The following is a 54,219-nucleotide window of genomic DNA, read 5'->3' on the forward strand; positions in this document are numbered from 1 at the left end:
ATATTTGGAAGAGTTAACTCTTGCACAAGACAACTTGTGGCCCTATTAATTTCCAGATTAACTTCTGAAGTTCAAGTTTTCGTACCGATACTATCGCCCGCCGGAACTCTAACGGTTGTAGCAGTTGCTATTTTACGAAAAAAGCCCTTTTATAAATTCTAATGGTTGTGAGCGCCGTTATTTGCCTAATCTAAGCAATATTGGCCGGGTTTAAGTGAAATAAGCGCCATGGCAACCGTTAGAATCTGAAATCAACGTTTTTGGAACAAATAGCGGTTGTGGCAACCGTTAGAATGACGGCCACACTTGAAGAAGCTGCGAAAATATATAGTTTCGGGAATTGTGCTTTATTATTTACATACATACTGTATGTATGTTATTATTTAACCACTACAAATGAGAGGGGAGTTCATTGTGAAAATATCAAGTTTTTATTCCGTCATTTTAACAGAGGAAGTTGCCGCGACCGCCGCATTTTACATGGGGAACTTTGGATTTGAGAAGGTTTTTGAGGCGGACTGGTATATCAGCTTGAAAATGCCCGGCACGAACTTGCCGTTCGAGTTGGCGGTTCTCGACGCCGGCCATCCTACAATTCCAGAAGCATATCGGACAAAGGTGAAAGGGCTGATCCTTAACTTCGAGGTGGATGATGTTGATGCGGAATACGAGCGTCTCATTCACGGAGCCAAGCTTCCCCTGGAGCTTGATATCCGGAGTGAGGATTTTGGGCAACGGCATTTCATGATTTCCGATCCCAACGGGATATTGATAGATATCATAACCGTCATTCCTCCGACCAATGATTTTATCAGTCAATATGCTGAAGATATATGGGAATAAGGGGAACGGAAATGCTTTATAAATGGAGAACTGCATTATGAGAAGAAACAAGGTGGAGACTACGGAGACCATTCGAAAACTGATCGAAGTTGCCAGAGCACATTTTACAGCGTATGGATATGCGAATGCCGCATTGGAGTCGATCGTTCAAGAAGCGAATTTGACGCGGGGAGCGGTTTATCATCATTTTCGCAGCAAGAAGGAAATGTTTCGAGTCGTACTTGAAGATGTCCAGCGAGAGGTTGCCGAAAAAGTAGAGCAGGAAGCCTCAACAAGCGAAGATGTATGGCAGCAGCTTTACCTTGGTTGCCGTGCATTCATTTTGGCCGCTGTTGAGGAGCGGAATAGGCGAATTATGTTGATAGACGGCCCGGCGATTCTAGGCTGGGAAGTTTGGCGTGAAATGGATAAAAACCATTCTATGCGTTTGTTGAGGGGCCAGCTTGGAATTATGCAGGATCAGGGGTACCTTAGAAAGGTTCCCCTTGATGTTATGACACATTTTATTTCAGGCGGATTGAACGAGACGGCACTTTGGCTCGCCAACGAATCCTCTCAGCCGAATGCGTTGGATGAAACCATGCAAACTCTTACTGTATTCTTGGAAGGATTTAAACAAAGTACGAATCTTTCCTGATTGCGTAGAGACCCGCAACTTGAAAACCCTCGTTCCCGACTTCTAGGAACGAGGGTTTATCATAGCTAGTTAAGACTTGGCCCGTGCCGCTTTCATCGCCGCCGTTTCTTCCTCATTCGGCCCGTATACGCCCGGTGCCGCCAGTCCTGCCTGACGCATCAATATCGTGATTTGAGCGCGGTGGTGAATCTGATGGCGAACGAGCGTATTCAATACACCGGCAACGGTGGTGTCCATGAAGCCGAACAGCTTAATCGGCTCTTGCAGCTTGTCGTCCTTATCCGCCCAGTTTGCGCTTATTTCCGCTATTGCCGACTCGCTTGCACGGCGGTAGGCCTCTGCGATAGCTGACGCGGAACCGCTTTCCACCGTGGGAATCTCCTGCTTCAGCCCGACTTGGTTAAAAAATACGCCGACGCTCTGAGCGACATGCCAGGCGATTTCGCCAAGCGTACGCGGCTGTGCCTCCGACACCGCCTGATTCAACGAAGTATCTGTCAGTTTGTCCAATACCTGCAGCGTAAGTGATGCTTCCCGCTCCCAATCGTTAAGAAACCCTTTGACAGTTGTATACATTTGCCGCACTCTCCCATTCATGAAAGTTTAATAGGTTGCTCCTTAAGTCCCTACAGCTTTCCCAAAAGTAGCCTACTTTACTATTTTACTAAAGTTAGGAAATTGTTCAAATGCCATGAATCCATCCCCGAAGTCGAGGAACGCATTCAGTACAAAAAACCGCATTTTCTGAAAAATGGTCATTACGCGGCGGTGATCTCGCCCTCCAAGGATGCGATTGCGTTCATGATTATGAATGCAGGCGGTCTGGAGTTTCCCAAAGGATTCGAAGGCCCGGCTGAACGGAAGTGGCTGAAAATACGCGAAGGCGATACACCTGACTATGTGATGTTGGCCCGGCTATTGCTACAGGCATCCAGCACGTTGTAGCAAAGCAAACCGAACATGATAATTTCCAACCGTGTTGGCCGAAACCGGTTCGAAACGACGCAATCCCCAAAAACTCGCAGGAACACCGTCCTGGGAGTTTTTTGTGCGTTTGGCAGCGTACCATAATTTTATATTGACTGAACGTTCACCCTATAATAAAATCACTTTGTAAGGTAGCATCAATTGGAGATGGAGGGATGGCAAATGGATTTATATTACGAGATCAGCGGGAGTGGAAAGCCGGTTGTGCTCCTTCACAGTGGCGGTGCGGATTTACGGGATTGGACTTATGTCGCGCCTCTTTTGGCAAAGCATTATAAGGTAGTTGCTTTTGACGGCCGCGGCGCCGGGAAGTCTCCATCGCCCGTAGAACCGGCAAATTATGTTGCAGACCTGCTGGCTCTGCTCGATCATCTGGAGATCAGGCAAGCAGCGTTGATCGGTCATTCGATGGGCGGCCAGATCGCCGCAGATTTTGCGTTGGAACATCCCGACCGGGTATCGGAACTCGTTCTTGTCGGTCCCTCACTGTCGGGTTTTCAATTATCTCAGGAATTTCAGGAATGGATGATAAGGATCAACGAGGCCTTTCCAGACCTTGATAAGGTCATTGAGCTTTCATTCGATGCTCCGTCATATCGCATCATTAAATCCAGCCCGCATTGGGAATTGTTGCTTGACATGTTCCGGCACCATTTGCAGAAAATGACGGAATGGGGCAGCTTTGAATCGGTATGGCCAGAGCCGCCGGCTATTGAAAGGTTGGGGGACATGAGGGGGAGGACAATGCTTGTGATCGGCGACGAAGAACTGCCGGATAACCTTCGTGTGGCTGAATGTTACGGGGAAATCCCTGATTTTCACAAGATTACGATCCCCGGTGCGGATCATATGGTTACATTAACCCATCCTGATGAACTGTGCCGCCAAATCATCCGTTTTTTGGGAGGGGAGAGTCATGCCGCGCACACCGGAGGAAAATGAGCGCATTCGGCAGATTTCCAAAGAGAAAATTCTTATGACCGCTATGGAGTTGTTCATGAAGCGGGGATATCATGCTACGTCCATTGACGATGTAGCCAAACATGCGGGCGTATCCAAAGGTCTGCTTTATAATTATTACAAAGGGAAAGAAGAGCTGCTTGCGACCATGGTGGAGGCCAGAATCAATGAGTTGGTTGAGGTCATGGATGCTGCGGCTTCTAAAGAGACGCCTTCCGAGCAGCTTAAACATATTGCAGAAGGAGCACTCGATAATGTCAAGGAAAAACCGGAGGTATTCCGGTTTTATCTTCATTTACAGACACAACCTGAATCCGACGCAGTGTTGGTAAAATACAGTAAACGATTGATCGAGGAAAGCGCTAGACAGTTCAACTTGCAATGTGAGATGTTCCAAAACTTGGGGGTCAAAGAGCCGAGAAAACGGTCATTGTATTTTTCCTCTGTGCTTCAAGGCATTATGTTGATGATCTCCACCTATCCGGAGCAGTTCCCTATTGAAGAGATCAAGGCACAGATTATTCGGGAATTTTGCGTGTGATGCAGTTAGGGTTTGTAATATTCATCGTCCTAAAAAAGGTTCATGGCGCAGGTTAACGTCATGAACCTTTTTGTCATGTGCATGTCAGCAAAGCCTTGGCCGAAAGCAAATTGTATGTCCAACAATTCGACAAGCTTCCTCCACGTTATACGCCCCTGATTTTCCGAAAAATTCAGAAATTATCAGAAAAATTTAGAAAGAAGTAGAAAAATCCAGAAATAAATAGTAATTATTAGAAAAGTTTATTTATATTGGCGCATATGCCATGATACATATCTGAATTTAGGTATTTGAAAGTTGAGTAAAATCGGTATTAGGACTAAGATAAAACTGCTATTAATACCAATTAAAGGAAGAAAGAAGGCCATCGAATATGATGAACAACGCAAGGTCGTCATGCTCACCATTCCACGCGCTGTGATCTGCCCGCATGCTCTACAACTTAAAAGCGTATTCTGCAGAAATCACGAATTGAAGTGCAGTCATGGTTGTTTTGTGTTTTAAAAACAGCGAAAGGAATGTGAGTTTTCGTGAAAAAAGTTGCATTAGTAAGCCCATTGAGAACGGCGGTCGGCTCCTTTAACAAAACCCTTGCGCCTTTAAGCGCTCCCGAGCTGGGAGCCAACGTGATGACAGCATGCCTTCAGCAAAGCAAAGTAGAACCTGCTTTCATTGATCAAATTTTTATGGGGAATGTTCTTCAGGCGGGCGTTGGCCAAAATCCTGCGAGACAGGCGGCGCTAAAAGCCGGGATCCCCATTGATATACCCGCAACAACGATAAACACGGTTTGCGGCTCAGGACTTCATGCTATCGCTTTAGCCTATGATTCCATATTGGCGGAACAAAGCAACATCGTATTGGCCGGTGGCATGGAGAGCATGTCGAACGCTCCTTACCTGCTAAGGAAGGCAAGAAACGGCTATAAACTTGGCCACAGTGAATTGGTGGACGCCCTGGTGGCCGACGGCCTTACGTGCCCGGTCAATAAATACCATATGGGAATTACCGCGGAGAATGTTGCCGAGAAATACGGAATTTCCAGACTGGAGCAGGATGTTTTTGCCTATGAAAGCCAAATCAAGGCCGCAGAGGCAAAAAACAAGAAGGTTTTTGCCGAACAGATCGTTCCGGTCATGATCCAAAACAAAAAAGAAACGATTTATTTCTCGGAGGATGAACACGTAAGAGCAGATACCACCCCAGAAAAACTTGCTCAATTAAAACCTGCCTTTAAGGAAAACGGTACGGTTACCGCCGGAAATGCTTCAGGAATCAATGATGGTGCGGCGGCTGCGCTGGTGATGTCGGAGGACAAATGCAGGGAACACGCGTTAAAACCGCTGGCCTATATTAAAGGTTATTCGCTGGTTGGCGTTGACCCAGCCTATATGGGAATCGGTCCGGTAAAAGCTATTTCCTCACTTCTTAAGCGCCAGAAATTATCCCTCGATGCTATTGATCTTTTTGAAATTAATGAAGCCTTCGCCTCACAATCATTAGCGGTATTAAAAGAGCTTGGGGTGAGTCCGGAGAAAGTGAATGTCAATGGCGGCGCCATCGCGATCGGACATCCTGTCGGTGCAAGCGGGGCCAGGGTATTGGTGACGCTGGTTCATGAAATGGTACGAAGATCTTCGCGTTACGGCATAGCCTCATTATGCATCGGAGCGGGAATGGGAATCGCGATGCTGGTTGAAAATGCCCTCAGCTAAAAAAGCCTACCTCTAAAAAGGAGAGATCACGATGAATCAAAAAGAAATCCTTTCCCTGCAATCGATGCCTGCGGCCAGCGCCAGTTATGGACGCCCGCCATGCCGTTTCATCAACCGGGAATTTTTCATTATTACCTATGAATCCGATCCCGCTGCGATTAGACAGGCGGTCCCGGAACCGCTTGAGCCGGATGGCAGCAATACCGTTTCGTATGAATGGATCAAGATGCCCGATTCATCCGGTTTGGGCAGTTACGAGGAAAGCGGTATTGTCATTCCGTGTATTTTTCAGGGAGAACCGTGCAATTTTGTCGCCCAAATGTATTTGGATAACGCGCCAGCTATTCTCGGGGGCCGGGAAATCTGGGGATTTCCGAAAAAATGGGCGAAACCTCACCTCAGAGTTGAAGATACCGAGACGCTGACGGGAACATTGCATTATAATAACGTCCTGGTAGCCATGGGAACGATGCCTTTCAAATATCACGTTCTTGATGCAGAGGAAACGGCTAAATCCATCGCCAAAACCCAGGTTAATTTAAAATTAATTCCCGATGTTGACGGTACCCCGAAAATTGCTCAATTAGCGGCGTATAATCTCGAGGACATCACGGTAAAAGGCGCCTGGTCAGGGCCGGCCAGATTAAGCCTGACCCCCCATGTGAACGCACCTGTAGCCGACTTGCCGGTGAAAGCTTATGTTGGCGGAAAACATTTTATCGCCGATTTAACGCTGCCGTATGCAAGAGTCATCCACGATTATCTTCAATAAAGTTTGCTTTTCCTAAAAAATAGACAAGGTGGGAGAAACATGTTAAACAAAGTTATCTCCGCGGAAGAAGCCGTTAAGAAGGTGAAAGACGGAGACACGGTGATGGTCGGCGGGTTTTTGGCCGGGGGTTACCCGGAGGATTTGGTGCGTGCGCTGGTCGACAGCAATTCCGCCGGCAATCTTACCCTTATTTCCAATGACACGGGCACAGCGGAGTTATCTATCTATGAGCTTGTAAAAAGCGGCAGAGTAAAGCGGATTTTTGCCTCCTACATCGGCGCCAATCCGGAAACGGGGAGGCTCCTGATGACAAAAGAGGCAGATGTGCAGCTCTTCCCGCAAGGCACGCTCGCGGAAAAAATCCGCGCAGGAGGAGCGGGATTGGGCGGTGTTTTAACACCTGTAGGTGTAGGTACCGTTGTCGAGGAAGGAAAACAGAAGTTGGAAATTGACGGCAGAGATTATTTGCTCGAACTGCCGCTCAAAGCGGACGTGGCGCTAATTCGCGCCCATAAGGCGGATGAAGCGGGGAATTTGGTCATCAACGGCTCTTCACGCAATTTCAATCTGATTATGGCTACGGCGGCCGAGTATGTCATTGCGCAGACGGACGAGTACGTAAAGGCGGGGGAAATTGACCCCAATCATGTCAACGTTCCCGGAATATTTGTCGATGCGATTGTAAAGGTGGGAGAAAACGTATGAATAACCGTGAATTAATCGTTAGAAGAATAGCCCAGGAATTCAAAAACGGCGACGTGGTCAACCTTGGAATCGGCATGCCCACCATGGCGGTGGACTATATCCCGGACAACGTGCATATTACGCTGCAGGCTGAGGACGGAATCGTCGGCGTAGGACCTAAAGCGGCTCAGGGAAAAGAAAGACTCGATTGCATCGACGCGGGCGGGAACTATGTTACAACCGTGAAAGGAGCTTGTTTTATTGACAGTGCGCTTTCTTTTTCCATCATCCGCGGCGGGCATGTGGATATCACTGTATTGGGCGCCCTGGAGGTTGACGAGAAGGGCAACCTTGCCAGTTGGATGATTCCGGGGAAAAAGGTGCCGGGCATGGGTGGAGCCATGGACTTGGTGGTCGGAGCCAAACGGGTGATTGTGGCCATGGAGCATGTGAACAAAGAAGGGGCGCCGAAAATCCTGAAGCAATGCAAGCTGCCCCTGACCGCTGTAAATGTCGTAAAAACCATAGTAACCGAAATGGCTGTCATCGATGTGATTCCGGGCAAAGGGCTGATGCTGAAAGAAATTGCCCCGGGTTTGACGGTGGAAGACGTGCAGAAGGTTACCGAGGCTGAGCTGATGGTTTCACCGCATTTGAAGGCGATTGCCGTGTAAAGGTTATAGGAACGGAACAAGTCCTTGAGGGAAGAAGCTTCCCAGGGGGCTTGTTCTTTTTTTGAGCATTGGGCAACCCTCTCGACACCAGAGGCAAAAAGAGTTATACTGACGTTGAATTAATAGAGAGAGTCTCGGTTTATTAATTTTAAGGAGCGATGAAATATGGCACGAACCGTCAAGGAACAGGAATACGTCAAGAAAAGGAACGATATTCTTGATGCGGCGCAGCAGCTCATTCATACCAAAGGCTATGAACGGATGACGATCCAGGATATTTTGAACGAACTGAAAATTTCCAGCGGGGCATTTTATCACTATTTCGGCTCGAAACCGGCGGTGCTGGACGCGTTCATCGAACGGATCCGGGAAATGACGGAGCGGCCGCTGCTCCCGATCATCCACGACGATAAGCTGACCGCCCTCCAGAAGCTGCAAGGCTTTTTCGATACGATCGATCGGCTGAGGTCGGAGCACAAGGATGATGTCGTAAAGCTCGGACAGGTATGGTACGCCGACGAAAACGCCATTGTCCGGCAGAAGGTGGGAGAGGCGGTTCGCGGGCAGCGCGCGCCGCTGCTTGCGGAAATCGTTCATCAGGGTGTCCGGGAAGGCATCTTCACAACGGCTTACCCCGATCAGGCCGGCGAAGTGATTTTGTCGCTGCTGGAGGGGATGAGCAACACCCATGCCAAGCTGCTGTTTTCACTCGAGGAGGGACCAGATCAGCAGAGCGTAATCGAACGCATCGTAGGCACGCATTGCGCCTATATGGAGGCGATCGAACGTGTGTTGGGCGCGCCCCCACAAGCGCTATACCGATTGGACGCCGCTGCGGGAAAGTTCTGGGTCAAGGCGGAGGAACATTGATCGAACCTACAAGGTGGATTGTGTAAGAGGTTGTTCAAAAAGTCGTCTTCCCAGGACGAAGCTGTTCGAGGAGTGGATTCGACATCGAATCTTGAATTCAGCCGGGCCTTCCGTTGCTCACGTACCCAAAACGTACGCTCCGCTACTCAGTCCCTAGCTTAATCCAACCTTCTCGGTCCTGAAAACCCGACTTTTTGAACACGCACTATAAGGAACAATCCGGAAAGGGTACGGTGAACCCGTATGTTTATGGAAATTGACAATCTGAGAAAAAGCTACACGTCGGGAACAGTGAAGACCGAAGTATTGAAGGGGATCGGGATGCAGATGGACAAAGGAGAAATCGGCGTCATTCTCGGGCCGTCCGGTTCCGGAAAATCGACCTTAATGAACATTCTCGGCGGCATTGACCGCGGCGACAGCGGCAGCGTTATCGTCGATGGGACCATGGTGCATGGCTTGAACGACGGCAAGCTGACCGATTACCGGCGTGAGCAGATCGGCTTTGTGTTTCAATTCTACAACCTCGTACCGAATCTGACGGTGGCGGAGAACATCGAAGCCGTTTCCCATATTAGCCGGTCGGCTCTCAATATCGACGAAGTGTTAATGGCGGTTGGGCTGCGGGACAAAAAACGCCGTTTTCCGAGAGAGCTAAGCGGCGGCGAGCAGCAGCGGGTGTCGATCGCGCGGGCGATTGTCAAAAATCCGCAACTGCTGCTGTGCGACGAGCCGACCGGCGCGCTCGACTACGATACGTCCCGCAGTATCCTGCAATTGCTGCAGAAGGTCAATGCGCAATACGGAACGACGATTTTGATGATCACCCACAACACGGCGATTGCGGATATGGCGAACAAGGTGTTTAAGCTGCGGAGCGGAGAAATCGTAGAAGAGTCGGTTAATGCGTCTCCAGTTTCGGCGGAAAGGGTGGAGTGGTGATGATGCTTGTCAAAAAAGCGCTTCGCACGATTTCCGAAAACAAGGCGCAATACGTAGGTTCCATGTTTCTGATTGCGGTTAGCTGCATGATTATGGTCATGATGAACCTGGTATCCGCGAATTTGGACCGGACATTTTCTGCGCTTAAGTCCAACAATGTGATGAGCGATGCCGAAGTTTACCTTGACGGTGATTTTGATATGGCCAGTATGGAAAGCCGCTTCAATGCGAAAATCGAGCAAAGCGGCGTTGCGGACAACGAGTTTCTGCCCGGGCAAACTTTAAGAATTTACAGCTTCAACAACAAGGTCAATATCCCGGTTATCGCAAGCGGCAAAGCGCCCGGCAAGGGAGAAATTCTGCTTGATGCGCTTTTTGCCAAAACCAATGGCTATGAAATCGGCGACACTTTGCGTATCGGTGACAAAGAGTACAGTTATGCCGGAAATATGATGCTGCCTAACTATATCTACATCGCCAAGTCCAAGGAGGAGCTGATCCGGGATCCCAAAACCTTCGGACTGGCCGTAGTGGGGAAGGACGATTTTGTGAATGTTCCCAAGGCGGCTTCCTTTTATGCCGTTAAGTTTAACAACTCCGCGGGCATCAAGACTCAAGAAACGGCAATGAAAAACGCCCTTCGGGAGCAAGGCATTAAAATCGTAAACTGGGAAAACACTGCGAAAAATTACAAGGTGTCTTATGTGCCGATGGAAATCAAACTGCTCGGCAATTTAAGCGTCCTGGTCCCTTCTGTGATTTTGCTGCTGACCTGTGTGTTGACGGGGATTTTGATGTGGCGGTTGATCCAGCGCGAGTCGGTCATCATCGGCACTTTGTATGCATTGGGTTATCGGAAAAAAGAGCTTCTGCGGCACTATCTCGTATTTCCGCTGATTGTGGCGGGAACCGGAGCGGTGACGGGCACGGCTCTGGGAGCATGGTTGGCGAACCCGATGTTCGATTTTTTGCTTGCGGCGTTCCCGATGCCCAAGGAGCCGTCTTTATATCGTCCGGGGATATTTCTGTGCAGTTTGTTGCTGCCGCTTGCAGCGCTTGGCATCTGCACGTTTATGGTCATCAACAAGGTGCTGAAAACCGATCCGGCACAATTGATGAAAGGCGGCAAGACCAGCAAACTGAACGTTATTGAGCGCTCGCTTCGCTTGGATACGCTCAAATTCGGGATGAAGTTTCAAATCCGTCAGCAAGCCAGAAGTATTTCAAGAACGATATTTCTGCTGTTTGGCGTTATGGTGGCGACCATGCTGCTGCAATACGGGCTGACCATGAAAAGCTCGGTCGATTATTTGCTGAACGAAGGCATAAGCAAATTGTATAATTTGAAATACGAATACGTCTTTACGGAGCATCGGAGGGGAGCGCCTCCCGAAGGGACGGAGCAGTTCAATACGATTTATGCGGTCATGGACGATGAAGCGGAAACCAGCTTCTACATCACCGGTCTTCCCGAAAATTCCACCCGCATCGTCATGAACGATTTGCAAGGCAACAGACTGGCTCCCGACAAAGTGACCGTAACCATGCCGCTGGTGCAAAAGCTGGGTCTTGCTATCGGTGACACGATAAGCTTCTATAATTATGACGACGGCAAAAAATACTCGTTGAAGATTGAAGAAATCGCGGATACCTATGCGGGCGAGTTTATCTTTATGCCGCTTAAAAAGCTTAACACCATGCTGGACTTGCCTTCGGACGCCTATGTCGGCATTTTTAGCGATACGCCGCTAAGCTTCTCCAAAGATGAGCTCAAAAGCACAAAATCAATCGAGGCGATTAAAGCGGGCTTTGGCTCTTTAATCGATCAAATGGGCGGGATGATATACGGTCTAACCGCATCGGCGTTTGTCATGGGATTGGTGATCCTTTACATTGTCACCGGTCTTGTGGTTGACGAGAATAAAGGAACGATTTCGCTGTTCAAGGTACTGGGATACAAGAGAAAGGAAATTAACAGGCTGATTCTGAACAGCAATACCTGGATTGTCATTATCGGCTATATCTTAGGCGTACCTTTGCTAGTAGGCTCGATCAGCGCTATGTACCAATCGCTGGCCGTAAGCTTGCAGATCGTCATTCCAGCAAAGCTGAACATCTGGTACATTTTGCTGGGATTTGTGATCGTTATGCTGACCTTTGAGGTTGCCAAGCTGATGAGCCGCAGGAAGATCGACCGTATATCCATGGGCGAGGCGCTTAAGGCGGGGACGGAATAAGAGGCATTTTGAGAAAAAAACGATCATCGCCGCTGCGAGTATCCTGCTGGTGTTTAGCTCAGCAAGCGGCTTTACCGTTGAATGCTGCCGCGGCGGCGCTGGACATCGTCCATTCCAAAGAGAAAAAGCTTCAACAAACTGAAATGGGAGATGCGGAAAACCAGCTGGAATACGAGATTGCCACCTACAAGAAAAGTCCGCTGACGAAAGAAGATCTCACAGCGGTTGCGGAAAGCATCATCATGCAGAGTGAGTCTAAATCGCAGGAAGAATAGTCAATATAGAATGTGCAAATCACCCTGACCCTGGGCGGAAGTTCCGAGGTTAGGGTGATTTTTTGCGATTTGGGGCTATTTGTATGGAGCTGGGTTCATTTACCTAGAGTTATTTCCGATTGCACCATAGCCGTTTTAAGCAGTGTCACAAATCGACGCCAGGTGTAGGACTGTCTAAAGGGTTCGTGTCTTGGTGTCCCTGCCTGCTGCTTGCCTTTTGCACGATTATCCCTTTCGTTCAGAGAGCAGGGGGTGGGGGCTAGAGCAAGGGTTTCAAAAAAAGAGAGAAGAAAAAGAGAGGGGGAAAAAATGAGGTGGTTCAAGTGAAATATTCGGTTTGAAAAGAGAACGTATGTTTGGTATGATAAAATAAATTTAACGCACGTTCGTGAATTCTTGATTCGGAGGCTAGCGAACATGGATGTCAATGCGGGAACGGAACTTCAACCATTCAGTAGCCGTTATAACAGCGAGCAGGTCTGCATGGAGGCGCTGATCGCGATGAAGTGGCCGAACGGCTTCGTCTGCCCGCGCTGCGCTCACACCCGGTGCAGTCGCCTGACTTCCCGGCGTATTCACTTGTTCGAGTGCGCAAAGTGCAAGCATAAAACGTCGGCTTTGGTCGGTACGATTTTTGATGGAACCCGGCTGCCCTTGCTCAAGTGGTTCATGCCCCTGGATTTATTCCTGCTTGAGGGCGGCATCTCGTCGATGCGACTGAGGGGTTAGCATGAACAGTCCGGGCGTTGCTGCAGATGGAAGGGTTAAGGCTACAGCAAAATCACGGTCTTTTCGTTTCCCTCGCGTCTTGTCCTTGATCTCCTGTCCTGATCTCTTGTCCGGTCTGTTTCTCTGCTACCTGATCAAAAGGGGTAATTGTGCAAAGTCTCCGGGCAGCGAGTGTTGATCTGCCGCGCACCCCACTTCCTTATCCTCAAGCTTTCAACGCCCTTCCGCGTTTCTTGCCACGATCGGTTTTCGGAATATATTTGATCGATAAATTTGTCAACAATTCCATAAGTTAAATTATGAAAAACCCTAGTTCTCTAATTTTATGAACGAGGGTTTTTCTCAGTTATGCTTTGGTTTGAAAAGAAGAAAGCAAAATACCGCTGCGATCTACAAGGCCAAGCTCATACGCTCTTTCAATCATGGCAAAACGTTGTGTGGCGAATTCGCTGAAGCCAGGACCGATAAATATGGAGTCTGTTGGAACATTTGAAGAACCCGTTCAAAAATCGTGATTACCGCGCCCTTTGGCATGATGCTGTTAATAGGAGTGACTGACTTGTTGACAAATGTACAAATAAAATATATTGTAGACATATAAAATCCGTAATAAGTTGTGTGAAAGTTCACTCGGTAGCAGGGGCGATTTTTTTTGACCATATTACGGATATGAAGTATCTATAATATATATATTTGAAAGGATGATCATGATGACTATTGAGCACGCAACGGATTCCAATTTTAAGGACATGGTGCAGACGGAGGGGGTAACCGTTGTGAATTTTTGGGCTGTTTGGTGTGGTCCGTGCAAGATGTTTGCACCTATTCTGGAGGAGTTTGCAAGGGAAGCAAGCGGTTCCGTAAAAGTGGTCAAAGTGAATGTGGACGAAAATCCGGTGACTTCTTCGCAATTTCAGATCATGAGCATACCGACCACCCTGATCTTCAAAGACGGGAAGCTCGTCCATAAAGAAGTGGGCATATTGCCGAAAGGTGTCTTGCAGCAACTCACTGCATAATAAATAGAAAGTGATGATTGCATTATGAAAAGAAAACCCGGATTGATCATTGCCTCGCTGATCGTCGCGAATTTTATGGCACAATTGATGCAAACGATGCTTAACACGGCGCTGCCGCAAATGATGCAGGACCTCGGGATCAGCGCCAATAGAGCGCAGTGGTTGATTACCGTCTACCTTCTTGTCACAGGTATTACGATACCTGTGACTGGTTTTTTAATCCGAAGTTATGCAACAAGAACCCTGTTTTTCGTCTCCGTCGGAGCGTTCACAACCGGGACGATGATTGCCGGATTTTCCTCTGATTTTGCCTTTATTCTGGCTGGACGCGCTATTCAGGGAGTGGGCACCGGACTGTTGGTACCGCTGTTTATGAATACGATGATCTTGGTGTTTCCAAAAGAAAAAATCGGCACTGCGATGGGACTAGCCAGTCTCATCGTTGGACTCGCTCCGGCGCTTGGCCCGACGATATCCGGTTTGGTTATTCAACATCATTCCTGGAGAGTCTTGTTTTACGGGGTTGCGCCCATTACGATCGCAAACTTGGTTGTGGCCTATTTTTGTTTGAAAAATGTAGGGGAGATCGAAAAAGCGAAGTTGGACCGTAGGTCGATCCTTTATTCTACTTTGGGATTCGGCGGCCTGTTGTACGGATTCAGCATCGTTGGCGAACAAGGAGTAAGCGCCGGTCTCTCGTGGTCCATTATTGCGGTTGGGCTCATCATGGTGTTCTTGTTTGTGAAGCGTCAATTCAAGCTGGCCGTACCTTTGCTTGATTTCAATGTGTTTCGCTATCCGAGATTTACTTATCCTTCAATCATAGGCGTAATTCTGTATATCGTCATGGCTGGGGCAGAACTGCTGCTTCCGATTTATGCCCAGAATGTCAGAGGGCTGATGCCGAGAGAGTCGGGGCTCCTGCTTTTTCCGGGCGCTTTGCTTATGGGATTGTTCGGATGGTTATCGGGAAAAGTTTACGACCGTTTTGGCCTTCGTTTGTTGATTCGGATCGGTTTTCTCTTTATTGTTGCCGTTACCTTGCTTTTAACCATCACGTTAACGGTTCATATGTCTTATAGTCTATTGGTTGTTATTTATGCCCTCCTTATGGCCGGGATGGGCTTTATGTTGACACCGATCACCGCTTTTGCCATCGCGAGTCTTCCCAGTCCCATTAGTACGTATGCTTCGCCTATGACGACGGCCATACGTTTCTTAGGGATGTCCATGGGCGGGGCTTTGCTGATCACTATGATGACTTTTACGGCAGATGCCAGCTTAGCCGCTTTTCCTGTGAATATGCTCGAAGGGATTCATACTGCGTTTTGGACATTAACTGCGATTGCCGCGGTTGGATTTTTGCTTACCTTCTTCATCCCGTTTGCTTCATCTCAGCCGCAAGTGACGGAGAGCCGTCAGGCATCGCTTTAACGAACAGGTTTAGCGCCAATTACAATGACTTGACATCACACCGTTTAAAAGTTATTGTGGATAAATAAAGTCCTTGATTGAGGTGAACACAAGCGATGAAATTTTCCAAAGCGACGAACTATGCTCTCCACACCATGCTCTTTCTTGCCGCAGCGACTCCGGATAGATTGATCGGTGTGCAGCAATTGGCGGAGCGGCAGGAGGTTTCGCCTACGTATTTGTCCAAAATCCTAACCAAGCTGGTCAAGGCGGGGATGATCGAATCCACTTCAGGCGCCAATGGGGGATACCGGTTAAAGCGGAATTGGGAGGACATTTCATTCCTGGATATTATTCACGCCATTGAAGGCACGGCCTCCTTGTTTGAATGTGAATTAAATCATGGGCCGGATTGTTTGATTCAGAAGGTGATGGTATCGGCCGAAGAGCAGATGGAGGAGTATTTAAGAAGCCAAAAAATGGCTGAGCTTGCCAAAAAAATAACGGTTGTTCTGTAAGGAACGACTGTTTTTTTAGATTTTATTGTGGATATAAAAAGTCTTTAAAATCCATTTTGAAGATGAGAGGAGATATGCAGTATGAGGAACGATTTCTTTAATGAAGCCGCTTGGGAGCAAGCGTGGAAGGAAGATATGCATACAGCGGTGAACAAGATGAAAAACGCCGGAATCGATCCGGTCCGCACGTTTGACGATAAGGCAAAGTCATTCAACGAGCAAGCGTTTAACGGAGAGGGCAGACAAAGAGCAAAGCGGATTATGAATTGGCTGGAAGGGCAGGGTGTAACCTTCAAAGGCACCTCCATTTTGGACATTGGGGCCGCCTCGGGCGGATTTTCGGTGCCGTTTGCGGAGCGAGGGGCCCAGGTTACCTCGGTGGAGCCTAATCTTTCATTGGGGGAGTTGCTGCGCGAAAATATTGCGGGAATGACGAACGGGAGGGTTGATGTTGTAGCTGAGCCGTTTGAAGACATCGATATCCAAGCTAGAGGTTGGGATAAAGCCTTTGATTTCGTATTCGTCTCCATGTGTCCGGTGATTACCGATTGGGAGAGTGTGGAGAAGGTGCTGAGCTGCGCGCGAAAGTTCTGTTACATCAGTATGACCGCCGGTTCCAGGGAACACAGTCTGGTGAACGAGATTTGGCCGCTGGTCACCGATCAGCCGATGAAAAACGAACATCTGGAGATGGCCTACCTGCTTCATTTACTCTATCTCAAAGGCTATTCTTATGAGTCGCTCGTAACCAAAGAGATGAAAACGACGGAGGTTTCCAAGGAAGCGGCGCTCCAGGAAGTGATGAACTGGCTGAAAATGTTTAATTTGCCTGCAGACGATCGGTCCCGGAACATCGTCGCCGAGTATTTGGAACGGACTTATCCGGCGGACAAGGTGGAAATCCGGCAGGGCGGCCGCTTTGGCAAGGTGCTGATTCGCTTGCAAGATCAGAATATGTACACCAGGGAGAGTCTATAAGCCGGGGAGGGAAAAGCAGCGGCGGAACAGGGGAACCTACCCGGTTTCCGCCGCAATCGCTTAATATCTGACCTGGAAAGCTATCATTTTATTTCACCCTAAATTCGTACGCACTAAACGGGAGATCCGGCAGCATGGAGGGCTAACGGACCTGAACGACCTTATTTTCCTGAAAAGACACCGTTTTAATTTCTAACGGACAGGGGGGACGTTATTTACTAGAAAAAGGCCGGAAACGTACTCCTAAATGCCAAATAAGGACTGTGGTGTCCGTTACATTTTGAAAACGGCTGTTTTCACCAAAATAACGGCGCTGGTGTCCGTTAGAATTGGCTGTACACTACCGGATTGCTCGACTAGGCGTTTACCCCAACGGTTTCCGCAATCTCTTCATATCACTGATCGGCGGCAGGCCGAACAGGCGGGCGTATTCCCGGCTAAATTGGGAGGGGCTTTCGTAGCCGACCTGGAAGGCGACGTCGGCGGCGTCGGCCGATTCGGACAGCAGGATGCGGCGGGCCTCCTGGAGCCGCAGCTGCTTCTGGTATTGGAGCGGGCTCATGGCCGTGACCTCTTTGAAATGGCGATGCAGGGAAGAGGGAGCCATGTGGGCGATCGCGGCCAGCTCCTCGATGCGCAGCGGCTTGTCGTAGTCCTCTTTAATCCGCCGAACGACCTGGGCAATCCGGTTGGCCGTGCTGCCGCTGACGGCGATTTGCCGCAGAGCATTGCCCTGGGCGCCGCGCAGGGCCCTGTACAAAATCTCCCGGATCACCATCGGCGCCAGCACCGGCGCATCCTCCGGCCGCTCCGTCAGCTTCACCAGCCTGATAGCGGCGTCCAGCAGGTCCGAACTTGTTTGATCGACGAACATCCCCCGCTGCGAGTCCCCTCTGGGCAGGTCTGACAGCCCCGCCTCATTGATCAAGTCCAGCACCTCGTTCGGATCGAAGTTCAGCCGGATACATAGATAAGGCGAATCCAAAGAGGCCTGGGTCACCTGCGCGGAAACGGGCAGATCCAGGGATACGACCAGATAACTGGAAGGACCATACGTATAACTCTCTTCTCCCAGCATCACCACCTTGGCCCCTTGAGCGATGATGCAAATGGCCGGTTCATGGACGGAAAACGAAGGAAACGCCGTAGTCGAGCTGCGCAGCAGGAACAGCGACGGGATCGCGGTCGGGTGGGTTCCGTTTTCACTTGTGTTTTTTTCGATCAGCCGGGCCAGCTCGGTTTGGTATGCGTCTAGTGAGTCCGGCGAATCCGATGAATGAAGCATCCGGCTTTCCTCCTTTTATTTGTTGTGGCCATTATACCTTTTTTCCTCTATCTTAAAAAGCAATGTGAGAGGATCAGGCAATCATTTGCAAGCATCGGGCTATCTCCTCCGGCTGCGTTTGCTTCATAATGAAGCTGCAGGAAAGGGGAGATTCGTAATGGCAAAAAGTACAATCCAACAGCCGCATCCTTATATAGGCATGTGGGTGACCAAAGACGGATACATCCGTCAGGAGCTTCTGCCCGAAGGACGTTACGACGAGGCGCGCGGCAACCGGAAAAGCGCCTATACGGGCAGCTATACGATCATCGGCAACCGCATCGAATATGTGGATGACACCGGATTTACCGCAGACGGAGAATTTGCTGGCGATGTGCTGTATCACGCCGGGATGATTTTTATCAGGGAAAAATAAAGGAGAACAGGAGGTGACCACCTTATGACGAACGTGTCGAAGGTTTGGTTTATTACGGGGGTATCGAGAGGGTTAGGCAAGCTGCTGGCGGAACATGCGCTGTCCCAAGGAGACAAGGTGATCGGTACGGCACGGGACGGTGGGGCCGATGAGTCGCTGCGGGAGCAGGGGGATTTTCACGTTCTTCCGCTGGAGGTTACTGATAAGGTCCAGGTCGTGAGCACGGTGCAGCAGGCCAAAAGCATTTACGGTCGGTTGGATGTTGTGGTCAACAATGCCGGGTACGGTCTTTTGGGCGCCGTTGAAAATGCCTCGGAACCGGAAAGCGAACGGGTTTTTGGCGTGAATTTTTTCGGAGTCCTGAACGTTATTCAGGCGGCCCTGCCGATGTTGCGAGAGCAGCGAAGCGGCTATATCGTCAATATATCTTCCATCGCCGGGTTGGCGCCGGGGGCCGGATCGGGGATCTACGCCGCCGCCAAAAGCGCGGTGATCGGGTTGTCGGAATCGCTGGCCCAGGAAGTGGCCGAGTTGGGAATCAAGGTGATGGTGGTGGAGCCGGGCGCCTTCCGCACGGACTTCCTGTCCGATCATTCCATCCGGCAAAGCGCGCAGACCATCCGCGATTATGAACCCGGCGTTTACGCTAAAGCAGGGGCGATGAAAGCGACGGCTGGTCAGCAGAAGGGGGATCCCGCCAAAGCGGCCGCGGTGATTTGGGAGGCCATCGCAAGCACCACACCTCCGCTGCACTTGGTGCTGGGGCCCGATGCGCTTAAGCGGACCCGCGACAAACTGGCCAAGCTTAACGCGGACATGGCAGCCTGGGAAGCGCTGGCGAGCGGGACGGATTTTTGATTTTCCTGGATAATTCCTTAATGAAGGCCGTCCATTGTGGACGGCTTTTTACACTTTCATTCTGGACATATCGGTCCTGAATGGTATATACTTTGTTCGGGAGGTGGCACAACATGGTACGCCCGCGTAACTTCGATGAAGACGATGTGTTAAGAAAAGCAATGACACTTTTTAGGACCAAAGGGTATGAAGCTGCGTCCCTGAGTGATTTGCTGCAGGCAACAGGGCTTAGCAAAAGCAGTCTTTATGAGACGTTTGGCAGCAAACACGATCTCTTTATTCGGGCATTTGAATTGTACCGGATTAAACGCATGGCTGGATTAGTCGAATGCTTGAGCGACGAGAATGTGTACCGGGGGATTGAAACCTCCTTTCATACGCTGCTTGATGGTGAGGGCAGTCAACTGGGCTGCATGACTTCCAATGAAGCGATCGAATTGGCCCCTCATGACGAGCAGTTTCGCAAGATGGTCGAAAGCGATTTTGATGATGTCGAGCAGGCCTATCTGAATGCGATTGAAAGAGGGAAAAGCAATGGCTCGCTAGAAACCCGAATCGAGTCGTTGAAGTTAGCCCGTTTCCTCACCGTCTCCTTGCAAGGAATCAACGTGATGGTGCGAGCACAATCCAAACGGGAAAGAATCGTGGATTCGATTTCCCTGATTTTGGAAAAGCTGAAATAACCGAAGCGAGCAGCTCGCTTTCTTTTTTCAATGTTATGGACCGATCGGTCCGCAGCATAGGCAAGGCCCTTGTTTTTTTATCTATTATGGACCAATAGGTCCTTAATAAGAATATATACAGAAATGAGGAATGGAATATGAATCAAAAGTTTGAACCCCTTTTCAAATCGTTTACTCTGCCTTCAGGTGTGCAATTGAAAAACCGGGTGCTTATGGCTCCCATGAGCATGACGGCATCCGGCGCAAATGGAGAATTGACGGATGTAGAGTTAGCTTTTTATAAAGCACGCGCTCAGGGAGTTGGGGCTGTAGTGACCGGCGCATTGGTGTCGCCAAACGGGAAGCTGATTGAACACGGTATTGGTATCGATAACGATACGCTGCTGCCTGGATTGCACAAGCTGACGGCTGCTATACAAGAAAATGGAGCCAAAGCGATTGTTCAGCTTTATCATGGCGGACGCTTGAGCAATCCGGCCCTGGTCCCGGGCGGTCATGTGCTGGGCGCAAGTCCTGTCGCGGTAGAACGTGAAGGTGCAGCCGTTCCAAAAGCAATGACCGATGCGGAAATTGAAACCGTGATCGAAGAGTACGCTCAGGCGACGCGCAGGGCGATTGAGGCCGGTTTTGACGGCGTTGAAATCCACGGTGCCAACGGATTCCTGATGCAGCAATTCTTCTCCCCCCACTCCAACCGAAGAGAGGACAAATGGGGCGGAACGTTGGAAAAACGCATGACCTTGCCTCTGGAAGTCATAAGACGTGTAAAAGAAACGGTTGCAGCACATGCCACGTCGCCATTTGCCGTCGGATATCGAATCTCGCCGGAGGAGAACGAAACCCCAGGAATCACCATGACGGATACACTTCATTTCGTCGATGTGCTGGCTGAACAAAACCTGGACTACATTCATATTTCCGTGGATCGTTTCTGGGCTGGCCCGAGACGGGACGACAGCATTAAACAATCAAGAATCGTCATGGTGCAGGAACGGGTGGGCGATCGCGTCCCCGTGATCGGCGTCGGGGGATTGTTGACTCCGGAGGATGTCGTTCAAGCCCTGGAAACCGGCGTTCCCTTAATCTCGCTTGGCCATGCGATGGTTATGAATCCGGAATGGGTTGCCTTGGTGCAAAGCGGTCGTGAAAAGGAAATTAAAACGACGCTTTCCCGTTCCGCGCAAAAAGAGCTGATGATCCCGGATGTTTTTTGGGGAATGATCACCAATACACCGGGCTGGTTTCAAGTGGTGGATTAAATTCCTGACAAATAGTTGTCAGGGTCTCCACTTTATAGGCGAAGGAATTCCGAAGATTTTGTCGAATCAGTATCCTTATGATGAAAAGAAGAAAAATCGCGGCCATTGTCGGCTTGTTCCTGCTTGCGCTGACCTTGGTTCGCCTTGCTTGGATTAACGTACAGACAACTTCGACCCGAGTCGAAGCCGAAGAGGGAGTCTTGGATCTGCGCGAATGGTCCCCCTCTTCCAAACCGATACTTTCCCTTGTCGGACAATGGGAATTTTATCCGTCGCAGCTGGTGACGCCTGGTCCGGAAGGTGCGTTCGATTCGGAAGGAAGCGTCGCCAAAACGGCAACGGTCCCCGGAAGCTGGCAGCGGGACCTTTCTCCGTCGCGCAGGTCGACTTTCGGATACGGGACGTATCGTCTGCGCGTTCTATTGCCTTCCGAAGACTTGCCGAAATTGACTGTTCGCGTGCCGAGACTTTCCTCATCCTCGGCATTGTATGTGAACGGGCGGTTGCTGGGCGGATCCGGCCATCCGGCGGACAGTGTTTCGTCCTACACGGCGGGCAATGTGCCTTATTCCGTCACCTTCACCGCTGATCGCGGCGTTCTGGATATCGTGCTGCAAACGGCCAATTACGACGACCGCGTCATGGGCGGCCTGACGGAGCCGATCAAGCTCGGAACGGCTCAGGCGGTAAACCGTGCTTATTGGTTCTCCGCCGGATCACAAGCGGCCATGTGCCTGCTGATGATCATGCATGCCCTATACGCCTTCGTCCTTTATTTCATCGGCGCCCGGCAGAAGCCGCTCCTGATTTTCTCCCTGCTGGCGATTTTCGGGGCGGCCGCCATCTCGGTTGACCAAGACCGGATTTTGTCCGCCTGGTTTGGGCTCGATTACGAATCTGCTCATAAGGTTTACTATCTATCCTACTTAGGTACGGCCGCGCTGCTGCTGCAATATATAAGAGGCTTGCTGCCGGAGTTCCCGATCCTTCGCCATTCCCGCTGGCACTTGACCGCATGCGTTGTCTTCGGTGGGCTTGTTTTGGCGCTGCCGGTCAGGCTGTACACCTATGCCGACGGGCTGCATACGGCGCTGATGCTGGTTTCTTTCGTAACTGCCCCGATCTTCCTCTATTTGGCGGTCCGAAGAGGCGTTCCGGACACGATCTATATGCTGCTCGGGGTGGTGGCGATCGCGGGGAATGTAATTTGGGGAATCGCGAGTTACTCGTTTTTTCTCGATATCGGCTATTATCCTTTCGATATGCTGGCTTTGTTTACCGCTTTTGCATTGTACTGGTTTAGGCAGTATTTCCGCAATGCCGCCGAGACGGCCAGACTGGCGGAACGGTTGCAGGCGGCCGACAAGCTTAAGGACGAGTTCCTGGTCCATACCTCACACGAGCTGAGAAATCCCCTTCACGGTATTTTGAATATGGCCCAGACCGTCCTTGACAGCGGCGGGCGAGCGGAAGAGGAGGCCAATCGGGAGCGCTTGAAGCTGCTCGTTTCGGTGGGCAGGCGCATGTCCTTCCTCTTGAATGATCTGATCGATCTGACCCGGCTGCGAGAAAACCGGATCCGGCTGAATCCGGTTCCTCTCCGGCTGCAAGCGGAGGCCGCCGGCGTGCTGGACATGGTCCGGTTCATGACGGATGGAAAGCCGATCAGGCTTGAGAACCGGATTCCGGATTCGCTGCCGCCGGTACTGGCGGATGAGAACCGGCTGGTGCAAATCATGTTCAACCTACTGCATAATGCGGTTAAATTTACGAACGAAGGGCGAGTCGCGGTCGAAGCTGAGGTTGCAGGCGGCAGGGTGGTGGTCCGCATTTCGGATACCGGGATCGGTATGAACGGGGCGACGGTGAGCCGGATCTTCCAGCCTTACGAACAAGGCGCGGCGCAGGCGGAAACGAACGCGGCGGGATTTGGGCTGGGGCTTACGATCACCAAACGTCTGGTGGAGCTTCATGGCGGAGAGCTGACGGTCAGTTCGGCGCCGAACGCCGGTTCTGTGTTCCGGTTTACTTTGCCCGTGGCGGATTCGGGTGAGGCCGGACCGGAGGCTAATGCGTCTGCCGCAGACAGGACGATCGAAGACGTTGAGATTCTTACCTTCGTCGAGACGGTCGCCGTTTCCGTGCCGGAGGGAGTTCCTGTGCGCGAAGACCGGCCCCGCATTCTTGCCGTCGACGACGATCCGGTGAATCTGCGCGTTCTGACGAATGCGCTCGCTCCGGATCATTACGAAATCGTGACGGCAACCAGCGGCTCCGAGGCATTGTCGCTGCTGAATTTGGGAGCGTGGGATTTGCTCGTCGCGGACGTCATGATGCCGGAAATGTCCGGCTACGAGGTCACCCGGACCGTCCGTTCTGTTTTCTCCCATTCCGAGTTGCCGATTCTGCTGCTAACGGCCCGCTATCGGACGGAGGATATTGAAGCGGGCTTTCATGCAGGGGCCAACGACTACATCGTTAAGCCTGTCGACTCCAATGAGCTGAGAGCGCGGGTAAAGGCGCTCACGGATGTCGCCCGGGCCGCGCGCGAGCAATCGCGCTTGGAGGCGGCGTGGCTGCAGGCGCAAATTCAGCCGCATTTTCTGTTTAACACGCTGAATTCATTGGCTTCGCTTGTCGAAGTCGATACTGAACGCATGCAGAGCCTGCTGCTTGCTTTCGGAGATTACCTGCGGGCCAGCTTTGACTTTGCCAATCTGGAACGGTTGGTGCCGTTGCGGAAAGAGTTGGAACTGGTGCGGGCTTATCTATACATCGAGCAAGAGCGGTTTGGAGACCGCGTTCAGGTGGAGTGGGAGGTGGGCGACCAGCTCGAGCTGCAGGTTCCTCCACTATCCATTCAGCCCTTGGTGGAGAACGCTGTCCGGCACGGCGTGCTTAGCCGTTCCCAAGGAGGCACGGTCCGGATTCGGGTGCTCGACTTGGGGGACTGTGCGGAAATATCCATTGAGGATGACGGCGTCGGCATAGAACAAGGCGCACTGCAGAGGGTTCTTCACCAGGGGGAGGAGCTCGTTGGAAACCCGGGCGTCGGCCTGGCCAACACTGATCGCCGCTTGAAGCAATTGTTCGGGAGAGGCCTGCAAATTCAGGGCTCGCCCGGACAGGGGACGGTCGTCTCCTTTATTGTCCCCAAAGAAAGCGGCAAACGTGTTAGATAAATACGGGCTTCTAAAGGTAAGACTTGACACGGCTCACCCCCATACCTATAATTGGAACTACTAAAAGCGATGATCAAGGACAACAATCTTTAGCGGGAGTCGCCCAGAGAGAGAGGACCCAGGCTGAAATCCTCTTCGGTGAACCTAAGGATTTACCACCTTGCAGCTGCGATATGGAAATCAGGAGTCTAGTCTGATGATCCTGAGAGTAAACTTCGCCGGGAATTCCCGTTACAGAAACCAATCAAGGATTCGCTGCTGCGCAGTGTTTAGCGGATCGAATTAGGGTGGAACCACGAGCGCGCTCGTCCCTTGCGGATGAGTGCGCTTTTTGCGTTTTGTAAATTTAATATGAAAAAAGCGATGATCAAGGACAACAATCTTTAGCGGGAACCGCCCAGAGAGAGAGGACCTAGGCTGAAATCCACTTCGGTGAACCTAAAGATTTACCACCTTGCAGCTGCGATATGGAAATCAGGAGTCTAGTCTGATCCTGAGAGTAAATTTCGCCGGGAGTTCCCGTTACAGAAATATCAAGGATTCGCTGCTTTACTGCTTCCGGCGGATCGAATTAGGGTGGAACCACGAGCGCACTCGTCCCTTGCGGATGGGTGCTTTTTTGCGTTCAAAATAAAAATTTTAGTTTAAGAATGGAGGAGTCCCCAATGGACATAAAAGTAACGTTATCCAATGGTGCCGTCCGGGAATACTGCCGCGGCGCGACGATTGAACAGGTGGCGGAGTCGATAAGCGCAAACTTGAAAAAAGAGGCCGTGGCCGGAAAAATCAATGGTCAGCTGGTCGATTTGCATCGGCCGATTGAAGAGGACAGCCGAGTCGAAATTGTTACGTATGGGAGCAAAGAGGGCTTGGAGGTGTATCGTCACAGCACGGCCCATTTAATGGCCCAAGCGATTAAGCGCGTGTATGGGAATGAAGCTGTCAAACTCGGGATCGGCCCGGTGATCGAAGATGGATTTTATTATGATATCGACACAGAGAGATCGTTCTCCAACGAAGACTTGATCGCGATCGAACAAGAAATGGAGAAGATTATGCAAGAGGACCTGCCGATCATCAGGCACGTCGTGAGCCGCCAGGATGCCATGAACATGTTCGAAGCGCTTGGGGAACCACTGAAACTGGAGCTGATTCGCGATTTGCCCGAGGACGCCGTCATCACTGTATACCGTCAGGGCGAGTTTGCCGATCTTTGCCGGGGACCGCATCTTCCTTCCACGGGCCGGATCAAAGCGTTCAAACTGATGAGTGTGGCCGGAGCTTATTGGCGCGGGGATGCAAACAATAAGATGCTGCAGCGAATTTACGGAACCTCTTTCCCGAAAAAAGGGGAGCTTGATGAACATTTGCGGCTGTTGGAAGAAGCGAAAAAGCGGGACCACCGGAAGCTGGGTAAAGAGCTGGGTTTGTTCATGTTTTCCGAGGAAGCGCCGGGGATGCCGTTTTATTTGCCCAAAGGAATGGTCATTCGGACAGAACTGGAAAATTTCTCACGCGAGCTTCAGATCAAGCAGGATTATGAAGAAGTCCGTACCCCGCTGATGATGAATCAGCGTTTATGGGAGCAATCCGGGCACTGGGATCATTACCATGAAAATATGTACTTTACAGAGGTGGACGAAACGAAATTCGCGCTGAAACCGATGAATTGTCCGGGCCATATGCTTATTTTCAAAAACAGCTTGCATTCCTACCGCGAACTTCCGATCCGAATTTCCGAACTGGGACAGGTCCATCGCCATGAGTTTTCGGGCGCTTTGAACGGGATGATGCGTGTGCGGACTTTTTGCCAGGATGATGCCCACATCTTTGTCCGGCCCGATCAGATTGAAGATGAGATCGGACGCGTTATCGAGTTGATCGACAAAGCTTATGAAGTTTTTGGTTTCGAGTACAAAATCGAGCTTTCCACCCGTCCGGAAAAATCACTGGGTTCCGAAGAACTTTGGAACCAGGCGGAGGATGCGCTTCGAAACGTGCTGGACCGCAGGTCTATCGATTACCGGATTAATGAAGGCGACGGGGCTTTTTACGGGCCGAAAATCGATTTTCACATTCTCGACGCGCTGAAACGGAGCTGGCAATGCGGGACCATTCAAGTCGATTTCCAAATGCCCGAGAAGTTCGACTTATCCTACATCGGCGAGGATAACCGGAAATATCGTCCGGTCGTCATTCACCGTGCGGTTTACGGCTCCATTGACCGTTTTATCGGGATTTTAACCGAACATTACAGCGGAGCGTTTCCGGTATGGCTGGCGCCCGTTCAGGTGAAGCTATTGCCGGTATCGGATTACTATCTCGATTATGCGCTGCAAGTGAAAAACACGCTTGCGGGTGCCGGCATACGCGCCCAGGTCGACGGACGTAATGAAAAGCTGGGGTACAAAATCCGCGAGGCCCAGCTCGAGAAGGTTCCTTATATGTTTGTGCTCGGTGACAACGAAGCAAACTCCGGTAGGGTGGCCGTCAGAAAACGCGGCGAAGGCGATTTGGGCATGACAAGCATTCAGGAGATCATTGCCCGGATCGCTGAAGAAGTTTGCGAGAAAAAATAATTGGAAACTAAATATAATTAATATATAGTATATTTAGAAAATACAAGATAGGATGGATTCCATGGCTTATTCCACGGCGTTGTCGCAGGCGGTTTCCATATTGCTTTATATTCATGGGATCTCGGAGGAGCCGTGCGCGAACTTTTTATCGACCAAGGTCATTTCCGAGCAATTGAACATTCCCGTGCCGACCACAGTCAAAGTGATTCGGAACTTGAGCAATGCCAAGCTTACGGTGACCAAGGAAGGGGCAAAAGGCGGCATTATGCTGGCCAAGCCTTTAGCGGAAATCACTCTGCTGGACGTATTTTTGGCGGTGGAACCGGGCAAGCCCTTATTCAAGCTTCATACGGAAGTGGCGGTACAAGGCAAAGATACCGAAATCGCCGCAATCCAGCAAAAGCTGAGCGGCCACCTTCAAGCGGCGGAGCAGTCGCTGCGGCAGTCGCTCGCGGAAGTTGGATTAATTGATTTGATGGAATAAAGACAAGGACGGCCAAGCGGAATGGAATTCCGTCCTTTTTTTGCTCATAACTTTATATAATTTATATATAGAATATTAAGTATATTAAGCGTTTTGGGAAGGCGGCCAATTTTGAGATCGGGCATCTCGAGCATTTGCTGAGTCACGCGAAAATCCCGCCGATGATTAATCAGATCGAGACCCACCCGGAGTTTGCACAAAACGAACTGCACGAGTATATGCTGAAACACCGGATTTTGCACGAGGCCTGGGGGCCGCTCGGTCAAGGGAATAAAGCGTTACTGGAACATCCGGTCTTGCAACAAATCGCGAGCCGGCACCAAAAATCCGTGGCCCAGGTCATTTTGCGCTGGCATCTGCAGCGGGGAATCATCGTTATTCCGAAATCATCCAATCCGCAAAGAACCCCCGGGAACAGCGAAATCTTCGACTTCGAACTCATATAAAAATATGACTCAACCTGATAATCAGTTCTTGACAGTCAAGCCGGCAAACGGTCGTGGCAATGCCTGAAGGGCGTTGAAGCCTTGAGGACAGGGAAAGTCGGTGGGTTGGTCGGCAGATCAACATCCGTTGTCCGGACGCTTTGCACGATTATCCCGTTTGATCAGGAAGTAGAGAAGAAGATAAATTCAGGAGAAAGAAATATATTGGGGGAAGGATGTTTTGGAGATAGGTGGATATGTTTTTGAGAAACAGACATGTTCTAGATCATTAGATAGGTTTGGGAGAAGGAGGTTTAGGAGAAGTGAAGCAGACCTTACGAAAGGGATGGGGCAAGACATCAGGAAAAATGAAAAGACCGTGATCTTGCTGCTGCCTGAATCCGTTTACAGCAACGTCTGCACCGTTCAAGCACTTCTATCAGGCTGCAGCCGCAAGGGGCTGGTTCGGTTGGCGTGTGATCAGCCGGCGGTAGGTGAGCACCGGCATCGCCACACACATCAGCAGCAACTTCTGCCGCATCGTTTCTTCCTCTCCTTGCAGGCGCAGCCGGCGGCGTCCGGTGTACTCATTCAGATACGCCTGCAGATGCTTTAGTCCCAAGGCTACATATGTACTCTTCAGCGATTCCCACGCCTCTCTCACCACTCTCCGCAAGGGCGCGTATAACCTGTAGGCTAGAGGGAACGACTGTACCGTCGATATACGGACATCCACATGCCCGTTGATGAACGCATCGAGTTCGTGACGGTTTGCCCTTTTTTCGCCTCCCCGCTTATGCGGCACCAGGCGGATTTTGACCTGCTCCGGCTCGCCCGACTCCGTTACCGTGCAGCCGGCTACGACCGCCGAGGCGTACGGATGCGTAAGCTGACACTGGGACTGATTACGCCCATACTGATCGCTGTTCACCTTCACGTCTCCAGAGAGCAGCTCCCGGGCATCGAACTCCCCCACGGCATGGCGTATTTTGTGCAGCATCAACCAGGCGGTTTTGTAGGTGACCCGAATCACCTGGCGCAGCCGCATCGCCGAGATGCCGTCAGGGAGCAGGAACAACTCCAGCGCCTGGAACCACTTCAACAGGGGCAGATGCGTTCCTTCAAAAATCGTGCCGACCAAAAGCGATGTTTGATGCTTGCACTTTCCGCACTCGAACAAGGGGATATGCCGGGAGGTCAGGTGGCTGCACCGGATGTGAGCGCAGCGCGGGCAGACGAAGCCGCTTGGCCACTTCATCGCGATCAGCGCCTCCATGCAGGCTTGCTCGCTGTTATAACGGCTGTTGAATGGTTGAAGATCCGTTCTCGCATTGACTTCCATATCTGCTCACCTCCCAAATCAAGAATATACGAACATAAGTTCCATTTTTTTATTATACCAAACATGCGTTCCCTCATCAAGCCGAAAATCTCACCTGAACTGCCTCATTTTTTCCCCTCTCTTTTTCTTCTCACTTTTTTTGAAACCCTTGCTCTAGCCCCCTACCCCCTGTTCCCTGAAAGAAAGGGATAATCGTGCAAAGGCAAGCAGCAGGCAGGAACACCAAGACACGAAGCCAAAAATATTTTTATAAAAAGGTATAAAAGTACCTACCTTTATATTCTATTATATGTTAAATAATAGAATACGAACCATCGATTTCATATGAAGGGGGATAGCTATTTCGAATCGGCTAATCTATCACTTTTGAAAAAGAAAGGATGATTCGATGATGTCCACACGGCGAAAATGGTTGTTAGCGCTTTTGTCAGCAATGTTAACGGTCTCCCTGACCGGAACCGCCACGGCCTTGGCCGAGACGCCGCAGAGTTCGGCGATCATGCAAAGTGAAGTGTCTATCCAAGCCTCATTGTCCGACATGCCTGCGTCACTGAGGCCCTCCATTGAATGGGTGTACAAAAATCGCATGTTGAAGGAAAATTCGGTAGGCCGCAAAAATTTGATTTTTGACCAAATCTTTGCCGGCAAGGGAACGATCAATTATGTGGTCCGCTGGCAGTCGGCGAAAAATTTGACGCTTCAGCAACGTCAAGATATCGAAAGGATGCTGGGACGCCAGTTGAACAACTGGACGAAACATCTTAAGGGGTATGATGGATGGCCTTATGGTGATATCCCGGTTAAAGTGGTGGGCTGGGCCGTCGCCAATCCTGCGCAAATTCTTAACAAACAATCAAATGAAATCGTTTACAATCAAACGATCGTGGATGAGCTTAGCAGAACCGATCCGCGTATTCCGGCGGCTCTGCCTGTCGCTCCAAGCGCGTTGTCGCGATTCGATCACTTTACCGACCCGAATTATGCATATCCCGGAGGATTGGACAAACGGTTTGACATGTATTTGTGGGGTACGACCAATTTTGGCGGCGGCGCTGGAGGTGACTGGGGCCAGCGTATGTCGGACGATTATATTTTAAGTACGGTCAACAACAACGAGATTCAGATTACGGAGCATGAGATCGGCCATGGGTTCGGTATGCCGGACTTCTATGGAGAGAATGATCGTCCGCCGGGAGGATTCCCTGTACCGACGATTATGTGGGCGGGCAACTCAGCGAAGATCACGGATTGGGATGTATGGCTGCTTCGCTATACCTGGAGCCAGCTCAAGCAGGATTCGCAGCGGTTCCGCATGTAAAAGGTAAATCATTTAGCGCTCGTCCCTTGCGGACGGGCGATTTTTTGCGTTCATTGATGAACATTTCATTCCGTGCATATGCGTATCGTAATCCACTTATAATAAGGAAAATTTTTGACAACGGAAGCGCAAGATGCAATAATATCTCTGGCAGAGATATTATTGCAAAAGGCGAGTGATTGGTCATGCAAATAAAAGATGATGACAGTGGGGGAATGAATGCGCATCAGGCCTCGCCTGTTGAGGAGAAATTCGAACTTACGCCAACCGCATGGACGATTTTAGGCTTTCTTGCTCTGCAGTCACGAAGCGGTTATGAAATTCGCGAGGCGGCGAAGCGGTCGGTCGGTTTTTTCTGGGGAATCAGTGATGGGCAGTTATACCCTCAATTGAAGGTGCTGGAGGCTTTGCAACTGATTGAAGCGAACGGCATCGAAAGCCCCAGGTCGCGGCAACGATGGCGCCTTACGGACAAGGGCCGGGAGGCTTTGCGCCAATGGCTATCCGCTCCATCCGCACCGATCCAGATCCGGGATGAGAACCTTGTCAAATTTTTGTTTGCCAGCCAGGAAGGTCCGGAATGGCTGATCCGTTTAATCCAAGAAAGACGAGCCAGCTTCGAATGGTTCCTGGCCCAGGTTCAAGAAGTCCAGCCAGGCAGCTCTTGGGAACATCCCGGGGACGCGTCGGCCCTTGCAGGTCCGTCCATGCTGAAGCGCTATGGCATCGAATTTGCGAAAATGATGCTGAACTGGTGCGATGAGGCCGAAGCAGCGTTTTTCTCGTCGTCGGAAATTCAGCAACCACAAGCGAAAAAGGAGTAACCCTATGCAAACCAACCAAGAAGCGCGTTCCACGAAACCGTCGGCAGTTACGTTTGTGCAGATTCTATTTTATCTTGCTGCCCTTCTTAATATAGTTAATGGGATCTTCTCGTTCGGCAGTCCGGGAATCGTCAAAAAAATATTGTGCATTGCCATGATTCTGTTTGGGATTGCGGCCGTTTTTGTAGCGTATCGTCTGAACCTTCCCGAGGCATCCCGGCGTCAGACGGCCGTTGTTCTATCAGGTGTTCTGATCGCGTTGCGGATTATCGAGTTTGCCGTTTGGGGAAGCATCGGATTTTTGCTGGGCGTTATCCTGCCGGTCATCGTCATTTGGAGATTGTACAGTTCGGAAGCGAAAGCGTGGTTTCGTTAAAGAAGACCGGTAAAACGGGCGGAATGATATTCCGTCCGTTTTTTGCTATATAGAACATCGAATTGTGTCTATTCTTTGTCGAGTTTTTGTAGAGTTTGCAGTGATATGTTGGAAATACGCACTGTGTAGGATTGGCGCATTCTTCCATATATACAGTGTGTAATAACAAAGATGCTCGAAGGAGGGGAGACGACTAAGCATTAATCAGCGTCCCGCACACCAGCGGCCCTTATTCGGTCATCTGAAAGGGCATAAGTTTCGACGATGCGAAAGGGGTGCTGGGGCAAGCAAATAGCGTAAGGAGAGCTTTGACAATGAAACGAAGAGGTCGTGTAAGAACATCTTTACTATCTTTCTGCTTGGCGGTAGTGATCGCCTTGCAGTCAGTGACGTTCTCTGCTGCAGCCTATGCGGAGAACGCGTCAGACGGTTTCGGGACGGCGGCCGAACCGTCGTCGGTATCTGAGGCGGTGTACGCTGCGCCGGACGAATCGCCGTCAGTACCTGAGGCGGTGTACGCTCCGCTGGTCAATTTTGCACTGCTGGCGGCAGACCCGAAGGACAAAACGGCGGTGTTTATGGAAGCTAATTCAACCTTTCCGCTGAAGGTGACGCAGGGAACTGACATTGCCCCAGGCGGCACCATCCAGGGCAGACAGCCATTCACGCTTAAATCGGATGGTCTCAAGGTGCCGGTGAAGGGCGATTATGCAAATACGCCGGATGAGAATGACACTACCAAGTACATTCAGAAGGGCGACTCGATCGAGCTGAAAAGGGATCCCTACTTCAAGGAAGTGGTGTTGCCAACAGCTACCAAAACCTTGATGGCAACAACTGAATTTGGTCCGAAACAGCTTGGCATCGCCTATTTCACCCCGGATAGCATCAAGATTGTATTTAATGGCGACGATTGGTTTTTCAATGGTGTTGGACGAGCGGTTACCTTTGGCTTTGAAACAACTGCCAATTCGGATGTAACAGGCTTAGGTTATAACGAGTCAAAGCCTATCTCCATTTTCGGGGGAGCGTACCAGCTAAAGAACCCGGACATTACGCCGGCGTACAGCATCAACTTGACAGGAAACAACTGGCCAAAGAATGGGAGCTGGTCTTGGTGGTATGTGACCGTGCCAGCTTATCAAGATGGCCATTTGACCTTCCAGTCAACTCCATCCTCTTTTGATGTGCTTGATGCAACAATCAAGCTGCCGCTAGATGGGATGACGTTCTATACGAAGCCTTCCGATTACCGTATGGTCTATGTACCGGGATCCTTCATGGTAAACGGCACTACGGTAGAGCCAACCATTGATGTAGATGGCAGTCTGAGCTACATCTTCCCGGCAGGAACGGGGGTGGATCCAAAGGTTGAGTATCAAGCATGGTTTCATAAGGATGTGTATTATAAAGAGTACCGGGGCGTGGGAATCGATCCCGGTCGAGGTGGCGGACAGCGTTTTGACCCAAAAGTAGAACTGAGGGATGCGAGTGCTAATGTAAAAGCCAGTGCAGCACGGGAAACGTGGGTTGCACCCGACTGGATTCAAGCATCCGCCTCGTATGACCATCCGAATGAAACCATTACATGGACAGTCGTTGTGAACCAATATAACAAACAAGGGTTAAAAAACTTTACCATTACAAATGTACTGCCTACAGGGCTGGAGTTTACCTCGGCCACATGGCAGACATGGGTGAATGGTGTGGCATCTGGAGTAAAATCGATTACTCCGGATAATGACAGTGTTTACTCCTTTGGGGATATTGACGGTAAAGTTCAGCTGATCATTAAGTCTAAAGTGAACGAAGGTTCAAGTTTCAGAATCGACCCACGTGCTAACTGGAATTTGGATACACCAGGCGGTATTCAGAACAATGATGTAACTACCGGAAAATATCCTGCTGCAGTGACTGACGAGGCAATTGTCACCATCGGGGCGCACACTTTTACAAAATCAGGCTCTATTTCGATGGAGGATTATAACCTAGGTGGTATCACGTGGACCGTTAATCTAACTCCACAGTATGCCCTGCCTAATGCGGCGGTATACGATGTGCTGGTGCATGGCGGAGATTTGAACGTCTTGGACAACGCTGTGGATGAAACCGGCGAGGTGAGCGCGGAAACGATTGCGAAAATCAAAGCAAATGTTAATACTGCGCAGCTTTGGAAGAAGTATCATGCGGGAACCTTGAAGGGTGTGACCAATGCAACCGGCTTGACCATGAAGGCTATTCCTTTAACCGTGAACGGTGAAGTCGTGGCGGATTTGATCAAAGTGACCGGATACACCGACAAAGCTGCATCCTTCAGTTTCCGTGCACTTGAGACCAACCCAGACGTTCTCTTCAGGCAGGATATTAACACAGAGAAAACACGCTGGAATCGTGCTTTGCTCTTTGACGGCGAAACCGTAAAACAAGTGCAAAGCAGTATAAACCTTCACCTGCGCATGCTGAACAAGGACATGCTTACGGCATCCTATCCGATTAAGATGGACGGGACGGCTGACACATGGTATATCCCGAACAACGTTAGCCGCTATGTCGGTTATGACAGCTCATCAAGCGGCGACGAATACACCTTAGCTGGTTATGACCGGACAACCAAGACGGTCACCTTCCGCCTAGGCGTCAATATGCCGGGCTACAACACGGTGGAAATGGCGAAAGACGGCGGAAGCCGGGTCATAACCAATGTGAAGCTGGTGGACACCTTGCCGGAGGGCTGGGAATTCGTTCCTTTTGAAGATGGAAAGGACTATGAGCTTTATAAGGGCTATTCGGACAATGGCAGCGGCACCGGCTATGGGGTTCGCAACAACGCTGTGTCAATCATCGGTCCGAACGACCCTGCTCATGTGGTGAGTTTCTCCCATAGCGGCAACGAAGGCACCTTCGCTTTCTCCAAGTTGGAAAGTCCTTATGTTATTCTGGTAAAGGCAAGGCCTTCCAATGCGGCTCTGGAGAAATATTTGGAGGAATACACCACCAACGGCACAGACAGACAGGTACTGTATAACAAAGCCGACCTGCATATGACATGGGGCGGAGTGGAGAAGGTTCTCACCGAACAGCGCAAGGTTATTGTACCTATTCAGACCCTGGGCAAGTCGGTAACTAAGCCAGTTCCAGGGGTGCTGGAATGGACGGTGAACTATACCCCGCCATTCAACATGGAGCAGGGCGTTTATCTGCAGGATACCCTAGGTGCAGGTATGAATCTGCGCTATGAAGAAAACGGAAAGCTTGTACTGACAGCGCCTAGTATGGCAGTTTATCCTGCTAAACTGACGGCCAGCGGTGCTCTGGAAAGAGAGGGCGCAGCGCTGAACCTCAGCGACCCGAATAGTGAAGTTCAGGTAGAAGCTGCACCAGGCGCAGGAGGCACTACAGTTCTAAAATTCAAAATGGAGTACCCTAATAAGTTTTACCAATTTGTGTACCAAACCGAGGTTGATCCTTCTAAAGCGAAAGCTGGCGACAAAATGGGCAACGAGGTAAAGCTGATGGGCGATGATAAGCTGAAATCTGTCAGTGCCAGAAGTGAAAGCACGCTGGACAGTTCAGACGTAGCCGGCAGTTCAAGCTCCAATGCCCTGCTGCCCCTGAAAAAGGTGGATCCCAATGGCAATCCGCTAAAGGATGTAGAGTTTACGCTGTATAAGAAAGACGACGGAACGCAAATCGCCAAAGGAAAAACCGGGGCTGATGGCAAGCTCAATCTGCTATTCCCGAATCCGGGGTATTATGAGCTGAAGGAAACCTATATTGATACCAATACATGGCTGCCAACTACAAGAATTTATCAGGTATATGTAGGAAATACGCCAGGCAAGCCCATCTGGGTAGACGGCGTGACAGTAACCTCTGACAATCCGCTGGTCGTGCCTACTCCGGCCCAAGGTAAGCTCACCATCAGCAATAAGGTGGAAGGCAACGGCAGCGATCCGAACAAAGAGTTCGAATACACCGTGACCTTCACCGGCGAAGGCAAGGATGGAGAGTACACCTATAAGAAGCCGGATAATACGTTTGGCACGATTAAGAGCGGAGACAAGATTACCCTCAAGCACGGGGAATCTGTGACGCTCCCGGCATTGCCTGCGGATCTGGTCTATACCGTAACCGAGGCCGATTATACAACCGTTGACGGTTACACGACTGAGCCGGAGACGAGAGAATATTCCGGCACAATTGTGAATAAAGGCGACCACAAAGCGGATTTCGTCAACAAGCGAAACGTTCACAATCTGATCGTCAGCAATACCGTCACGGGGATCGGTGCAGAGCGGGACAAGCCGTTTAAGTACACGGTGACCTTTGACGGTACAGGTAAGGGTCAAACCTACAACTATGAGCATTCAGACGGTAAGACGGGCACGATCACTTCTGGTGGTACCTTCGAGCTCAAGCATGGTGAGACCTTTAAAATTAAAGACCTTCCCGACAACTTGAAGTATACGATCACCCAGGACGGTTACAAGAACGACGGCTACGCGACCACCCCTGAGACATTGGTTGATGAGGGCGTCATGGCGGGCGCCGATCGCAAGGCGGACTTCTCCAATGAACGGACCGTCAACAAGCTGACGATCAGCAATACGGTCATGGGCAACGGCGGCGACAAGACGAAGGAGTTCGAGTACACCGTCAGCTTTGAGGATACAGGCAAGGATGGAAGCTACGCGTATACGAAGTCGGATGGCAAGACGAGTACACCGGGCACGATCAAGTCTGGCGAATCCTTCACACTTAAGGATGGAGAGACGCTGGAAATTGTGGATCTGCCTAAGGATCTGAAATACACTGTGACTCAGAAGGACTACACAACTGACGAATACGTGACCACGCCTGAGGAACGGCATTATACCGGGGTCATGGTGGGCAAAGATGAAGTTGCCCCGTTCACGAACGTGCGAGTCATCGAAGGCGGCCTGATCATCAGCAACACGGTTAAAGGCAAAGACGACGACAAGAAGAAGCCGTTCACGTACACAGTCACCTTCACAGGCGAAGGAGCGGACAAATCCTACTCCTATGAGAAGTCGGACGGCAGCAAGGGCACGATCACGAGCGGAGACACCTTCGAGCTTACAGATGGCCAAACGTTCGTTGTGCAAGGACTTCCGACGCATCTCAAGTATTCGGTGACCCAGGGTGATTATTCGAAGGACGGCTATGTGACGGATCCTGAGAGTCTCGAACGCACAGGCACCATTCCGGAGAAAACAGTGGCAGAAGCACATTTTGTCAATACCCGCCCGTATCTGGAAGGCGTGCTGCGTGACAACAACACAGGTGAAGTCATTCCGAATGCGGACATCACGGTGACCGATCTGAAGACAGGCAAGGAAACTCAGACGAAGACGAATGAGAAGGGTGAATATTCCGTCCCAGCCGCGGCCGATACCGACTATACGATCACATATACGAAGCGGTATCAGGTAGGCGGGAAGGATGTCCCTGTCGAGTTCACGCAAAAAGCAAATGTGGACGGCAGCGTGACGGACGAGACCGTTCCGGCCGACATTACGGCGGTAGGGATCGTTCTGTTCAAGCAGTTGGATGGAACAAGAGAGCTATTCAACGATTCGCTTACCAGCCAGATGCATATCTATTTGAAGGACAAGGACGGCAATTATATTCAGGAGAACGGTCGTCCTAAGGCGTTTCCGATGGCTTCGAACGGCACTTTCTCCGTGGAAGGGCTAAGCGAGCAGAAGTACACCATGGAAGTTCGCTATCAAGCTGAGGACGGTCAGGAACTGCTCTTCAAGGTGACGCAACTAGACGTCAAGGCTAACGGAGAGCTGAATATTTCCGAGGAATTGGTCGACCCTTACGGTACGGTTTATGATGAGACGACAGGAGATGCCATCACCGGCAAGAAAATTGAGGGAGCCAAAGTTACACTGTATTATGCGAATACGCAACGGAATATAGATAAATTGCGCATTCCGGATACGAAAGTAACGCTTCCTCCGGTTCCGAATTTTGCGCCGCACGACAACAAGAGCCCGGAACAAGATAGCGACGGAAATGGCTTCTATGCGTACATGGTGTTTCCTGAAGCGGATTACTATCTGATCGTAACGAAGGACGGATACGAGACGTACAGGAGCGATACGATTTCTGTCGATTTTGACGTCATACATCACGACGTACCGATGAAGCCGATTAGTTCCGGCGGCGGCAGCGGTGGCGGTAGTGGTGGCGGCGGCGGTGGCGGAACTGGACCCGAGCCAGAGCCTGAACCGGGCAAGCCCCAGCCGCAAAATCCTGTGCCTGGCAATGGAGATAGTAGAAGCGACAATGACGTCGATGTAGCTGACAACGTCGACACTCCAGTTGACGACAGCAACACCGAAACCGGCAACGTCGACATCCCAACCGGCGACGGCAATGTCGACATTCCGAGCGACAATAACAACACCGAAGTCGGTAACGTCGACATTCCGACCGACAACAGCAAACCCGAAGTCGGCAGCGTCGACATTCCAACCGACAACGGCAACAACGAGCTGGACGATGTTCCGCAAACCGGGGATAACAGCGCACCGCCAATCTTCTATATGACTTTGGCGCTGATGTCCTTGATTACGATCGGACTTTGTCTGCTCAGCAGCAAGAAGAGAAAACACATCCAGTAAACCGGAAAGGCGGTAAGAAAATGAGTAAAACTAAAAAATTTCTTATCGCCTTTTCCTTACTTCTGTTGGTATTTTCTCTAGCCGAACTTGCGAGAACATTCCTGCAGGATTATGCCGAACGGCAGAAAATTGTAGAGTTGTCAAAAGTTTGGGGAGAAAAGTCGGGCAAAGATGGAGGGGAGGCACTCCCCTCCTCTTTGATCATGAAGGCGGGCAAGCCGGTCATGCTTCCCGAATTTCGCGAGCTTTACAAGAGGAACCCGGACATCGCCGGTTGGCTGAAGATTGACGGGACCCGAATTGAGTACCCGGTCATGCAGAATCCACAGGATGCGCAGTTCTATCTCAATCATGATTTCGATAAAAAGAAAAACAAAGGCGGCCTCCCCTTTTTGGATGAGCACAGCCGGATCAACGGTTCGGGCATTTTGCTGATTCACGGACATCACATGAAAAGCGGCTGGATGTTTAAAGACTTGATGAAGTACAAGAAAGAAAGCTTCTATAAGGAGCATGCAACGTTCCAGTTCAGTACGCTTTACGAAAAGGAAGAGTATGAGATTGTTGCTGTAATTCTGTCAAAAGTTTACCGCAAATCGGACGACGTTTTTAAATACTACCAGATTGACAACGTAAGTACGCCCGCCGAGTTCGATTCGTATGTACAGAACATCAAAAAACTCGCTCTTTACGACACAGGCGTGACAGCCCGGTATGGCGACAAGCTTATTGTACTGTCCACGTGCGAGTACTCGACCGACAATGGCCGGTTGGCGGTGGTCGCCCGAAAGCGTAAATGACGATATATACAACAACCGCTGTCGGCTATGCTGCTGACGGCGGTTGTTTTTTGAATAAATGTTAGTTTACCGCTTGTTTATTACGCTGCATTATGCTAGGTCACGGCTCTAACTGTTGCACCTGTTTCAAATATGCAGTGACGTTTCTGTCATCATCAAGCGGATACTCGTAATTCAACCGTTCCGCCACCTCTTTAGCCGTGCTGCGAAACAAATCCAATGCGGCAAACAAGGCGCGCCAGACTGCTGCATATGTCCCATCCGGATAAGTGGACGTCAATGCCAGCCAGTTCTGATTCGGCAGATATTTTTCCAAATACTTGCCGTTTTTCCCTGCACTGAGAGAGAACCCGGTGTCCAGACCAACCTTCCACTCCAGCATTTTGATCAGCATTGGTCTTACATACATGTTTAAATGGTCCATTGCGTATGTCATTTCTCTTCTCCACAAGCCTTTGGCCACATAGGTGGAAACCCACCAAAATTCGTTGCAGCAATCTGCGTAAAGAGCGGCTGACGGGCGCTTCACCCAGTAATCTTGATCGGTTGGCTCCGGCAGATGCGGCAAAGCATGATCCTTATCCAGCAGGACTATGGATAGTTTGTCACCATTATTCCAGGTTTCTTTTTTCTCGACAGGACAAAGGGTAAGATCGATCCGGTTGCCATCCGAATACAACATAAGATAAGAGTAGTTCCCATCCAAATCAGGCGGAATCAGCTTCATGTCTTCCGGCGTTTGCATGATGATCCGGCTTCCGAAGCAGTCGACCCAATGTTTGTCCCTGATAAAAGAATTCATGTCCGTAACCAGAAACACAATATCGTAATCCTGAAACCTATCTCTAGGAACGTTCGGATTCGTTCGCGATCCGTTCATCCCGACCGCACGGACCCGTTCATCATTTCTTGCGTAGTCCAGAATCAATTGCATCATTTCTTGTTCGCTTCTCATCTTAGACCCAACCTCCTGTTTTTTTATTTGGATGTTGTTAATAAGAAGGAGGGCGGTCCGCGGATTCGATAGGAATAAAGCGCTCTCCTGAAAAAACGTTACAATTTATCCAACTGCTTTTTCATAAGTTGCTGCCTCCCTTTTACTTAACTAATACGTAATATTCTATCACAGAGGGGAGCCCGCGTATTACTGTTAAAAATCGGACACAAACCGTAGCCGTTTCGAGCAGTGTCACAAATCGGCGCCAGGTGAGGGGGCTGTCTAAAGGGTTCATGTCTTGGTGTTCCTGCCTGCAGCTTGCCTTTGCACGATTATCCCTTTCGTTCAGGGAGCAGGGAGCAGGGGGTTAGAGCAAGGGTTCCAAAAAAAGAGAGAAGAAAAAGAGAAGGGGAAAAAATGAGGCGGTTCAGGTGAGATTTTCGGCTTGATAAGGGAACATATGTTTGGTATGATGGGATAAATGGTACTTATGTTCGTGAATTTTTGATTCGGGAGGGAGCGAACATGGAGATCAATGCGGGAACGGAACTTCAACCATTCAGCAGCCGTTACCACAGCGAGAAGGCCTGCATGGAGGCGCTGATCGCGATGAAGTGGTCAAGCGGCTTCGTCTGCCCGCGCTGCGCTCACACCCGGTGCAGTCGTCTGACCTCCCGGCGTATCCTCTGATTCGAGTGCGGAAGGTGCAAGCATCAAACGTCGGTTTTGGTCGGCACGATTTTTGAACGAACACGTCTGCCCCTGCCCAAGTGGTTCAAAGCGCTGGAGTTGTTCCTGCTCCAAGAAGGCATTTCGGCGATGCGGCTGAAGTTACTGTGCATGTGCGCGATGATTCCGGCGATCCCTTACCGCCGGCTGATCGCGCGCCAACCGAGCCAGTCCATTGCGGCTGCGGCCTGATCGAGACGCTGGAAACGGTGGGGGAGTTTGATGCAGATCAACTAATGGGTACCTGATTAAACGGGATAATCGTGCAAAGTCTCCGGACAGCGAGCGTTGATATGCCGCCCACCCCACTTCCCTATCCTCAAGCTGATTTTTGCTCTGCAAAAGTCGAGTTATCAACCCCTGGTTTTTGCCGGGCTTATTTTTTCGGCCGGCTCAGCCCTTGCCTGATCTTTCCCACGGTCAGCAGCAGTAGGGGAAGGCCCAACATGTTGACGGGAAGCGCGACGGGAATCCAATAATTGAGTAAGTAATGGTTGACCGCTTCGGCGACGTTCTGCGGAATCAAGGCGAAAAGAAGGACAACCGGCGCGATGAACCAGATCATGATTCGCCAATTTTCAATATTCAGAAATTGCGCCGTCCCGTAGCTGGTTATGAACAAATAGATCGCCAGTTTGATGAATACGCTGGCGAACCAAACGATAATCGGCAGCGGATCGAGATTTTCGATAAATCCGAATATCGATATTTTTCGGGACATTTCAAAAAAAGGGTACCACATTTTGGAGGTTAGCGTCACTCCGATCGTCGTCGTAGCTATCGTCATGGCGATCAGGACGACAAACACGGCCACAATCACCGCTGCGAAGGCGTACCGCCCCCCTTTGCGCGGGGTGGTCAAAAAGCAAGCAAGCATAAGATACTCTACGGAGTGCCCAAGATAGGAGGCTGGGGCAAGCGAGCCTTTGAATATCGCCGCGATGCCGCTGTCCGCGTACACGGGGAGCAGGGAATCCAGGTGCACGTTGTTGATGCTGGCGAGCAAGGTAAGGAATACCATGATGATGACGATGGGGCCGAGAATCTCGCTGCAGCGGGCGATCGATTCAATCCCCCCGGAATAAGTCGCATAGATGATCAGGGCAAGCATAATCAACATAATTGCCCAACTCGGTGTCATCGGCAACATCATGACATGGATGACGTCGTTAAATTGCCGCAAAACGATCGGGAGAATGGTGTACCATTGAATGAAGTAAATCAGAATAACCGCTTTGCCCAGCCATTTTCCCAAGAGGGTCTGGGACATTTGAATTAAATTCTGGTCCGGGTACAGCAGTGTCGTTCGAGTGGTTATCAAGGTAACTACAAACGTAATGCAGCCGGCAACGATAATGGACATCCATATATCCTGCCTGGCCGCGGTTACGCTGGGGGTTAACGTCATGATTAAGGTCATTCCCATAGCCATCAAAGTAATCATCCAGAAAACCTGCATGCCGGTTACCTTCATGCCAACCATCCTCAATTTTATTGTTAATCGCGTTTGATAAGATGTCCGGCAGCCTGCGTTCTTCCGAACCGCTCGATTCGGACATCGATGTTCACTTCTACCGGAATCGTTGAGTACATCACATCCCATTGCTCCTTCAGTTTCTTCCAGGTATAAGGGTGATCGGTATGGACCTTCCGGCCGAACCCGAATATATCCGATTTAAATTCCTGCTGTGAAATCGAGACAGCGCTTTCCATCGCTTTTTTCAGTTCGTCTTCATATTTCCTTTCCAGGCGATTGTGTACCTCCGAATTGGTCATGTCGAGTTCCGTATCATTGGCACTGATTATGCCCGTTACCGTGAGGTGAACCGTGATGGCGGGTTTCTCCTCGATCATTCGGGTGTGAATGTCCCGCTTCACCTTTAAGACGTTCATATTCACGGTTCCTTTGTATTCGGGGTTCGGGGGCTCGAACTGTACCGCCCAGCTTAGCGCATGGATATTTTCCCGAAACAGCCTAAACGCTTTCTGCTCGTCTCCGGAAAGAAATCCCACCAGCTTGTTACTGCGGTAAGCGGCAATCTTGTCTAGTTTGAAGGTCGGATTTCCGGTTGCGTCCTTTGTTAGCTGGATGCCCGCCGTTACCGGAGATTTCCCGTGAGCGGCAAGCGCATCCAAGAACTCATCGGCTTTGACGGCCAGGGTAGAATCGTTTTTTAAAATGTTGTTTATGCCGTCGGCGGGAATTTCCTCGAGCAGGTAAGGGGTGCTGAGGACCTCTTTGGCCGTCGTTCCATAAGCGGTTACGATATAACTGTTATACCTGCTTTCCGGGGAGCGCATCAACGTATCCAACACCTGGTTTAATCCGTGTCTGCCGAGGCTTTCGCCGATGACGATCACTCTCCGGAGCCCCAGTTTGATGGTCCGCGACAATTGCTGCTGCTCCTTGTTCAGGGTGTCGATGCCGTCCTTTCCCTCGTCCGAAAGAACTACAAACGACTTTTTTCCTTTGGATTGCACGGGAGTTGGAAGTCCGATCGGCAAGGCGATTTGCAAGGAAGTAACCAGTTCCCCGTTTTCCGCCAGATCGAGACCGGAAGCCATAACAAAAGCAAGTTCGTCCATCTCCTTGCGGTCCCAGCATCCCGTAAGCATGGCGAGACAGCACCATAAAGCCGCGAACGTCAAGGCGATTCGGCGAAAATTCATTTCTTCTTCAGCTCCAATTCCTGCCCGATGCGGCGTTGCCGCTTATTAAGTACCTGCCAGGGGGCTCTAAAGAAAACATCGAGTAAACCAGCCCAATGAACCGGAGCAACAGGGGACAGGTAAGGGACGCCGAAGGACCGCAGATTGGTCAAGTGAATCAGAATGGCGATCAAACCGGCCCCGAATCCGTAAAGCCCGAATGTCCCGGCACAAATCAGCAGCGGAAAACGCAAAAGGCTGACCGCCTGGTTTAAAGTCGGATTGGGAATCAGAAACGAGGCGATCCCCGTCAGCGACACTACAATAACGATGGGCGCCGATATAATGCCGGCCTGTACGGCTGCTTGTCCGATGACCAGCGCGCCTACGATGCTGATGGTCTGCCCTACGGGACGAGGCAGGCGGACACCGCCCTCGCGAAGCGCCTCGAACGTGACCTCCATCATGAGCGACTCCATAAGTGCAGGGAACGGAACAACTTCCCGCGATGCCGCAAGAGTCATCGTCAACGAGGACGGGATCATTTCGGAATGATAAGTTGTGACTGCTACGAAGATGGAAGGCAGGGTAAGAGCCAAGAAAGCAAACAAATACCTCAACATACGCAGCATGGAACCGAACAGGAAATTGATGTAGTAATCCTCAACCGTCTGGAATGCGAACCAGAACGTCACGGGCAGGATCAGCGCAAAGGGCGAGCCGTTTACAAGCAGGGCTACTTTGCCTTCGATCAGCGAGGCCGACACGGCATCGGGCCGCTGGGTCGACTGAATCAACGGAAACGGAGACAGGGGATGATCGCTGATCAACTCTTCAATATACCCGGAGGTCATGACACTGTTCATCTCGATTTTGGCCAGCCGCCGCCGGACCTCTTCTACTATGTTTTGAGCTGCCAGGCCGTCGATATAGACGATCGCTACTTCGGTTTGCGTTGTCGTTCCCAAGACGATGTTCTCCATCTTAAGCTGCGGCGTCCGAACAGTATGGCGAAGCAGGGCCATGTTGACATCGATTCTCTCGATAAAGCCGAGCCGCGGGCCGCGAATTACCGATTCTGTGCTAGGTTCTTCCAGTTGCCGCTGCAGTTTGTCCCTGATCTTGATGGATAATGCCTGCCTGGAAGACTCGAAAAATAAGACGACCTCGCCATTGACGATACTTCCGACGGCTTCCTTCAGATTCGATATCGTATTCATTGCGACAATCGATGGCAGGTGATGTTTCAAGCGTTCAATCAACTGCTCCGGGGGTTCAGCTTCCTTGGGATCCAGCTTCATTAACGGCATTAACAACCCTTCGTCCCAAAGCGTATGATCGACCAACACTTTGAGATACACCGCCAAGCAGGGAAGTGAATGAACAATATAAAATTTCCGCGTGACCAGATCGGCGCAATGCATAAAATTCTGTCTGATTGCCGCTTCGTTGAGGACGAGACTGTCCGAAAGCGGCACGTCGGGAGTCGGGTCGATCCCTGACAGCTTTTTTGCCAGGCGCTTCGATAGACGTGTGTTTTTCAACAAGCTTCACTCCAATAGGTTCATGCTTAGATAGTAGGGTATCCTGCTTCTTCCAGTTTATTCAGGAACAAAGCAAACGGCCGGTGCCAAAAGACACGGCCGGAGAAGCGGGAATAAATTCCCTGTGAGGCATGCATACTTCAACCATAAGATTTTGGAAAAGAGGCGGGAAAAAGGAGATGAAAAACTTCGGCAAGGCGATCGTTTTTTTGGGTATAGTCGCATTATCGGGCGTTGTTCTGTATTTTTCCGTGACCCTGCCGCCGGACTAGGCGAAATATTTGGCCGCAAGCTTTTCGGCCGTCCGGGTGGCCAGCGCCTGGGTCGTCAGCGTCGGATTCGGACCTCCAATTCCGTTGAAGTGGACGCTGTTGTCGCCAATATATAGCCGTTTGACCTGATAAGCTTCGCAGTTCGTGTCCACGACGAAGCCCATCCGCATGGTGCTTTCCAAATGAAGCTGAAAGGCGAAAGGGGTATCGGAGCGGATGATTTTTTTGGCACCGGCCGCTTTCAAGGATTCGCAGGCATATCTGGCCAGCTGGTCGCGCCTTTGCAGCGTTTTTGTACTCGGGGTGTAATACACGACCGGGACTGGCCCGTTCTCGTCCTTTAACAGCGGGTCTACTTCGACCCGATTGCGATAAAGCGTTTCGTCATCCGTCAGCAGCAAATAAGTCATCGTCCGGCTATAATTTGCCATCAATTCTTTTAGTTCCGGTCCAACCACTCGTCCGCGTATATTCCAAGGGGCTTCCGGTTCCGGATCCCTCAAGGCGTCGTAACCGGCTTCACTGAAACCGTAAGTCAGGAAGGACATCAGCCCCGGACTGAGGCAAGAGACCTGAAAACACCCGGTGCCGGGAATATCGACTCTGGCGCCGGACGTATGCCCCATATATGGATAGACGGCCGGTAATCCCATGATGCTCAACAGATCCTTTTCGTCGAATACGCCCCCGACCCAATCGAAGCAATGATTCGTCAGTCCTCGGCCCACCCACGCATTATAAGGCAGCGAAGAGTTCAACCAAAGCCGCGGCGATTCGATGCACCCAGCCGCCATGACCACCGCACCGGCCGTAAGCTCCCCGACTTCGCCGGTCCAGGTGTCGCGGAAGCGTACGCCGATAGCCCGCAGTCCGCCCTGTGGATCGTGATCGGTCAATATTTTGGTCGTGAAAGAATTGGGCCGTATGGCAACACGTCCAGTTTTGAGCGCGAGCGGAATGTAGCTGACGAGCGTTCCCCGTTTGGCAATCCGGTCGACCGATGGCCCGGCCGTGCATCCGTTGACACAATGCCCCTGCAGATTGCACCCTTCCAGCTCGTTGAGCTGCTCCAGTGTATAATCGGGATTCATCAAATTCGCGTTCGGAGGCAGGATCGCATTAGGGTTTGGGCGGTAACCGGGCGTTACCACATCGAGCGTCGGGTTGAGCTGCCAGCCCGCTTTTTTCACCCCATAATAAAACAATTCCTCCTTAGGCGTCGTCGGCGAGAAATTGACGGGCAAGGTCGCTTCGACCTTCTCGTAATATGGAATCAGTTCCGTGTAGCTGATCGGCCAGACGTTGTCCACGGCCAGCGGGAATGCCCGCGGCGATTGGCTCCAGTAATGTTGCGTCGTTCCCCCGACTCCCGCTAACTGCCAGATATCGCCTTTTTGGCGCATTACCCGGTGCCACGGCGCGCGCCGCCGATCGGCCGGTCCGAAGCGGAAAACGCCCGACACCACATCGTTCATGTTGTTTTCGTAGCGATTATAGATTTTTTTATAAATCCCCACGTCGAGATCGCCGAAGCTGGAACTCCACTCTCCGCCGCGATCGCTGTTCGGTTCGGGCCATTTTTTATTCCCATAAAAAGGACCGGCCTCCAGCACAAGCACGTTCAGACCTTTTTCCCCGAGCTCCTTGGCCGCGACCGCACCGCCGCCCCCGGATCCGATAACGATGACATCAGCGTCGTACAATTTCGTATCCTCCTTCATGCCTGACGATGAACAGCATAAATCCGCGGAATGCGCGGTAACCGGAGGAAACGCCCGGATATCCGGCCTGCCGCCACCCGATGGGAAAATGCTCCAGCCTGCGGCGGGTCGGGGTATCGAGCCGCGTCGTACCGTAGGCGGACCATTCCGAGTAGTTCCCGATCATCGTCCCCCGGTTCAAATAATCGATGATAAATTTGAGGAACCCGCCGTCGTCCCGGTAGGGGGGAGGCAGCAGGCCAAGATCGAACCGGAGCTGCTCAAGCAAGGCGAGGACCCGGATTCGGTCGGCGGGAGCGAGGGCGGAGAACGGACTCACGGCCCAGACGGGAACCCGCGGTGCATCCGGCGCACCACCGCCGGCTACGAACTGAACCGCCCCCGTGTTCAGCATCCGTGCGGTGGAGGCGGATAGCGGGAAATCGGTCCGGCTAATACCGAACATAAGTGCCAGGGTATGGTCGAGCTCCCAAATCAGGTATTCGTGAGCGTACAGTTCGGCGGCGCCCGGCGCTTGCAGCGGCCCCAGAACCGGCGTGCTCGGGATGATCGCTTTCACAAGCGCACGAAAGGTTTCATAAGTGCTCCGATCGGCAAGGGCCGCATACGATTTTGTCGTTTGCACAACAATAAGCCTCCCCTGATACTCAATTTTAGATATTGTTCCCCTCAAAATTTTATTGAGCAGCCAAGCATAATATGATGGGGCTTTGATGCGGCTCCCGGCAAAGAGTGAGCAATCGAGAAGAAATGTTTATCAAAACCCAATGATATACTTATAATAAAAAAATCGAAGTAACAGAGAGGGGATGACCGTGAGCCACGTAGACAGGTCAAGCAACAATCCGCCAATGAATCACTGGAAAAGAAACATCATTCTTTTTTTAAGCAGCCAGACGATCTCACTATTCGGTTCATCTTTGGTGCAGTATGCCATCATGTGGTATATTACGCTGAATACGAAATCCGGAATGATGATGACGCTCTATATCCTTTGCGGATTCATTCCGACGTTTATTCTGTCCCCGATTGCCGGCGTATGGGCCGACCGTTACAACAGGAAGCTGCTGATTATGCTGGCGGATGGAATGATCGCGATGGTAACGCTGGTGCTCGCGGTGCTGTTTTTGCTGGGCTATGACGCGACCTGGCTTCTGTTCGTGATCTCCGCGGTGCGCGCGTTGGGAACCGGAATTCAAACTCCGGCGGTAGGTGCGATTTTGCCGCAGATCGTTCCGAGCGATAAACTGACGAAGGTTAACGGAACCAACGGAAGTTTGCAGGCGGTGATCATGTTCGTTTCTCCGATCGTAAGTGCCGCGCTGTTGACCGTAGCGTCCATCGAGATGATTTTTTTCATCGACGTCGTGACCGCCGCCATCGCCATTTTGACGCTGTTGCTGTTCTTCAAAATTCCGGTTCATCAAAAAGCCGCGAGCGGGCAAGCAACCGGGTATTTCAGCGACATGAAGCAAGGTTTGACTTACATCAAAAACCATGTTTTCCTGAAAACGTTTTTTGTGTATTTTGCCGTATTTATGTTGATGATGGCGCCCGCCGCTTTTTTGACGCCGCTCCAGGTAACGCGTACCTTCGGGGATGAGGTGTGGCGGCTCACGGCGATTGAAATTGCCTTTTCCGTCGGCATGATGGCGGGAGGCGGACTCATCGCCGCGTGGGGCGGATTTCGCAACAAAATTCACACGATGACCGTCGCGAGTCTTCTGATGGGTGCTTGCACGTTTTTGCTCGGTGTCGTTCCGTCCTTTTGGATCTACTTGTTCTTTATGGCCGTTTTCGGCGTGGCGATGCCGATTTTCAACACCCCGACCAACGTGCTGATCCAGGAAAAAGTGGATGAGAACTTCTTGGGCCGCGTATTTGGTGTGATCGGTATGATATCGACTTCGATGATGCCGATCAACATGCTGATTTTTGGCCCAATCGCCGATGTCATTCAAATCGAGTGGCTGCTGATTGGCACCGGTCTGCTCATGCTTATTCTTTCGGCCTTTTTGGGACGAAACCAAGTGTTGCTCGATGCGGGGAAACCGCCGTTATCGGAACCCTTCGCGTAGACGCACTAACTTTTCTAATCCAATACCCGCAAATTGTGTCGAGCCCCATATTGACTTCTAGTCAATATGGGGCTATTCTATACCTAAAGATTGACTTGTAGTCAATCGAACTTCTGAATGAGGTGAGGAAGCTGGCTAGAAAAACGGATGATTCCGAGTTTGTCAAAGAGTACGACGTTAAGGATCACAAATTTATGACGATGGAAGAAGAAAAACGCAAGCGTATTATCGATGCGGCGCTTAAGGAGTTTTCAAAAGGTTATACGGCAGCGAGCACCGATGTCATTGTGAAGGAAGCGGGGATATCCAAAGGATTGCTGTTTCATTACTTTGGGTCCAAGAGGGGACTTTTCCTGTTTCTCATTAAATATGCTTCGGACATCATTATTGCGGAGTATGAAAAGGTTGTTTCAGAAAGCTCTGACTTTCTTGAAAATATCAGGAGGGTATCAAAGCGGAAGTTAGAGCTGGCCTTTCAATACCCGCTTGAATTCAGCGTTCTGACGAAAGCATATGCCGCCTTGAAAGAAGTATTTCCCGAGGGGCTGCCCGGAGATTTGTTGAATTCGCCCCTGCTGGCGATACAGCAAGTCTGTCAAAGATCCAATAATGACAGAACGCTATTTAAGGAAGGCATTGATGAGCAAAAAGCGCAAAACATCATCATATGGACGATAAACGGTCTCCTCGACAGTCAATTTCGGTATGGCGATGATCTCGCCGCCTACAAAGCGCATTCTGATGAACTGGTCCAAGGACTTGAGGAGTATCTGCAACTTCTCCGCAAAGCCTTGTACCGATAAAGGGAGGAACCCCATTATGTTTATTGATGTTGCCAACCTAAAGAAAAGCTATACAACGGGCGTGGTCAGAACCGAAGTTTTAAAGGGAATCGGGCTGAATACGGACGAGGTTTTGGCAGCAGTGGGAATGAAGGATAAAAAACACCGCTTCCCCAGGGAACTCTCCGGCGGCGAGCAGCAAAGGGTCTCCATTGCCAGGGCGATCGTCAAAAATCCGCAACTCTTGCTTTGTGACGAGCCGACCGGCGCGCTGGATTTTGATACGTCCCGCAGCATCTTGCAGCTTCTTCAGCAGGTGAACCAAACCTATGGGACTACCATTTTGATGATCACCCACAATGCCGCCATTGCCGCTATGGCGGATAGGGTATTTAAGCTGCGCAGCGGGGAAATCGTGGAGGACGCGGTTAATCCGCATCCTGTTCCGGCGGAAAGGATTGAATGGTAATGGTGATTAATAAGCGAATCAAACGTGTTTTCCTGGGGAACAAAGCGCAATATATCGGCTCCATTTTACTGATTGTTTTCAGCTGTTTTCTGTTTACGAACTTAGTTCTGGTAGGCGGCAATTTACAGCGGCTGATGCATGAATATGAAAAAGGTTATGTGCAGGAAGATGCCTCTTTTATAACAGACAAAAGCATTAACCATTTACGGGAGCTTGAGCTGGCTGCAGACGCAGTGATTGAAGAAGGCCAAACTTTCGACTACACGCTTTCAGAAGGGAGTACACTACGTCTCTTCACCAAAAACGATAGGATCAATATTCCAGCCATCATCGGAGGCAGCGAACTAAGCGGCAGCGGCGGTATACTGCTCAATCCGGCCTTTGCTGCCGCCCATGGGCTTAAAATCGGCGATGTGTTGACTATCTTGGATAAGCCGTTTACAATTGCCGGATTTATGGGGATGCCGAATTATATTTATCCGCTGAAAACGCAAACGGACATCTTGTATTCGCCGCGGAACTTCGGCATTGCCGTCATCAGTAAGGAGGACTTCACCGCGCTGGCGGAAGGAAGCCGTTTCTACGCGGTGAAATTCAACCATCCTGAAGAGAGCCTTCGCGCCCAGTCTACGAAATTCATGGAGCTGCTGAAAAGCCGCGGCATTGATATCGTCCAATGGACAGACATCGGCATCAATGCAAGGGTCAAAGGCGTCGCCGCGAAGCTTGACTCCGCCAGTCTAATGGGGAAGGCAATACCTACTGCGGTTTTATTGTTGACCGCTGTTTTACTGGGCAACGTGATTGGGCGGCTGATCAAGCGCGAATCCGTGATCGCCGGTGCATTGTATGCGTTAGGGTATAGAAGAAAGGAACTTTATCGCCATTATTTGAAATTTCCGCTTGTGATCGCTATCGTCGGAGGCGTCCTCGGAACCGCTCTCGGTTTATTTTTCGTACGTATGATGCTGTCTGTCTACCTTGAGTTATTCGACATCCCGCTGAACGGAATCGGCTACAATCCGGCTATCATCACCATAAGCCTGCTCCTTCCCGTCTTAATCCTTGGCGTAAGCGGCTGGTTTATCATCAGGAAGGAACTGAAACATTCGCCCGCCGAGTTGATGAAAGGGAATAAAGAAAAGAGCAAAATTAATTTCCTGGAGCGCAGATTGAAGCTCGAAAAGCTCAAATTCGCTTTGAAATTCAAAGTCCGGGAACAGCTCCGCAGTCTGCCCCGGCTCGTCCTGCTGCTCGCCGGTTGCGCCGTAGCCACTTTGTTTCTGCTCTTAGGATTTTTTCTGAAAAGCGGGATGGATTATTTCCTTAAAAACGAAGTGGAAAACTCGCAAAATTACACGTACGAGTATGTATTTGAAAACCTGCAAACGGAGCCGGTACCGGCGGGCTCCGAACCTTTCGCGGTATCCAAATTTCAGCTGGAGGGCGACGAGAATAAGGTTTTTAACGTAGCGGGCGTCCTGCCGGATTCTAAAATATCCACGGTCAAGGACGAATCCGGCAAGCGGCTGAGTTTGGATCAGGTCATTATTACGAAGCCGATCGCCGATAAACTGAAGGCGAAGCCGGGAGATACGATCAACATCGTCCGCAGAACGGACTATCAGGTATTTACGCTAAAGGTCGGGGGGATTGCAGATGCCTTTAACATGGCCGTCTATATGCCGCTGGCGGATTACAACGAGAAGTTCGGGATGCCGGAAGGAAGTTATAACGAGCTTTTCAGTAATGAGCGGCTGAATATCCCGGACAACGAGCGGTATTACGTATTGTCGATCGAAGATAAGATAGCAGCGGTAAAAGAGTTAATGGCGCCTTTGGCGTCCATGGTCGTGTTCGTTGCGGCGGTGGCGTTTCTCATCGGAATGATGATTATTTATGTTGTAACCTCCATGATCATTGAAGAAAACAAGAGTACGATATCGCTGATGAAGGTTTTCGGATACCGGAAAAAGGAAGTCAATTCCCTGGTGCTTAACAGTTCGACGATGATCGTCGTGGTTGGATATATCCTGGGTATACTGCTTAGTTTTGCGGCCATGGGAGGCTGGATGAAAGCCATTGAAAACAGCGCTCCTTTTGCCATGCCCGTGATCATTGATCCGCTTTACATCGGAGTTGGATTTGTCGTTATCATGCTCTGCTATGAGCTGTCGAAGCTGCTGTGCAAGAAAAAAGTCAGTGCCGTATCTATGAGTGAAGCCTTAAAAGCAGGAACGGAATAGAAAAATTTTATTTTCCATTGAGGCTGCAGTAAAAAGGAGTGCCGCCTCAATCCTTTACATATCCGGCTAATGGGCGTTTTGTCTTTTTTGCATGTAACGAAAACCAACTTAAAAGCAGGGGGAGCATGGAAAGAACAATCAGCTACTCCCGGCACGTTGCGATATAAGGAAGCGGGGGAAATCCCACGAAATGCATAAGTGCAGGCGGTTTTTGTCGAAATTCCTCGAAACAGGTGGTTCAGATGCAAAAGTGCAGTTCATTTCGGGTCAAAAGCTACTTTTTTATCGGATAGCCCCAAAAGAGATGCATTTTGCATTTCAACCGCTCTAAAATAGAAATTTACGGAGAATGGAATGCGCTTTTGCAGTTGATCCCATCGGGTCTCTCCATTCGGGTCTCTCCATGGCCTAGGTAACATTCCGTTTTATATTAATAGTAAAAGTACGTATTTCGATCATCTGCAAAAATGTGTTTGATTGGCAGGTTTTTATACAACGATAGACCAAGAGACCAGGATCGGGAAACAGGCACGCTCGGGTGGGGGCGAACGCCTTGCAACAACTATTGGATCAGATCCGCGAAGTCGCTGTCGAAGTCAGGAAAAAGCTTCCCGCCCTAATTCAGCGTCAACTCCACCGGTAGACGGTAGCCTTCCCCAATTACATCAAGGCTACTTGCCAAATTCATGCTGCGGAAGTTGAGTTAAAGTTCTTGCAATTTTCGTCCGATTTATCAGCAAACTGCTACTACATGGGAACGTATTGTTTTCCAATATTGGAAGACAGTTTAGCTTGTATATCCGCAACAAAACATGTTATATTAATTCTCCGGCCGTGAAAATGGCCAGGCGATAAGGGAATGGCAGGATTTACTTCTTGCCGTAGAGCTTCCTGATGTGATATATTGGTTCTCCTGCCCTTTAAGTTGTGTCGGCGTTACGCCGGCCACGGCGAAAGGTTGCAGAGAGGAGCAAACGATAAACGGCGGAATGTTGGAAAAACTTACGCCCTGAAATGAGCATAGATGATATGTTACATTAATCATCCTGCCGGATAAACCGGCATGGTGGTAAGTGAAATGACAAGATTTACTACTTGCAGTGAAGCTTGCCGCTGTGATATATTAGTCTTTCGGCGCTATTGTATAGAGACGGAACGAAAAAAGAATTGATCTTTGAAAACTGAACAACGAGTGAGTATTAAATGAGAATTAAACTGGATGAATTCCAATCCGGTTCACGCCGGCATTGAAATTAGATCCTTTCTCGTCAGATTCAAAATGAGCAAGTCAAACCTCGGATGGAACACCTCATAGCCTTTGGGTATGAGCCTCATTCCGATCCAGGATGAAAAATCCTTCGTTTTTTAGACGAAAGATTTGTTCATCCCTTATTGGAGAGTTTGATCCTGGCTCAGGACGAACGCTGGCGGCGTGCCTAATACATGCAAGTCGAGCGGACTTGATGGAGTGCTTGCACTCCTGATGGTTAGCGGCGGACGGGTGAGTAACAC

At 50.4% G+C, this 54,219-nt stretch carries 45 protein-coding genes, 1 rRNA gene and 1 pseudogene (1 of these 47 running past the window's edge); 38 read left to right on the top strand and 9 right to left on the bottom strand.

Annotation, left to right across the window (positions count from 1 at the left end; genetic code table 11):
* The 3 genes from ACLD72_RS22640 to ACLD72_RS22650 form a co-directional block, all read left to right on the top strand.
* Positions 1-49, top strand: the final stretch of a protein-coding gene (locus ACLD72_RS22640; RefSeq protein WP_411002882.1) for a DUF2628 domain-containing protein. It extends 587 nt beyond the left edge of the window; the window shows 49 of its 636 coding nt (coding positions 588-636); the start codon falls outside the window, past its left edge; the stop codon is at positions 47-49.
* Positions 50-414: 365 nt separating this feature from the next.
* Positions 415-843, top strand: coding sequence for a VOC family protein (locus tag ACLD72_RS22645; protein ID WP_411002883.1), 429 nt, complete (start codon positions 415-417; stop codon positions 841-843).
* Between the two features lie 37 nt (positions 844-880).
* Positions 881-1,480: a TetR/AcrR family transcriptional regulator gene (locus ACLD72_RS22650; protein ID WP_411002884.1), complete on the top strand. Its 600-nt coding sequence runs from the start codon at positions 881-883 to the stop codon at positions 1,478-1,480.
* A 69-nt stretch (positions 1,481-1,549) separates the two neighbouring features.
* Here ACLD72_RS22650 and ACLD72_RS22655 read toward each other — a convergent pair whose 3' ends face one another.
* Positions 1,550-2,056 carry a DinB family protein gene (locus tag ACLD72_RS22655; protein WP_411002885.1) on the bottom strand — a complete coding sequence of 169 codons (507 nt, stop codon included), beginning with the start codon at positions 2,054-2,056 and terminating at the stop codon, positions 1,550-1,552.
* Between the two features lie 102 nt (positions 2,057-2,158).
* On the opposite strand from ACLD72_RS22655, the gene ACLD72_RS22660 reads away from it, so the two are divergent.
* The 16 genes from ACLD72_RS22660 (at position 2,159) to ACLD72_RS22735 (ending at position 16,794) form a co-directional block, all read left to right on the top strand.
* Entirely contained in the window at positions 2,159-2,425 is a 267-nt protein-coding gene (locus ACLD72_RS22660) for a DUF1801 domain-containing protein (RefSeq protein ID WP_411002886.1), read from the top strand.
* A 204-nt stretch (positions 2,426-2,629) separates the two neighbouring features.
* On the top strand, positions 2,630-3,409 hold the full coding sequence (locus ACLD72_RS22665) for an alpha/beta fold hydrolase (protein ID WP_411002887.1): 780 nt from the start codon (positions 2,630-2,632) through the stop codon (positions 3,407-3,409).
* A complete protein-coding gene (locus tag ACLD72_RS22670) occupies positions 3,384-3,968 on the top strand; it encodes a TetR/AcrR family transcriptional regulator (protein WP_411002888.1) in 585 nt (194 codons plus the stop codon). Before ACLD72_RS22665 ends, ACLD72_RS22670 begins: the two co-directional genes overlap by 26 nt.
* A gap of 530 nt (positions 3,969-4,498) precedes the next feature.
* On the top strand, positions 4,499-5,683 hold the full coding sequence (locus ACLD72_RS22675; protein WP_411002889.1) for an acetyl-CoA C-acetyltransferase: 1,185 nt from the start codon (positions 4,499-4,501) through the stop codon (positions 5,681-5,683).
* A gap of 31 nt (positions 5,684-5,714) precedes the next feature.
* Positions 5,715-6,455, top strand: coding sequence for an acetoacetate decarboxylase (locus ACLD72_RS22680; RefSeq protein ID WP_411002890.1), 741 nt, complete (start codon positions 5,715-5,717; stop codon positions 6,453-6,455).
* A 39-nt stretch (positions 6,456-6,494) separates the two neighbouring features.
* Complete coding sequence (locus ACLD72_RS22685; RefSeq protein ID WP_411002891.1) at positions 6,495-7,160, top strand: CoA transferase subunit A; 666 nt, start codon at positions 6,495-6,497, stop codon at positions 7,158-7,160.
* Complete coding sequence (locus ACLD72_RS22690) at positions 7,157-7,813, top strand: 3-oxoacid CoA-transferase subunit B (RefSeq protein ID WP_251585730.1); 657 nt, start codon at positions 7,157-7,159, stop codon at positions 7,811-7,813. The genes ACLD72_RS22685 and ACLD72_RS22690 overlap by 4 nt, the downstream gene beginning before the upstream one ends.
* A 165-nt stretch (positions 7,814-7,978) precedes the next feature.
* Positions 7,979-8,683: a TetR/AcrR family transcriptional regulator gene (locus tag ACLD72_RS22695; RefSeq protein ID WP_411002892.1), complete on the top strand. Its 705-nt coding sequence runs from the start codon at positions 7,979-7,981 to the stop codon at positions 8,681-8,683.
* Between the two features lie 243 nt (positions 8,684-8,926).
* Positions 8,927-9,625, top strand: coding sequence for an ABC transporter ATP-binding protein (locus tag ACLD72_RS22700; protein ID WP_411002893.1), 699 nt, complete (start codon positions 8,927-8,929; stop codon positions 9,623-9,625).
* The gene (locus tag ACLD72_RS22705; protein WP_411002894.1) at positions 9,625-11,862 is read left to right on the top strand and encodes an ABC transporter permease; all 2,238 of its coding nucleotides are present in this window, start codon (positions 9,625-9,627) and stop codon (positions 11,860-11,862) included. The genes ACLD72_RS22700 and ACLD72_RS22705 overlap by 1 nt, the downstream gene beginning before the upstream one ends.
* An 8-nt stretch (positions 11,863-11,870) precedes the next feature.
* Positions 11,871-12,137 carry a hypothetical protein gene (locus ACLD72_RS22710; RefSeq protein ID WP_411002895.1) on the top strand — a complete coding sequence of 89 codons (267 nt, stop codon included), beginning with the start codon at positions 11,871-11,873 and terminating at the stop codon, positions 12,135-12,137.
* Positions 12,138-12,554: 417 nt separating this feature from the next.
* Complete coding sequence (locus tag ACLD72_RS22715) at positions 12,555-12,866, top strand: transposase (RefSeq protein WP_411002896.1); 312 nt, start codon at positions 12,555-12,557, stop codon at positions 12,864-12,866.
* Positions 12,867-13,576: 710 nt separating this feature from the next.
* Complete coding sequence (trxA, locus tag ACLD72_RS22720; RefSeq protein ID WP_411002928.1) at positions 13,577-13,885, top strand: thioredoxin; 309 nt, start codon at positions 13,577-13,579, stop codon at positions 13,883-13,885.
* 24 nt (positions 13,886-13,909) lie between these two features.
* Positions 13,910-15,319: a DHA2 family efflux MFS transporter permease subunit gene (locus tag ACLD72_RS22725; protein ID WP_458476168.1), complete on the top strand. Its 1,410-nt coding sequence runs from the start codon at positions 13,910-13,912 to the stop codon at positions 15,317-15,319.
* 95 nt (positions 15,320-15,414) lie between these two features.
* Complete coding sequence (locus tag ACLD72_RS22730; RefSeq protein WP_411002899.1) at positions 15,415-15,816, top strand: Rrf2 family transcriptional regulator; 402 nt, start codon at positions 15,415-15,417, stop codon at positions 15,814-15,816.
* 81 nt (positions 15,817-15,897) lie between these two features.
* The gene (locus ACLD72_RS22735; protein WP_411002900.1) at positions 15,898-16,794 is read left to right on the top strand and encodes a class I SAM-dependent methyltransferase; all 897 of its coding nucleotides are present in this window, start codon (positions 15,898-15,900) and stop codon (positions 16,792-16,794) included.
* 364 nt (positions 16,795-17,158) lie between these two features.
* Here ACLD72_RS22735 and ACLD72_RS22740 read toward each other — a convergent pair whose 3' ends face one another.
* On the bottom strand, positions 17,159-18,079 hold the full coding sequence (locus tag ACLD72_RS22740; protein ID WP_411002901.1) for an AraC family transcriptional regulator N-terminal domain-containing protein: 921 nt from the start codon (positions 18,077-18,079) through the stop codon (positions 17,159-17,161).
* A gap of 157 nt (positions 18,080-18,236) precedes the next feature.
* Between ACLD72_RS22740 and ACLD72_RS22745 the strand changes: the two genes are divergently transcribed.
* The 8 genes from ACLD72_RS22745 to ACLD72_RS22780 all read left to right on the top strand — a co-directional run bounded on the left by ACLD72_RS22745 (position 18,237) and on the right by ACLD72_RS22780 (position 27,985).
* Entirely contained in the window at positions 18,237-18,494 is a 258-nt protein-coding gene (locus ACLD72_RS22745) for an Atu4866 domain-containing protein (protein ID WP_411002902.1), read from the top strand.
* A 24-nt stretch (positions 18,495-18,518) separates the two neighbouring features.
* Positions 18,519-19,352 (top strand): oxidoreductase, encoded by an 834-nt coding sequence (locus ACLD72_RS22750; RefSeq protein WP_411002903.1) that lies wholly within the window; start codon positions 18,519-18,521, stop codon positions 19,350-19,352.
* Positions 19,353-19,513: 161 nt separating this feature from the next.
* Positions 19,514-20,035 carry a TetR/AcrR family transcriptional regulator gene (locus ACLD72_RS22755; RefSeq protein WP_458476169.1) on the top strand — a complete coding sequence of 174 codons (522 nt, stop codon included), beginning with the start codon at positions 19,514-19,516 and terminating at the stop codon, positions 20,033-20,035.
* A gap of 137 nt (positions 20,036-20,172) precedes the next feature.
* Positions 20,173-21,294, top strand: coding sequence for an NADH-dependent flavin oxidoreductase (locus ACLD72_RS22760; RefSeq protein WP_411002905.1), 1,122 nt, complete (start codon positions 20,173-20,175; stop codon positions 21,292-21,294).
* 77 nt (positions 21,295-21,371) lie between these two features.
* The gene (locus ACLD72_RS22765) at positions 21,372-24,476 is read left to right on the top strand and encodes an ATP-binding protein (RefSeq protein WP_411002906.1); all 3,105 of its coding nucleotides are present in this window, start codon (positions 21,372-21,374) and stop codon (positions 24,474-24,476) included.
* 665 nt (positions 24,477-25,141) lie between these two features.
* Positions 25,142-27,055, top strand: coding sequence for a threonine--tRNA ligase (gene thrS / locus ACLD72_RS22770; RefSeq protein WP_411002908.1), 1,914 nt, complete (start codon positions 25,142-25,144; stop codon positions 27,053-27,055).
* A 61-nt stretch (positions 27,056-27,116) separates the two neighbouring features.
* On the top strand, positions 27,117-27,539 hold the full coding sequence (locus tag ACLD72_RS22775; protein ID WP_411002909.1) for an RrF2 family transcriptional regulator: 423 nt from the start codon (positions 27,117-27,119) through the stop codon (positions 27,537-27,539).
* Between the two features lie 116 nt (positions 27,540-27,655).
* Positions 27,656-27,985: an aldo/keto reductase gene (locus tag ACLD72_RS22780; RefSeq protein ID WP_411002929.1), complete on the top strand. Its 330-nt coding sequence runs from the start codon at positions 27,656-27,658 to the stop codon at positions 27,983-27,985.
* A 418-nt stretch (positions 27,986-28,403) separates the two neighbouring features.
* Here ACLD72_RS22780 and ACLD72_RS22785 read toward each other — a convergent pair whose 3' ends face one another.
* Positions 28,404-29,306: a transposase gene (locus ACLD72_RS22785; RefSeq protein WP_411002910.1), complete on the bottom strand. Its 903-nt coding sequence runs from the start codon at positions 29,304-29,306 to the stop codon at positions 28,404-28,406.
* 433 nt (positions 29,307-29,739) lie between these two features.
* Between ACLD72_RS22785 and ACLD72_RS22790 the strand changes: the two genes are divergently transcribed.
* From ACLD72_RS22790 to ACLD72_RS22810, 5 genes are all read left to right on the top strand, one after another.
* Complete coding sequence (locus ACLD72_RS22790) at positions 29,740-30,624, top strand: dockerin (RefSeq protein ID WP_458476170.1); 885 nt, start codon at positions 29,740-29,742, stop codon at positions 30,622-30,624.
* 185 nt (positions 30,625-30,809) lie between these two features.
* A complete protein-coding gene (locus ACLD72_RS22795) occupies positions 30,810-31,448 on the top strand; it encodes a PadR family transcriptional regulator (RefSeq protein ID WP_411002913.1) in 639 nt (212 codons plus the stop codon).
* 4 nt (positions 31,449-31,452) lie between these two features.
* The gene (locus ACLD72_RS22800; protein WP_411002914.1) at positions 31,453-31,824 is read left to right on the top strand and encodes a hypothetical protein; all 372 of its coding nucleotides are present in this window, start codon (positions 31,453-31,455) and stop codon (positions 31,822-31,824) included.
* 314 nt (positions 31,825-32,138) lie between these two features.
* Positions 32,139-38,480: a DUF7601 domain-containing protein gene (locus tag ACLD72_RS22805; protein ID WP_411002915.1), complete on the top strand. Its 6,342-nt coding sequence runs from the start codon at positions 32,139-32,141 to the stop codon at positions 38,478-38,480.
* Between the two features lie 20 nt (positions 38,481-38,500).
* On the top strand, positions 38,501-39,280 hold the full coding sequence (locus tag ACLD72_RS22810) for a class B sortase (protein WP_411002916.1): 780 nt from the start codon (positions 38,501-38,503) through the stop codon (positions 39,278-39,280).
* A 100-nt stretch (positions 39,281-39,380) separates the two neighbouring features.
* Here ACLD72_RS22810 and ACLD72_RS22815 read toward each other — a convergent pair whose 3' ends face one another.
* A complete protein-coding gene (locus ACLD72_RS22815; RefSeq protein ID WP_411002917.1) occupies positions 39,381-40,235 on the bottom strand; it encodes an aminoglycoside 6-adenylyltransferase in 855 nt (284 codons plus the stop codon).
* 507 nt (positions 40,236-40,742) lie between these two features.
* Here ACLD72_RS22815 and ACLD72_RS22820 point away from each other — a divergent pair.
* Positions 40,743-41,045: pseudogene (locus ACLD72_RS22820) on the top strand (transposase); the annotation flags it as partial.
* 277 nt (positions 41,046-41,322) lie between these two features.
* On the opposite strand, the gene ACLD72_RS22825 reads toward ACLD72_RS22820, so the two are convergent.
* The 5 genes from ACLD72_RS22825 to ACLD72_RS22845 all read right to left on the bottom strand — a co-directional run bounded on the left by ACLD72_RS22825 (position 41,323) and on the right by ACLD72_RS22845 (position 47,757).
* The gene (locus tag ACLD72_RS22825) at positions 41,323-42,420 is read right to left on the bottom strand and encodes a GerAB/ArcD/ProY family transporter (protein WP_458476171.1); all 1,098 of its coding nucleotides are present in this window, start codon (positions 42,418-42,420) and stop codon (positions 41,323-41,325) included.
* Positions 42,421-42,443: 23 nt separating this feature from the next.
* Complete coding sequence (locus ACLD72_RS22830; RefSeq protein ID WP_411002920.1) at positions 42,444-43,616, bottom strand: Ger(x)C family spore germination protein; 1,173 nt, start codon at positions 43,614-43,616, stop codon at positions 42,444-42,446.
* Positions 43,613-45,139 carry a spore germination protein gene (locus ACLD72_RS22835; RefSeq protein ID WP_411002921.1) on the bottom strand — a complete coding sequence of 509 codons (1,527 nt, stop codon included), beginning with the start codon at positions 45,137-45,139 and terminating at the stop codon, positions 43,613-43,615. Before ACLD72_RS22835 ends, ACLD72_RS22830 begins: the two co-directional genes overlap by 4 nt.
* Positions 45,140-45,407: 268 nt before the next feature.
* Entirely contained in the window at positions 45,408-47,132 is a 1,725-nt protein-coding gene (locus tag ACLD72_RS22840) for a GMC family oxidoreductase N-terminal domain-containing protein (RefSeq protein WP_458476172.1), read from the bottom strand.
* Positions 47,101-47,757 (bottom strand): hypothetical protein, encoded by a 657-nt coding sequence (locus ACLD72_RS22845; protein WP_411002923.1) that lies wholly within the window; start codon positions 47,755-47,757, stop codon positions 47,101-47,103. Before ACLD72_RS22845 ends, ACLD72_RS22840 begins: the two co-directional genes overlap by 32 nt.
* A 226-nt stretch (positions 47,758-47,983) precedes the next feature.
* Between ACLD72_RS22845 and ACLD72_RS22850 the strand changes: the two genes are divergently transcribed.
* From ACLD72_RS22850 to ACLD72_RS22870, 5 genes are all read left to right on the top strand, one after another.
* Positions 47,984-49,210 carry an MFS transporter gene (locus ACLD72_RS22850; RefSeq protein WP_411002931.1) on the top strand — a complete coding sequence of 409 codons (1,227 nt, stop codon included), beginning with the start codon at positions 47,984-47,986 and terminating at the stop codon, positions 49,208-49,210.
* A 194-nt stretch (positions 49,211-49,404) separates the two neighbouring features.
* The gene (locus ACLD72_RS22855) at positions 49,405-50,013 is read left to right on the top strand and encodes a TetR/AcrR family transcriptional regulator (protein ID WP_411002924.1); all 609 of its coding nucleotides are present in this window, start codon (positions 49,405-49,407) and stop codon (positions 50,011-50,013) included.
* Between the two features lie 16 nt (positions 50,014-50,029).
* The gene (locus ACLD72_RS22860; RefSeq protein WP_411002925.1) at positions 50,030-50,461 is read left to right on the top strand and encodes an ABC transporter ATP-binding protein; all 432 of its coding nucleotides are present in this window, start codon (positions 50,030-50,032) and stop codon (positions 50,459-50,461) included.
* Entirely contained in the window at positions 50,461-52,707 is a 2,247-nt protein-coding gene (locus tag ACLD72_RS22865) for an FtsX-like permease family protein (protein ID WP_411002926.1), read from the top strand. Before ACLD72_RS22860 ends, ACLD72_RS22865 begins: the two co-directional genes overlap by 1 nt.
* Before the next feature lie 1,389 nt (positions 52,708-54,096).
* Positions 54,097-54,219: ribosomal RNA gene (locus ACLD72_RS22870) — 16S ribosomal RNA — on the top strand; the annotation flags it as partial.

Source organism: Paenibacillus lacisediminis (assembly GCF_046567315.2).

What these genes read in the sequence shown, in the direction of transcription:
- ACLD72_RS22860 (WP_411002925.1), top strand. Translation starts at nt 50,030, where the DNA reads ATGTTTATTGATGTTGCCAACCTAAAGAAAAGCTATACAACGGGCGTG.
- ACLD72_RS22795 (WP_411002913.1), top strand. Translation starts at nt 30,810, where the DNA reads ATGCAAATAAAAGATGATGACAGTGGGGGAATGAATGCGCATCAGGCC.
- ACLD72_RS22705 (WP_411002894.1), top strand. Translation starts at nt 9,625, where the DNA reads ATGATGCTTGTCAAAAAAGCGCTTCGCACGATTTCCGAAAACAAGGCG.
- ACLD72_RS22775 (WP_411002909.1), top strand. Translation starts at nt 27,117, where the DNA reads ATGGCTTATTCCACGGCGTTGTCGCAGGCGGTTTCCATATTGCTTTAT.
- thrS (WP_411002908.1), top strand. Translation starts at nt 25,142, where the DNA reads ATGGACATAAAAGTAACGTTATCCAATGGTGCCGTCCGGGAATACTGC.
- ACLD72_RS22805 (WP_411002915.1), top strand. Translation starts at nt 32,139, where the DNA reads ATGAAACGAAGAGGTCGTGTAAGAACATCTTTACTATCTTTCTGCTTG.
- ACLD72_RS22655 (WP_411002885.1), bottom strand. Translation starts at nt 2,056, where the DNA reads ATGTATACAACTGTCAAAGGGTTTCTTAACGATTGGGAGCGGGAAGCA.
- ACLD72_RS22670 (WP_411002888.1), top strand. Translation starts at nt 3,384, where the DNA reads ATGCCGCGCACACCGGAGGAAAATGAGCGCATTCGGCAGATTTCCAAA.
- ACLD72_RS22785 (WP_411002910.1), bottom strand. Translation starts at nt 29,306, where the DNA reads ATGGAAGTCAATGCGAGAACGGATCTTCAACCATTCAACAGCCGTTAT.
- ACLD72_RS22725 (WP_458476168.1), top strand. Translation starts at nt 13,910, where the DNA reads ATGAAAAGAAAACCCGGATTGATCATTGCCTCGCTGATCGTCGCGAAT.
- ACLD72_RS22855 (WP_411002924.1), top strand. Translation starts at nt 49,405, where the DNA reads ATGACGATGGAAGAAGAAAAACGCAAGCGTATTATCGATGCGGCGCTT.
- ACLD72_RS22865 (WP_411002926.1), top strand. Translation starts at nt 50,461, where the DNA reads ATGGTGATTAATAAGCGAATCAAACGTGTTTTCCTGGGGAACAAAGCG.
- ACLD72_RS22750 (WP_411002903.1), top strand. Translation starts at nt 18,519, where the DNA reads ATGACGAACGTGTCGAAGGTTTGGTTTATTACGGGGGTATCGAGAGGG.
- ACLD72_RS22665 (WP_411002887.1), top strand. Translation starts at nt 2,630, where the DNA reads ATGGATTTATATTACGAGATCAGCGGGAGTGGAAAGCCGGTTGTGCTC.
- ACLD72_RS22765 (WP_411002906.1), top strand. Translation starts at nt 21,372, where the DNA reads ATGATGAAAAGAAGAAAAATCGCGGCCATTGTCGGCTTGTTCCTGCTT.
- ACLD72_RS22650 (WP_411002884.1), top strand. Translation starts at nt 881, where the DNA reads ATGAGAAGAAACAAGGTGGAGACTACGGAGACCATTCGAAAACTGATC.
- ACLD72_RS22695 (WP_411002892.1), top strand. Translation starts at nt 7,979, where the DNA reads ATGGCACGAACCGTCAAGGAACAGGAATACGTCAAGAAAAGGAACGAT.
- ACLD72_RS22730 (WP_411002899.1), top strand. Translation starts at nt 15,415, where the DNA reads ATGAAATTTTCCAAAGCGACGAACTATGCTCTCCACACCATGCTCTTT.
- ACLD72_RS22755 (WP_458476169.1), top strand. Translation starts at nt 19,514, where the DNA reads ATGACACTTTTTAGGACCAAAGGGTATGAAGCTGCGTCCCTGAGTGAT.
- trxA (WP_411002928.1), top strand. Translation starts at nt 13,577, where the DNA reads ATGACTATTGAGCACGCAACGGATTCCAATTTTAAGGACATGGTGCAG.
- ACLD72_RS22815 (WP_411002917.1), bottom strand. Translation starts at nt 40,235, where the DNA reads ATGAGAAGCGAACAAGAAATGATGCAATTGATTCTGGACTACGCAAGA.
- ACLD72_RS22850 (WP_411002931.1), top strand. Translation starts at nt 47,984, where the DNA reads ATGAATCACTGGAAAAGAAACATCATTCTTTTTTTAAGCAGCCAGACG.
- ACLD72_RS22800 (WP_411002914.1), top strand. Translation starts at nt 31,453, where the DNA reads ATGCAAACCAACCAAGAAGCGCGTTCCACGAAACCGTCGGCAGTTACG.
- ACLD72_RS22810 (WP_411002916.1), top strand. Translation starts at nt 38,501, where the DNA reads ATGAGTAAAACTAAAAAATTTCTTATCGCCTTTTCCTTACTTCTGTTG.
- ACLD72_RS22735 (WP_411002900.1), top strand. Translation starts at nt 15,898, where the DNA reads ATGAGGAACGATTTCTTTAATGAAGCCGCTTGGGAGCAAGCGTGGAAG.
- ACLD72_RS22830 (WP_411002920.1), bottom strand. Translation starts at nt 43,616, where the DNA reads ATGAATTTTCGCCGAATCGCCTTGACGTTCGCGGCTTTATGGTGCTGT.
- ACLD72_RS22715 (WP_411002896.1), top strand. Translation starts at nt 12,555, where the DNA reads ATGGATGTCAATGCGGGAACGGAACTTCAACCATTCAGTAGCCGTTAT.
- ACLD72_RS22700 (WP_411002893.1), top strand. Translation starts at nt 8,927, where the DNA reads ATGTTTATGGAAATTGACAATCTGAGAAAAAGCTACACGTCGGGAACA.
- ACLD72_RS22790 (WP_458476170.1), top strand. Translation starts at nt 29,740, where the DNA reads ATGTTAACGGTCTCCCTGACCGGAACCGCCACGGCCTTGGCCGAGACG.
- ACLD72_RS22690 (WP_251585730.1), top strand. Translation starts at nt 7,157, where the DNA reads ATGAATAACCGTGAATTAATCGTTAGAAGAATAGCCCAGGAATTCAAA.
- ACLD72_RS22740 (WP_411002901.1), bottom strand. Translation starts at nt 18,079, where the DNA reads ATGCTTCATTCATCGGATTCGCCGGACTCACTAGACGCATACCAAACC.
- ACLD72_RS22680 (WP_411002890.1), top strand. Translation starts at nt 5,715, where the DNA reads ATGAATCAAAAAGAAATCCTTTCCCTGCAATCGATGCCTGCGGCCAGC.
- ACLD72_RS22685 (WP_411002891.1), top strand. Translation starts at nt 6,495, where the DNA reads ATGTTAAACAAAGTTATCTCCGCGGAAGAAGCCGTTAAGAAGGTGAAA.
- ACLD72_RS22760 (WP_411002905.1), top strand. Translation starts at nt 20,173, where the DNA reads ATGAATCAAAAGTTTGAACCCCTTTTCAAATCGTTTACTCTGCCTTCA.
- ACLD72_RS22825 (WP_458476171.1), bottom strand. Translation starts at nt 42,420, where the DNA reads ATGAAGGTAACCGGCATGCAGGTTTTCTGGATGATTACTTTGATGGCT.
- ACLD72_RS22745 (WP_411002902.1), top strand. Translation starts at nt 18,237, where the DNA reads ATGGCAAAAAGTACAATCCAACAGCCGCATCCTTATATAGGCATGTGG.
- ACLD72_RS22840 (WP_458476172.1), bottom strand. Translation starts at nt 47,132, where the DNA reads ATGAAGGAGGATACGAAATTGTACGACGCTGATGTCATCGTTATCGGA.